The 57,671-nt window shown below is 46.1% G+C and carries 55 protein-coding genes and 1 pseudogene (2 of these 56 running past the window's edge); 27 read left to right on the top strand and 29 right to left on the bottom strand.

Features of this window, described 5'->3' with window-relative positions:
• A protein-coding gene (locus ACSHX2_RS00795; protein ID WP_435689629.1) for a pyridoxal-phosphate dependent enzyme crosses the window boundary here: on the bottom strand, positions 1–16 show its 5' portion. 1,514 nt of this gene lie to the left of the window's left edge; the window shows 16 of its 1,530 coding nt (coding positions 1–16); its start codon is at positions 14–16; the stop codon falls past the left edge of the window.
• Positions 17–163: 147 nt separating this feature from the next.
• Between ACSHX2_RS00795 and ACSHX2_RS00790 the strand changes: the two genes are divergently transcribed.
• The gene (locus ACSHX2_RS00790) at positions 164–655 is read left to right on the top strand and encodes a redoxin domain-containing protein (RefSeq protein ID WP_435689627.1); all 492 of its coding nucleotides are present in this window, start codon (positions 164–166) and stop codon (positions 653–655) included.
• Between the two features lie 106 nt (positions 656–761).
• Positions 762–2,063: an alpha/beta hydrolase gene (locus ACSHX2_RS00785; RefSeq protein ID WP_435689626.1), complete on the top strand. Its 1,302-nt coding sequence runs from the start codon at positions 762–764 to the stop codon at positions 2,061–2,063.
• Between the two features lie 34 nt (positions 2,064–2,097).
• Here the strand turns inward: ACSHX2_RS00785 and ACSHX2_RS00780 are convergent, their stop codons facing one another.
• Positions 2,098–3,801, bottom strand: a complete 1,704-nt coding sequence (locus tag ACSHX2_RS00780) for a 4-alpha-glucanotransferase (protein WP_435689624.1) — start codon at positions 3,799–3,801, stop codon at positions 2,098–2,100.
• 189 nt (positions 3,802–3,990) lie between these two features.
• On the opposite strand from ACSHX2_RS00780, the gene ACSHX2_RS00775 reads away from it, so the two are divergent.
• The 3 genes from ACSHX2_RS00775 to ACSHX2_RS00765 all read left to right on the top strand — a co-directional run bounded on the left by ACSHX2_RS00775 (position 3,991) and on the right by ACSHX2_RS00765 (position 7,827).
• Positions 3,991–4,581, top strand: coding sequence for a hypothetical protein (locus ACSHX2_RS00775; protein WP_435689622.1), 591 nt, complete (start codon positions 3,991–3,993; stop codon positions 4,579–4,581).
• A 107-nt stretch (positions 4,582–4,688) separates the two neighbouring features.
• A complete protein-coding gene (locus ACSHX2_RS00770) occupies positions 4,689–7,262 on the top strand; it encodes a DNA topoisomerase III (protein WP_435689620.1) in 2,574 nt (857 codons plus the stop codon).
• Positions 7,263–7,383: 121 nt separating this feature from the next.
• A complete protein-coding gene (locus ACSHX2_RS00765; RefSeq protein ID WP_435689618.1) occupies positions 7,384–7,827 on the top strand; it encodes a septal ring lytic transglycosylase RlpA family protein in 444 nt (147 codons plus the stop codon).
• Here ACSHX2_RS00765 and ACSHX2_RS00760 read toward each other — a convergent pair.
• Both ACSHX2_RS00760 and ACSHX2_RS00755 read right to left on the bottom strand, forming a co-directional pair.
• Positions 7,824–9,170: a hypothetical protein gene (locus ACSHX2_RS00760; protein ID WP_435689616.1), complete on the bottom strand. Its 1,347-nt coding sequence runs from the start codon at positions 9,168–9,170 to the stop codon at positions 7,824–7,826. The genes ACSHX2_RS00765 and ACSHX2_RS00760 overlap by 4 nt on opposite strands.
• 40 nt (positions 9,171–9,210) lie before the next feature.
• The gene (locus ACSHX2_RS00755) at positions 9,211–9,897 is read right to left on the bottom strand and encodes a TrkA C-terminal domain-containing protein (protein ID WP_435689614.1); all 687 of its coding nucleotides are present in this window, start codon (positions 9,895–9,897) and stop codon (positions 9,211–9,213) included.
• Positions 9,898–10,000: 103 nt separating this feature from the next.
• Between ACSHX2_RS00755 and ACSHX2_RS00750 the strand changes: the two genes are divergently transcribed.
• From ACSHX2_RS00750 to ACSHX2_RS00730, 5 genes are all read left to right on the top strand, one after another.
• The gene (locus ACSHX2_RS00750; RefSeq protein ID WP_435689612.1) at positions 10,001–10,882 is read left to right on the top strand and encodes a lysophospholipid acyltransferase family protein; all 882 of its coding nucleotides are present in this window, start codon (positions 10,001–10,003) and stop codon (positions 10,880–10,882) included.
• 87 nt (positions 10,883–10,969) lie between these two features.
• Positions 10,970–12,052 carry a glycosyltransferase gene (locus ACSHX2_RS00745; RefSeq protein WP_435689610.1) on the top strand — a complete coding sequence of 361 codons (1,083 nt, stop codon included), beginning with the start codon at positions 10,970–10,972 and terminating at the stop codon, positions 12,050–12,052.
• 17 nt (positions 12,053–12,069) lie between these two features.
• Positions 12,070–12,894 (top strand): glycosyltransferase family 2 protein, encoded by an 825-nt coding sequence (locus ACSHX2_RS00740; RefSeq protein WP_435689608.1) that lies wholly within the window; start codon positions 12,070–12,072, stop codon positions 12,892–12,894.
• A gap of 4 nt (positions 12,895–12,898) precedes the next feature.
• Positions 12,899–14,032 carry a glycosyltransferase gene (locus tag ACSHX2_RS00735; RefSeq protein ID WP_435689606.1) on the top strand — a complete coding sequence of 378 codons (1,134 nt, stop codon included), beginning with the start codon at positions 12,899–12,901 and terminating at the stop codon, positions 14,030–14,032.
• A 32-nt stretch (positions 14,033–14,064) separates the two neighbouring features.
• The gene (locus ACSHX2_RS00730; RefSeq protein ID WP_435689604.1) at positions 14,065–15,024 is read left to right on the top strand and encodes a glycosyltransferase family 2 protein; all 960 of its coding nucleotides are present in this window, start codon (positions 14,065–14,067) and stop codon (positions 15,022–15,024) included.
• A gap of 538 nt (positions 15,025–15,562) precedes the next feature.
• Here ACSHX2_RS00730 and ACSHX2_RS00725 read toward each other — a convergent pair.
• Positions 15,563–15,934: pseudogene (locus tag ACSHX2_RS00725) on the bottom strand (glycosyltransferase family 2 protein).
• 632 nt (positions 15,935–16,566) lie between these two features.
• On the opposite strand from ACSHX2_RS00725, the gene ACSHX2_RS00720 reads away from it, so the two are divergent.
• From ACSHX2_RS00720 to ACSHX2_RS00700, 5 genes are all read left to right on the top strand, one after another.
• Positions 16,567–17,199, top strand: coding sequence for a sulfotransferase family 2 domain-containing protein (locus tag ACSHX2_RS00720; protein ID WP_435689602.1), 633 nt, complete (start codon positions 16,567–16,569; stop codon positions 17,197–17,199).
• Positions 17,196–18,383 carry a glycosyltransferase gene (locus ACSHX2_RS00715; protein WP_435689600.1) on the top strand — a complete coding sequence of 396 codons (1,188 nt, stop codon included), beginning with the start codon at positions 17,196–17,198 and terminating at the stop codon, positions 18,381–18,383. The genes ACSHX2_RS00720 and ACSHX2_RS00715 overlap by 4 nt, the downstream gene beginning before the upstream one ends.
• A 33-nt stretch (positions 18,384–18,416) precedes the next feature.
• Positions 18,417–19,241: a hypothetical protein gene (locus tag ACSHX2_RS00710; RefSeq protein WP_435689598.1), complete on the top strand. Its 825-nt coding sequence runs from the start codon at positions 18,417–18,419 to the stop codon at positions 19,239–19,241.
• A gap of 24 nt (positions 19,242–19,265) precedes the next feature.
• The gene (locus tag ACSHX2_RS00705) at positions 19,266–19,958 is read left to right on the top strand and encodes a hypothetical protein (protein WP_435689596.1); all 693 of its coding nucleotides are present in this window, start codon (positions 19,266–19,268) and stop codon (positions 19,956–19,958) included.
• A 246-nt stretch (positions 19,959–20,204) separates the two neighbouring features.
• Positions 20,205–21,053 (top strand): glycosyltransferase 61 family protein, encoded by an 849-nt coding sequence (locus ACSHX2_RS00700; protein ID WP_435689594.1) that lies wholly within the window; start codon positions 20,205–20,207, stop codon positions 21,051–21,053.
• A gap of 164 nt (positions 21,054–21,217) precedes the next feature.
• On the opposite strand, the gene ACSHX2_RS00695 is transcribed toward ACSHX2_RS00700, so the two are convergent.
• Positions 21,218–21,958, bottom strand: coding sequence for a sulfotransferase family 2 domain-containing protein (locus ACSHX2_RS00695; RefSeq protein ID WP_435689592.1), 741 nt, complete (start codon positions 21,956–21,958; stop codon positions 21,218–21,220).
• 443 nt (positions 21,959–22,401) lie between these two features.
• Here ACSHX2_RS00695 and ACSHX2_RS00690 point away from each other — a divergent pair, with 443 nt between their 5' ends.
• Both ACSHX2_RS00690 and ACSHX2_RS00685 read left to right on the top strand, forming a co-directional pair.
• Entirely contained in the window at positions 22,402–22,758 is a 357-nt protein-coding gene (locus ACSHX2_RS00690; RefSeq protein WP_435690215.1) for a DCC1-like thiol-disulfide oxidoreductase family protein, read from the top strand.
• Positions 22,673–22,951: a hypothetical protein gene (locus tag ACSHX2_RS00685; RefSeq protein WP_435690213.1), complete on the top strand. Its 279-nt coding sequence runs from the start codon at positions 22,673–22,675 to the stop codon at positions 22,949–22,951. Before ACSHX2_RS00690 ends, ACSHX2_RS00685 begins: the two co-directional genes overlap by 86 nt.
• A 332-nt stretch (positions 22,952–23,283) precedes the next feature.
• Here ACSHX2_RS00685 and rfbB read toward each other — a convergent pair whose 3' ends face one another.
• Positions 23,284–24,300 (bottom strand): dTDP-glucose 4,6-dehydratase, encoded by a 1,017-nt coding sequence (gene rfbB / locus ACSHX2_RS00680; protein ID WP_435689590.1) that lies wholly within the window; start codon positions 24,298–24,300, stop codon positions 23,284–23,286.
• Between the two features lie 239 nt (positions 24,301–24,539).
• Here rfbB and ACSHX2_RS00675 point away from each other — a divergent pair, with 239 nt between their 5' ends.
• From ACSHX2_RS00675 to ACSHX2_RS00665, 3 genes are read left to right on the top strand one after another with little or no spacing between them, the layout of a single operon-like run.
• Complete coding sequence (locus tag ACSHX2_RS00675) at positions 24,540–24,944, top strand: thiol-disulfide oxidoreductase DCC family protein (RefSeq protein ID WP_435689588.1); 405 nt, start codon at positions 24,540–24,542, stop codon at positions 24,942–24,944.
• Positions 24,941–25,441, top strand: coding sequence for a hypothetical protein (locus tag ACSHX2_RS00670; protein ID WP_435689586.1), 501 nt, complete (start codon positions 24,941–24,943; stop codon positions 25,439–25,441). The genes ACSHX2_RS00675 and ACSHX2_RS00670 overlap by 4 nt, the downstream gene beginning before the upstream one ends.
• Entirely contained in the window at positions 25,416–26,525 is a 1,110-nt protein-coding gene (locus tag ACSHX2_RS00665; RefSeq protein ID WP_435689584.1) for a hypothetical protein, read from the top strand. Before ACSHX2_RS00670 ends, ACSHX2_RS00665 begins: the two co-directional genes overlap by 26 nt.
• A 263-nt stretch (positions 26,526–26,788) precedes the next feature.
• Here ACSHX2_RS00665 and ACSHX2_RS00660 read toward each other — a convergent pair whose 3' ends face one another.
• Positions 26,789–28,597: an ABC transporter ATP-binding protein gene (locus ACSHX2_RS00660; protein WP_435689582.1), complete on the bottom strand. Its 1,809-nt coding sequence runs from the start codon at positions 28,595–28,597 to the stop codon at positions 26,789–26,791.
• A gap of 353 nt (positions 28,598–28,950) precedes the next feature.
• Between ACSHX2_RS00660 and ACSHX2_RS00655 the strand changes: the two genes are divergently transcribed.
• A complete protein-coding gene (locus ACSHX2_RS00655) occupies positions 28,951–29,523 on the top strand; it encodes a YrbL family protein (protein ID WP_435689580.1) in 573 nt (190 codons plus the stop codon).
• 14 nt (positions 29,524–29,537) lie between these two features.
• Entirely contained in the window at positions 29,538–30,605 is a 1,068-nt protein-coding gene (locus ACSHX2_RS00650; protein ID WP_435689578.1) for a glycosyltransferase family 4 protein, read from the top strand.
• Here ACSHX2_RS00650 and ACSHX2_RS00645 read toward each other — a convergent pair.
• From ACSHX2_RS00645 to grpE, 3 genes are all read right to left on the bottom strand, one after another.
• Entirely contained in the window at positions 30,598–31,329 is a 732-nt protein-coding gene (locus ACSHX2_RS00645; RefSeq protein ID WP_435689576.1) for an RsmE family RNA methyltransferase, read from the bottom strand. The genes ACSHX2_RS00650 and ACSHX2_RS00645 overlap by 8 nt on opposite strands.
• 103 nt (positions 31,330–31,432) lie before the next feature.
• A complete protein-coding gene (gene dnaJ, locus ACSHX2_RS00640; protein ID WP_435689574.1) occupies positions 31,433–32,596 on the bottom strand; it encodes a molecular chaperone DnaJ in 1,164 nt (387 codons plus the stop codon).
• A gap of 23 nt (positions 32,597–32,619) precedes the next feature.
• Positions 32,620–33,261: a nucleotide exchange factor GrpE gene (gene grpE, locus ACSHX2_RS00635; protein ID WP_435689572.1), complete on the bottom strand. Its 642-nt coding sequence runs from the start codon at positions 33,259–33,261 to the stop codon at positions 32,620–32,622.
• Positions 33,262–33,391: 130 nt separating this feature from the next.
• Between grpE and ACSHX2_RS00630 the strand changes: the two genes are divergently transcribed.
• Together ACSHX2_RS00630 and ACSHX2_RS00625 are read left to right on the top strand one after the other, a co-directional pair.
• The gene (locus ACSHX2_RS00630; protein WP_435689570.1) at positions 33,392–33,790 is read left to right on the top strand and encodes a hypothetical protein; all 399 of its coding nucleotides are present in this window, start codon (positions 33,392–33,394) and stop codon (positions 33,788–33,790) included.
• Between the two features lie 147 nt (positions 33,791–33,937).
• On the top strand, positions 33,938–34,978 hold the full coding sequence (locus ACSHX2_RS00625; RefSeq protein ID WP_435689568.1) for a transporter: 1,041 nt from the start codon (positions 33,938–33,940) through the stop codon (positions 34,976–34,978).
• Between the two features lie 43 nt (positions 34,979–35,021).
• Here ACSHX2_RS00625 and ACSHX2_RS00620 read toward each other — a convergent pair whose 3' ends face one another.
• The 9 genes from ACSHX2_RS00620 to ACSHX2_RS00580 all read right to left on the bottom strand — a co-directional run bounded on the left by ACSHX2_RS00620 (position 35,022) and on the right by ACSHX2_RS00580 (position 42,528).
• Positions 35,022–35,681, bottom strand: a complete 660-nt coding sequence (locus ACSHX2_RS00620) for a DUF502 domain-containing protein (RefSeq protein WP_435689566.1) — start codon at positions 35,679–35,681, stop codon at positions 35,022–35,024.
• Between the two features lie 144 nt (positions 35,682–35,825).
• On the bottom strand, positions 35,826–36,413 hold the full coding sequence (locus tag ACSHX2_RS00615) for a SanA/YdcF family protein (RefSeq protein WP_435689564.1): 588 nt from the start codon (positions 36,411–36,413) through the stop codon (positions 35,826–35,828).
• Between the two features lie 70 nt (positions 36,414–36,483).
• A complete protein-coding gene (locus tag ACSHX2_RS00610) occupies positions 36,484–37,482 on the bottom strand; it encodes a diacylglycerol/lipid kinase family protein (RefSeq protein WP_435689562.1) in 999 nt (332 codons plus the stop codon).
• A 4-nt stretch (positions 37,483–37,486) separates the two neighbouring features.
• Positions 37,487–38,074 (bottom strand): Maf family protein, encoded by a 588-nt coding sequence (locus tag ACSHX2_RS00605; protein ID WP_435689560.1) that lies wholly within the window; start codon positions 38,072–38,074, stop codon positions 37,487–37,489.
• On the bottom strand, positions 38,074–38,436 hold the full coding sequence (locus ACSHX2_RS00600; protein WP_435689558.1) for a hypothetical protein: 363 nt from the start codon (positions 38,434–38,436) through the stop codon (positions 38,074–38,076). The genes ACSHX2_RS00605 and ACSHX2_RS00600 overlap by 1 nt, the downstream gene beginning before the upstream one ends.
• 41 nt (positions 38,437–38,477) lie before the next feature.
• Positions 38,478–39,092 carry a transcriptional repressor LexA gene (gene lexA, locus ACSHX2_RS00595; RefSeq protein ID WP_435689556.1) on the bottom strand — a complete coding sequence of 205 codons (615 nt, stop codon included), beginning with the start codon at positions 39,090–39,092 and terminating at the stop codon, positions 38,478–38,480.
• Between the two features lie 62 nt (positions 39,093–39,154).
• Complete coding sequence (locus ACSHX2_RS00590; protein ID WP_435689554.1) at positions 39,155–39,790, bottom strand: potassium channel family protein; 636 nt, start codon at positions 39,788–39,790, stop codon at positions 39,155–39,157.
• Between the two features lie 20 nt (positions 39,791–39,810).
• Positions 39,811–40,656, bottom strand: coding sequence for a DUF4339 domain-containing protein (locus tag ACSHX2_RS00585; protein WP_435689552.1), 846 nt, complete (start codon positions 40,654–40,656; stop codon positions 39,811–39,813).
• Between the two features lie 78 nt (positions 40,657–40,734).
• Positions 40,735–42,528: an Hsp70 family protein gene (locus ACSHX2_RS00580; RefSeq protein ID WP_435689550.1), complete on the bottom strand. Its 1,794-nt coding sequence runs from the start codon at positions 42,526–42,528 to the stop codon at positions 40,735–40,737.
• Between the two features lie 146 nt (positions 42,529–42,674).
• Between ACSHX2_RS00580 and ACSHX2_RS00575 the strand changes: the two genes are divergently transcribed.
• Both ACSHX2_RS00575 and ACSHX2_RS00570 read left to right on the top strand, forming a co-directional pair.
• On the top strand, positions 42,675–42,869 hold the full coding sequence (locus ACSHX2_RS00575; protein WP_435689548.1) for a hypothetical protein: 195 nt from the start codon (positions 42,675–42,677) through the stop codon (positions 42,867–42,869).
• Between the two features lie 115 nt (positions 42,870–42,984).
• Positions 42,985–43,359: a hypothetical protein gene (locus ACSHX2_RS00570; RefSeq protein WP_435689546.1), complete on the top strand. Its 375-nt coding sequence runs from the start codon at positions 42,985–42,987 to the stop codon at positions 43,357–43,359.
• A 127-nt stretch (positions 43,360–43,486) separates the two neighbouring features.
• On the opposite strand, the gene ACSHX2_RS00565 is transcribed toward ACSHX2_RS00570, so the two are convergent.
• The 6 genes from ACSHX2_RS00565 to ACSHX2_RS00540 all read right to left on the bottom strand — a co-directional run bounded on the left by ACSHX2_RS00565 (position 43,487) and on the right by ACSHX2_RS00540 (position 50,439).
• Positions 43,487–44,542, bottom strand: a complete 1,056-nt coding sequence (locus ACSHX2_RS00565; protein ID WP_435689544.1) for a hypothetical protein — start codon at positions 44,540–44,542, stop codon at positions 43,487–43,489.
• 1 nt (position 44,543) lies between these two features.
• The gene (locus ACSHX2_RS00560; protein WP_435689542.1) at positions 44,544–45,650 is read right to left on the bottom strand and encodes an HlyD family secretion protein; all 1,107 of its coding nucleotides are present in this window, start codon (positions 45,648–45,650) and stop codon (positions 44,544–44,546) included.
• Positions 45,651–45,654: 4 nt separating this feature from the next.
• Positions 45,655–46,314, bottom strand: coding sequence for an ion channel (locus ACSHX2_RS00555; RefSeq protein WP_435689540.1), 660 nt, complete (start codon positions 46,312–46,314; stop codon positions 45,655–45,657).
• 8 nt (positions 46,315–46,322) lie between these two features.
• The gene (locus tag ACSHX2_RS00550; RefSeq protein ID WP_435689538.1) at positions 46,323–47,858 is read right to left on the bottom strand and encodes an efflux transporter outer membrane subunit; all 1,536 of its coding nucleotides are present in this window, start codon (positions 47,856–47,858) and stop codon (positions 46,323–46,325) included.
• 3 nt (positions 47,859–47,861) lie between these two features.
• Positions 47,862–48,971: an AI-2E family transporter gene (locus ACSHX2_RS00545; RefSeq protein ID WP_435689537.1), complete on the bottom strand. Its 1,110-nt coding sequence runs from the start codon at positions 48,969–48,971 to the stop codon at positions 47,862–47,864.
• A gap of 175 nt (positions 48,972–49,146) precedes the next feature.
• The gene (locus ACSHX2_RS00540) at positions 49,147–50,439 is read right to left on the bottom strand and encodes an NAD(P)/FAD-dependent oxidoreductase (protein WP_435689535.1); all 1,293 of its coding nucleotides are present in this window, start codon (positions 50,437–50,439) and stop codon (positions 49,147–49,149) included.
• A gap of 548 nt (positions 50,440–50,987) precedes the next feature.
• On the opposite strand from ACSHX2_RS00540, the gene ACSHX2_RS00535 reads away from it, so the two are divergent.
• Positions 50,988–52,277, top strand: a complete 1,290-nt coding sequence (locus ACSHX2_RS00535) for an aminopeptidase P N-terminal domain-containing protein (RefSeq protein ID WP_435689533.1) — start codon at positions 50,988–50,990, stop codon at positions 52,275–52,277.
• Here ACSHX2_RS00535 and recG read toward each other — a convergent pair whose 3' ends face one another.
• The 3 genes from recG to ileS form a co-directional block, all read right to left on the bottom strand.
• On the bottom strand, positions 52,278–54,302 hold the full coding sequence (recG, locus tag ACSHX2_RS00530) for an ATP-dependent DNA helicase RecG (protein WP_435689531.1): 2,025 nt from the start codon (positions 54,300–54,302) through the stop codon (positions 52,278–52,280).
• Positions 54,302–56,002, bottom strand: coding sequence for a single-stranded-DNA-specific exonuclease RecJ (gene recJ / locus ACSHX2_RS00525; protein ID WP_435689529.1), 1,701 nt, complete (start codon positions 56,000–56,002; stop codon positions 54,302–54,304). Before recJ ends, recG begins: the two co-directional genes overlap by 1 nt.
• Before the next feature lie 133 nt (positions 56,003–56,135).
• On the bottom strand, positions 56,136–57,671 hold the 3' portion of the coding sequence (gene ileS / locus ACSHX2_RS00520; RefSeq protein WP_435689527.1) for an isoleucine--tRNA ligase. It continues 1,254 nt past the right edge of the window; 1,536 of the gene's 2,790 nt are visible here — the last part of the coding sequence; the start codon falls outside the window, past its right edge; it ends in the stop codon at positions 56,136–56,138.

The following is a 57,671-nucleotide window of genomic DNA, read 5'->3' as shown; positions in this document are numbered from 1 at the left end:
GTTGTTCTTGGTCCATAATCGTTGGGCGGAATACTCCCACGCTAACCACATGGGTCAAGTTTTTTGCGTATGCATAAAAATGCCAACACTAGCAGACCTAGCTAAGCCCAGTTTCCACACTCTAACTCTTGCCTTGTGAGCTGAGAATGTGAAGACTCCCAACATGACTATTAAAGTAGGCGACAAAGCACCAGACTTCACTCTCGTCACACTCGGCGAAAACGGCCCTGAGACTATCACTCTCTCCGAAGTAATCGGTGAATCTAACATTCTTCTTCTCTTCGTCCCAATGGCTTTCACCGGCGGTTGCACCAGAGAATTCTGTGACATTTCTAAGAACATAAGCGTGTACGAAGGCCTCAATGCGAAAGTCCTCGGAATCTCCGGAGATAACCCATTTGCCAACGCTGAGTGGGCAACGAAAGAGGGTATCACCATCACTCTACTTTCCGATTACGAACATAAAGCCACAGCTGACTACGGCATCGCTTACGAATCATTTCTCCCTGAGAAAAATCTCATCATGGGTGGTGTGCCTAAACGCTCTGCTTTCGTCATCGATAAAGCAGGCATCGTTCAGTACGCAGAAGTTCTCGAAGTCCCTAGTGACATGCCGAGCTTCGACGCTATCCAAGAGTGCCTCAAAGATATCTAAGAGCCCTTTCCACCCATTCCCTTTTCTAAGCCCGCATGCGACTTTGCCTGCGGGCTTTTTCTTTCGCTTCTGGACAGGAATCAACAGTACAGCTAAACCCATCTCTATGAGATACGTCCTCTCCCTACTTTCCACCCTTTTACTCGTTTCCTGTGGTGGCGACGGCAGACTCGTCTTTGACCTAATGCCAGCCCCAGCCGCATTCACAGATACTGGCATCAAACTTCCAGATCAGAATAAGCGCGTAAAGGACACTCTGATGGACCAAATCTTCTACGCTACTGACAGGGCTCCAGCTACCCCAGGGGATAAGAACTTTCTCTATTCTAGTAAACGAGGAAATGCACTCCGCCTAGGGCGTGCCCAAGTAGAAAGCGGCCGCGACGACCTCACATGGCAAGACGCTCGCAAAATTTCTCTACTAAAAACTCGTAGCGAAAAGTTCCCTATCAAAGTCAAAGGCGCTGACGAATACGGAGTCTTAGATAGTTCCGTCCATAAGTATTCTAGAGTGAGCCAAGAAGATCGCGACAATGCAAACTCAGCTACTCAGCGCTACATTAATGAAATCAACGCTCAGCTTGCTAAATCTAAGAAGCGCACCATTAACATCTTCGTTCACGGCTATAAAGTCACCTTCGAAAACCCTGTACTCACCACAGCCGAGATGTGGCATTTTCTAGCATATGATGGAGTCTTTATCGCCTATTCATGGCCATCCACGCCAAAGACTCTCGCCTATGTCTCAGATACTGAGACCGCGCTCGTCTCCGCCCGCCACCTTAGAGACCTCATCCTATTTCTCTCCGAACGCACAAAAGCCGATAAGATCAATGTCATTGGCTACAGTGCCGGCAGCCGTGTAGTCACACGGGCTATGGGAGATCTTGCCATCCTTCAAAACGGCAAATCACATGCTCAAAATAAAAAAGAGCTAAAGCTAGGAACCGTCGCCATCATAGCGGGAGATGTTGACCGTAAACTAGTAAGTGGATATCTAGTAGATGGGGCTGACAAATTAATGGATCAATTCCTTATCTATCAAAGTGACTCAGATAAGGCACTCTTCATGTCGCGCTTTCTTACCAACCGCAATCGACTAGGCGAGACGTTCAGCCTTGATAGCTTTGACGCACATTCCATCCAGTATCTTGAGGACAATCCCCACGTCGTACTCGTTGACGTGAGCAATGCGGAGTCAGCCAGAGCTGGAAATGGTCACGGATATCTACGAAACAGCCCGTGGGTCACAAGTGACCTTCTCATGGCGCTAGCCTACTCCCCCACACCTAAAAAACGAGGCCTTGTAAGAAAAGACCCTAAGATTCCACTCTGGGCCTTCCCTGAAGACTACACCCAACGCTTAGGTTCAGCTCTCAAGCACTATAATCCGACTCTATTTGATTAAGCTCGTCCTGATGCCTGAAGTATAAGTCACGGCACTAGCAGCCCCGTTGATATTTCACGATCATCTTCTCAAAGCTGACCAATTCCTTTTGCATCCATTTGGGAACATTCCCAAACTCCCAGCTCACGCGATATGTCCAGTTTTGGTCCCCAACGGTACCAGGGAAATTAATCTGCACAGGACTATCTCCCACGGCATTGATCATCACCCCCACGTAGCGAGAGTTAGAACGCATCAGTGCATCTAACAAGGCGTGCTTCGTTTTATGGCTAAAGGGTGGATAGCTCTTCCCCTTCCGCACAGCGGGAAGTCCTGCAAAATCAGAGATTGCCTTTAACTTCGCCGCTGCTCCTTTTTTATCAGATCCTCCATCAGCCTCTATTCGACACTCCTCCCACTGAATACGCATCGGCGCCATATCGTGTGTGGTGTAACAGGCAAACGAACATTCTGGGTAATCCGAGCCATCCGTCACCTTTCCTTTTCTATCCTTTTCCCAGTGGCAAACCTTGAACCCAGCAATCCCTAATTCTAACAAATGGGGTCTAACATAATCTGGCACAGTGCCCAAATCCTCACCGATCACCTCTGCTCCCTTAGCTGCCTCGACCACTGCGCGAATGTACTTATCACCGTCCAATAAGTTCTTCGCCTTATTTACCATCGTGTCGTCTTCGCGAGGATAGAACCCAGGGAGCCGTCCCTCAGTCTTCTTAGCGGCTTGCTCTAGACTGAGCGGAAGAAACTCCTCATTGCGCCTCGGGTGCCAGGGAAAACTGTAAATCCGGTAGAAACCCAAAATGTGGTCAATCCGGAACTGGTGGAAAATTGACGTCAAAGCCCCAATGCGCTGCTTCCACCAGCGGTAACCGCTTTCTTCGATCACATCCCAGCGGTACACAGGAACTCCCCAGTTCTGCCCCCACTTGGTAGTAAACGCATCTGCCTTAAATTCTGTCTCAGGCGGAGCCCCTCCGAAAAGGTCCAAGTGAAACCACTCCGGTTCAAAAAACACATCGGCACTCGCGTAGCTCACTCCAATCGGCACATCCCCCATGAGTCTAACACCTACCTTATCCGCATGCTTCCTCACATCCTCCCACTGAGCAAATGCATGCCATTGCTCCCACGCGTAGTAGTCCTGCGCAGTATCCACTGCTTCACGCTCTTTGCGCTTTCGTTTACCTTCGTAAACTTTTGCCTTTTCTCGGGTATTAAAACCCTCTGGCCAAAGTGACCAATCTTCCTCGCCACCTGCCTCATCGATTAACCAACGATAACTACAATAATTCTTCAGCCACTTATTCTGCTGCTTCTTGAATGCATCAAATCTAGCATCTCCACCAGATTTACAAAACCGAGCAAAAGCTTGTCTCAACACTCCCCCCTTCACCTTCCACACCGTGGCATAATCAACGCTCGCTGCAATGTGTGCAATCCCACTCGCCTTTCTTGCCTTTTGCATAGTCGCAGCTCCTACTCCCTTGATCTGCTCCAAATCTATGTAGAGCGGATCCAGGGCCACAGAACTAATCGCGCTATAAGGACTGCGATCGCTGCCCGTGACATTTATAGGTAATAGCTGCAGAAAACCTACTTTGTATCGGGCAAACCAATCCAAGCATTGTTTCACTGCAGTTGTATCGCCAATTCCCAAGTCGCCTTTTCTCCTCATAGAAAAAACAGGGAACAAAACACCAGCCATGCGATTGTTAGAGATTACATTCAGATCTGCCATCAACATAAGTGATATGAATACTCTCTAAATCTCGCAACTTCATTGTGATTTATTTCGAATAAATTTCACCAAGATGGCCTTATTCTTGCTCTTTTAATCGTACACCGCGCAGCACCTTCATTAAAAATGCATTGATCTAACCCAATCTAATTGAATATGATGAACCTCAACCCCCGCCCCCCCCGCGAAATGCAATATTTTTATGACCTTGCTCTGCTTGATGCCAGAGGCGAACTAAGTACAGCCCTCACAGTTCTTCATTACGGTAGTGAAATCGGCGCCTTTTCTGGTTCAGAAAAGAAAAAGCACGACTTAGAAAAAATCCACAGCCTAGAGATCGACCTCACTGATTACGCAGCTAACCACGACGGCCTACACAGCTACTCACTCATGTTTTTCGAACGTGGGTGGAACAAGCAAGTCTGGGAGATGAAACTCTTTCAGCACAAAAGAAACCTCAAGGCCATCACGACTAGGGTGAAACTCAGCGCTAAGATCTTAGACAATCCACCCCACGACCACCACCTCTTTACCTCATCGAACCGCTATATTGATTTCTCAGAGTACCCGGAGCTAGCGGCTGCGCCAAACGTACCTCAAAGCTATATCCAACAATTCAATACTCGCTTTGTCGGTTACCTCATGCGCAGCGAACGAAACTTCGATGACGTTCGAGAAATGTTCACTAGTTGTGAGTTAAAAAATATTTTAGACGCCAAATTCGACACTTCCGAGAACTACCATCACATCCACATGGCAGCCTACGGTAAGGCTGGCTAATAGATTTTTTGCTATTCAATTGAGAATTCTTCGGAGCCACTCTATGAAGGGAATTTGAAAATTTGCCTTTCCAAACAGGCAATCCCTCCCTAATTCCCATTTCTAGGATGTCCAAGACTCTAATCATTGCTGAAAAACCTTCCGTTGCTACCGACCTTTCACGTGCACTGGCCAAAGCACCAGACATGTCAAAATTCGACAAAAAAGGCAAAGGGCGCGAATACTATTTCGAAAACGACACACACGTCATCACCTCAGCAGTGGGTCACCTTGTGCAGCTTAAAATGCCAACCGGCCCGAATGGTAAGAATCTCCCATGGAAATTCGACGTTCTACCTGCTGTACCAAAGACATTTGCTCTTGAGCCGATTGAAACCTCTGAGGCACGCCTCAAGCAAGTACTCCGCCTAGCACGCCGCAAGGACATTGACTCCATCGTTAATGCTTGCGATGCCGGCCGTGAAGGTGAACTCATCTTCAAGTATATCCTCGAGCTTGGTAATATTGATAAGCCTGTGAAGCGCCTCTGGATGCGCTCAATGACTAATCAAGCCATTCTCGATGCCTGGGCCACCCTGCGTGATGACTCTGAAATGGAGAATCTCACCGCAGCAGCGAAATGCCGCTCCGAGTCTGACTGGCTCGTTGGACTCAACTCCACTCGTGCACTCACCTGCTTCCGTTCACGTCACGGTGGTTTCAACATCACCTCCGCTGGACGTGTGCAGACTCCAACTCTCGCCATCCTCGCTAAACGCGAAACTGAAATCCGCTCATTCATCTCGACTCCATACGCTGAAGTCCATGCCAACTTCTCAGTTGAGGCGGGCCTCTACGACGGACGTTGGATCGACACTGAGTGGAAAAAAGAAGCTGGCAACGTCCACTCACGCGCCGAGCGGCTCTGGGACATCACCTCAGCTCACGCGATCAAAGACCGCTGTGAAGGCAAAGCCGGCACCGTCTCTGAGACCAAGAAACCAACCAAGCAAGCCTCACCACAACTTTACGACCTCACCACACTTCAGCGTGAGGCATCCTCCCGCTTTGGCTTCTCCGCGACTAGCACGCTCAAGCTTGCCCAGTCACTCTATGAGCGCCACAAGATGCTCACCTACCCACGTACTGACTCCCGCTACCTCCCTGAAGACTATGTAGGCATCGTCAGCAACACCATCGACTCGATCGGTAAAGACCACGCTGAGCTCGCACCATTCGCTAAGGATATTCAGACCAACAACCGTCTCATCCCAACCAAACGCATCTTCAACAATGCTAAGATCTCCGATCACTTTGCTATCATCCCTACTGGCCGGGTCGTCAAACTTTCCGAGCCTGAGCAAAAGCTCTTTGACCTCGTCACCAAGCGCTTCCTCGCAGTATTCTTCCCATCAGCAATCTTCGAAAACACTCGCCGCGAAACTACAATTTCTCACGCAGATGGTATCGCTGACACCTTCCTCACCACTGGTAAAATCCTTGTCGAGCCAGGCTGGCTCGCAGTCTACGGCCGCCAAGTAGGCGTAGCAGCTGGTAAGGACGAACTCTGTTTAGTTTCCGAAGGTGAAGATGCCCAAGTAGAAGAAATCTCAGTCAAAGAAGACGAGACTAAACCACCTGCCCGATACAACGAAGCCACCCTCCTTTCCGCGATGGAAGGCGCAGGTAAGCTTATCGATGACGAAGAGCTACGTGAAGCTATGTCCGACCGTGGTCTAGGGACACCTGCCACACGCGCAGCAACTATCGAGGCTCTGATCCGCCAGAAATATATTGCCCGCGACGGCCGTGAAATTCACGTCTCTGCAAGTGGACTCAAACTCATCGAAACTCTGCACGAAATCGGAGTCACCGGTCTCACCTCGCCAGAAATGACTGGTGACTGGGAAAGCAAGCTACGCCAAATGGAGCAAGGTGAGCTAGGACGACCTGAATTCATGCGCGACATCATCTCCTACACGGAAGATATCGTTCAACGCGCTAAAGGCTATGCCACCGAGCTCAAAAACAAGGTCTTCCCTGACATCAAAGCACCTTGTCCAAAATGTGGTGCAACAACTCTCAAGCAGACTGACGCTACCTATGAATGCACCGAACCTGATTGCGGTTTCAAGGTAACCAAATTTATTGCCAACCGCCTCCTCAGTGAAGATGAAGCGCGCGAACTCTTCTCTAAAAAGTTTGTTGGGCCACTCAGCGGCTTTAAGTCCCGCTTTAACCGACCGTTCGATGCTGGTCTAGAGATCGACAAAAAGTTTAAAGTAGCCTTCGTCTTCGACCGTGATGAAGAAGACATGGAAGACCTCACTGATGACATGATCATCGGGGAAATGACATTCGACGACAAGACTCTCAAAATCTACGAAACGGAAAAATCCTACTTCGTGCCAGAAGCTAAAAACAAGAAAGCTCCAAATGGCATGAAAGTCTCCAAGATGCTTCTGCAGCAGCAGATCACTAAAGAAGACGCGGTCAAGATATTCCAAGGTGAAAAGTCTTCTCTCATGGAAGACTTCATTTCCAACCGTACGAAGCGCAAGTTCAAGGCTTTCCTCGTGTACGATTTCAATAATGCACGTCCAACCTTCGAGTTCCCACCACGTGAAGCGAAGAAGAAAACGGCGAAGAAAGCTGCTAAAAAGACAGCAAAAAAAGCAGCAAAAAAAGCGAAAGAAGAATAAGAGCATCGAGCTTACGTCGCGATTACAATGACGTTTAAAGTTGCCCTATTTTTTATGATTCAGACAAAACTATCTTAGTTTGTCGCTTTCAGAGAAATTACAGAACTGCAAAAACGCGTTTATGAAGTCTATACTCTATCTTACAGCCATCGCCCTCCCCTTACTCAGCAGCTGCACCACGCAGAGCGACATTGGAGGGAAAGGGGCGACAGTGAAGGTTGAACATAAGCAGAAACAGTACCGCGTGGCTGATGTAGAACACGGAAAAATGTCATGGTACTCCGTGAAAACGAATTTTGGCACAGCCACCGCTAGTGGCGAAAAATTCACCAATCACGGACGCACTGCCGCGCATAAAACTCTACCGATGGGAACTCTAGTTCGAGTTACCAATACCGAAAACGGCAAAAGTAAGATCGTTCGTATCAACGACCGCGGCCCATATAAGCCCGGTCGTATTATAGACGTTGCAGTGGGGCTTGCGCACGGGCACGACCTCGATTTCCATAGAGATGGCGTAGTGGAATGTAAGGTAGAAATATTAGAGGAAGTCACATCCTCTTAATGACCCAGCCACGCATCGAGCCAGCTCACCAAACTGTCTGCTAGCTCCTCTTTCACAAAACCGACTATAGCGGCTCGTTTACTCCTCCCTTTCAGACTCACGCTGTAACGTGAGTCATTATTCACCTCACCTAAATTACGTTTTAGAGAGGAATGAAACGTGTCCTTGGTGTAGCTCACCTTTTTTCCTAGCTGCCCCTTTTTGCCTTTTTTTACGAGCAACTCATCTGGCGAGAACTCAAACTTCTCAACCAGCCCAATAAAGTGACCTGCAGCCCAAAGAGAGCCTAAGCCCAGTGCTCCAAATGCCAGTCCAATGATCAAGGGAACTGCACTGAACACAATATCAATGAGCTCCATAAAACCAAAATCATCTCCTAAATCGAAACTATCTATCGCCTGACTAAACAGGAAAACACTGACACAAATACCGATCAGACCACCGATCAAGAACCACTTCCCGCTTTGATGTTCACGCTCTATGCGAAACCCTTTATCTCCTACTCGCTTGAGCTTGAGACCCTTTTCCTGGATTTCGTCTAGTTCATCATAACTCACAAGCTTCATGGCTCCACCATAAGCAGCTTCCGAGCCCACACTCTTTTTATTAATCTCGAGCTTAGGCTCTAACACATCACTGAGCTCAGACACTAACCAGCGCTTCTCCTCATCCTTCAGACGTGAGCCAAAATCGATCTTCTCCTTACCAGAAGTCTTTATTCTCACCCCGTATACAGGACGGTCATTTTGCTTATACGCAGTATAACGCTCCACCTGCTTCACTTCAGATCTAAGCACCTTCTTCAGCTTCACCTTGCCGAATAGTTTCTGCATCAGCTGCACCTCCTCTGCATTCACCAACAAGATTGATTCCATCAGCATCATCCGCAAACCCCAGTAAGCCACACCACCCCCTACAGCCCAAAACGGAACAAGGAAAAGCCCTACAGCCCAACCCGCTTCTTCACTTTCAGCTGAGCCAAATACGACCATGAATGTGAAAAAACTGATAAACCCCAACCAAATCAGCGCGAAAAAAAACAGGAAGTTAGGACGCTTAGACGCGGGCATAAGCCATCGCAAACCTTCAGCCGTTTCACTTTTAATAATCTTTGAACCGACCGGCTGACTCTGGATATTCCCCCAGTCATCAGCAGAAGTTACCAGATCGAACACTCCTCCACTCCAGTTACAGCCGGAACAATGTAACATATCGTCACCCTCAGGTATTTGTTCAGGTAGATCGAGCGCCTCGCCACACTCGGGGCAGCTGGCTCCTTTCTTACGAAGAAGCGTATACCCCTTGCGCATAGCAAAGTCCTTAATATTAGAAATGAACGGCATGATAATTAGGCCCTCAGTTATGCATCTAATCTATGGCCCCTTATACCTCTAGATTGCGAGCAATTCGCATAACGTCTTCATCAGCTCCATAAATCATAAGCTCATCACCTTCATGGATTTTAAAGTCTTTATCGGGTGCCCCAGTAAAACCTCCATCATAGTGACGGACATTCAGGATCACCACCCCAGAATCTGAAGGCCTTGACTCCTTCAAGCTCTTCTCACACCAAGGATGCTCTGAGTGAATCACCACTTCTGACACGGAATAACCATCCTGTACTTTCAAAAGAAGTTCATAGTCCATTGCCCGCACAACTCCTGAGGCCTTTAAAGTCTTTAAAATGAGTTTGTCCGATGGGCCTTTTATCACCTTCCAATTCGATAAGAATGCAACAGCTACAACTCCAAAAAGTACGATGAAAAACTGCACACCATTACTCAGATTATTACTATCATTCTGCACAAAAGTGACAATCAATGTAGCCAGAGCTGAAGTCAGTCCCACATTCCCTGCTATAATCAAGTGTAGCACCACTTTCCGCCTCACAGTATGGCGCATCACCATCTCGGCTTCTGCAGTAGTAAATCCAACTCCAAAGAATGCTGATGCAGCCTGAAATTTAGCCGCTTGCTCTGACATTCCAGTCAAGATCAATGCGTTTGATCCAAAACGTACTACCACTAAAGAAAGCATAACGATGAGGATGAGCACTAACATAGATGACATGCCCTCTAACTAAGCTCAGCAAACCATATCTGACAAGCCCTCAACTACATCGAGGCATTGACAAATCTAATATCCTACGGAGACTGCCAGAATCCGATCCAGCATGCTCTCCAAACTTACAGCCCTACCTATTCTTTTTGCCATTTGGTTGGTGAATACTATTTTCCGATTCATCAAAGTAGAAAGCGCTTGGAACCTAGGTGAATGCCTTGGAACTCTCTGCTACCGCATGATGCCTAAGCGCCGGGAAGTTGTAGATTACAACATGCAAGTTGTCTCAGCGTCCGTTCCGTCGATCACACCATCGCCCGAGCTTACTGAATCTATTTTCCAACGTAACATAGCAAACCTCACCTGCTCGTTAAAAACCTACGGAATGCCACCTAAGCAACTCTCTAAGTGTGTCGACATTCAGGTTTCAGAAGAATTCCGCGAGCTAGTTATCAATAAAAAAGGAGCAATTCTATGCTTGGCTCACATGGGAAACTGGGAAATCCTTAGTAAAATAGCCCTACTCATCACTCCATTCCCTGAAAACTTCGGAGCAGTCTACAGACCTCTGGATAATAAAGTGGCTGACGATTACGTAGCAAAGCAACGCTCAGAGTATAAGTGTCAAATGTTCTCGAAATCCACTTCAATAGGCACATTAAGTTCCTTTATACGCGAAGGTGGAGTTCTAGGTATCCTTGCTGACCAGCGCTCTGGAAGACCACGCAAAACAAACCGCCCATTCTTTGGTAAACAATCAGCACGGAGCCAGCTCCCGGCTGTCCTCCAGCTTCGTACTAATGCGCCCCTCTTTTCGGTTAACGTCACCTCCACAAGTCCAGCCCACTGGAAAATAACTATTAGCCCAATCCCTCTCCCCGAAACAGATAAACTCACAAAAGATCAGGTCGTGGAAGCCATCACTAAGAGCTACGAGAAATCCTTCTCCTCCGACCTCCTCGATGTATTCTGGCTTCACCGTTACTGGGTCTAACCCCCCCACGGATCACTACAGTTTTCATCATCTATGTCTACTTTCGGTAAAAAAATTGAAGCTCTAGTCCGGCATTATCGTAGCTACATGCTGCCATCCCACCGTGCATCAGTTCGTAAAACCATTTCCAAGTCGACCCGTCTGCCTACAGATAAAAAACTCTGCATCTTCGACTTTGAATCTATCCATATCGATAACGTCGGCGGTCGCTACTTGCACCACATCATCACCGAATTCGAAGCTCTCGGCTATCACATTTGCTATGCTAAGCATTTCCGATTCCTAGCTACATTTACGGAGAAAACATATAAGACACTTTTATTAGAGCACGAGTTCAGCATCATTGACTCAGCCATAAGCTATCCGAATGCAAGCATCGTCGTCACTGACCGGACTATCCAGCCAGCCAATCCAACTCAAAAGATAATTACCGTCATCTACGACGAACGTATCCCCTCTCCTTCAGAAGCTGAAGCCTTTTCCCTGCCCTTCTTTGTTCACCCTAGAGTACATGACAAGCGGCTTATTTCCAAACTTGCTAGGGTTAACTTATTTGAAAATGAAAGACCTATTCAGATACTCTTCGCCGGCAACATTAAGCACCCCACCTATGACCATCCATTGCTTAATGAAAAATACCAGATTTTGAGCCGCCACCAGTGTATCGACACCATACGCACCTCACTGCCAACAGAACAATTCTACCAACCTGACTCATTCGAGCAGCTCTACAAAGCCCCCTTCAGCCCCTCCTTTACTCTATCCTCCTACCCAACCTGTAAAATTCCACAGTACCTCTGGCTTAAGGTAATGTCTTCCGCTCAGTTCTTCTTAGCTGCACCAGGAGTCCACATGCCCTTCTGCCACAATCTTATCGAAGCTCTCGCCTGCGGAACAATCCCGATACTCCAGTACTCTCAGTACCTTACCCCACACCTCGAACACAAAAAGAATTGTCTTATCTTCGAGGATGCTTCCAGTCTGGAAGATATGGTCAACTACGCACTCCAAGCGAGCCCAGAAGAAATTCTAACTCTCAGACAAGGAGCCCTTGAATACTACGAGGAATTCCTCTCCCCTGGCCGTTTCAGCAGCAAGATGCTAAAAGATTCGAATCCAACGGTGAAGCTCTATGTTAACGCCTATAGAGTGCCGCACCCAAAAGCTTAATACCCTATTCAGACCGTATGCATATTTCTATAATTCTAAGTACCTACAATAACCCGGAGTGGTTAAAAAAAGTCCTCTGGGGTTACGAGAATCAGACATACAGCGACTTCGACATCGTCATCGCAGATGACGGATCAGACAATGAGACCAAGTCATTTATCGAGAATTATTCAACCAGTTCCAAACTCGAAATTCAGCATTATTGGCACCCTGACAATGGCTTCCAAAAATGTAAAATCCTCAATATTGCGACGATGGAAGCTCGAGGCGAGTACCTTATCTTTACTGACGGCGACTGCATCCCACTCCCGGATTTCGTCGAGACCCACGCCCAGCATGCTGAACCTAAATACTTCATCTCTGGCGGCTATTGTAAACTCCCCATGGAGCTGAGCAAACGCATTAACCGAGAGGACATCGACACAGGGAGAGCATTCAATGCCAAATGGCTAAAACAACAGGGGCTCAAAAGCTTCTCTAGTAGACTCAAGCTCGCTTGCTCACCACCATGGGACAAACTTGCTGACACCTTAACAACAACGAAACCAAGTTGGAACGGCTGCAATGCATCTACATGGAAGGCTGCAATCCTCGAGGTCAATGGTCATAACGAAACCATGCAATATGGTGGTGAAGACCGCGAAATGGGTGAAAGACTTCTCAATCTTGGATTCACATCCAAGCAACTAAGGCACCGCGCTCTCCTCATTCATCTGGATCACGCTAGAGGCTACATCGACCAAGAACAGTTAAATAAGAATATGGCGATCCGACAACAAACGGTACAAGATAAAATAACTTGGTCGCCAGACGGAATCCTAAAACAAGACCAGCGCCCCTAACAACATGTCATTACGAAAAAAGATCGAGCACTCTATCCGCCACTTTCGTAGCTACATCCTACCGTCTCATAGACGCTCAGCTAGCCAGACCAAACTGCTTGCTCAACCCATTCCTACTGACAAGCCTCTTTGCCTCATCGACTTTGCCTCCATCAAAATTGATAATGTAACAGGCCGCTATCTCTATCACCTCGTCACGGAGTTCGAAGCTCTAGGGTTCTCCATTGCCTACACAAACCGGTTCCGGTTTCTAGCGACTATGCAGGTAAAAGCCTGCAAGAAACTCCTACTAAACCATCCTTTTAGTATTTTAGAGCTGGGTGAACCCCCTCAGAACTGTTCAATCATCCTCACTGATGTCACTCAACTCTACAGCTCTGCATCCGCTAAAGTAATCAGCGTGGTCTACGATCAGGTCCGCGCCTCCCAACAATGCGCCCATTCTTTTGAACTCCCCTTCTTCGTTCACCCAGAAATCAATGAGAGCCAACAAGTAGCAGAGTTTATCAAACAACAGAGTCCCAACTTAAAGCAGCGTCCCATGAGTATTATCTTCGCCGGAAATGCTAAATCGCCAAAATACGATGCTCCTGTCCTAGCCGAAAAATACCAAGTCCTCAGCCGAGTCAAGGCACTCCAAATCGCCGAGGAATTTCTTGGCTCTAGACGTGTCCGTCGTCCGCTCGATCTTCAAGAACTCGCCCCCCATCCTGAACAGCGCAGAACCCTCACTATAGCCACTACCCAAGACCTTAAAATCCCCAGTGAACAGTGGATAGAGACCCTAGCCCTAGCCGATTTCTATTTTGCTTGTCCTGGCGTAGAAATGCCACTCTGCCACAACCTGATCGAAGCTCTTGCTGCCGGCGCCATCCCTATCCTCCAATACCCGCAGTACCTCTCCCCACCACTCATCAATGGCATACATTGTCTCACATACCACGATGAGACTAGCCTCACACAAGCTATTGATACCGCTCTCGCTATGCCAACGGAAGAAGTAGCATCGATGAGAGCCGCAGCTCAACAATACTATTTAGAGCACCTTCAGCCGGGAAATTTCGCACAGCTACTCATTGACGAACCCAGCACAAAAGCCATTATCCACCTCAACGCTTACAGAGTTCCTCGCAACTAACAGCTGTCCGGTTCACCCTACTTTTTCTATTTATGTCGTCCACGAAAATTCTCGTCGGTGTCTGTACCTACCAACGTCCACAGATGCTAAAAAGCTGTCTCGATTTTATTGCTCTGCTCGAGCTAGAGCCTGAGCAAGAAGCCGTCTGCATCGTAGTGAATAACGACACCTCACCTCTCCCTAAAGACTTAATCGAGTTCTATCAAAACTCCAAGTCTAGCATAGACTACCAATTTGCAGATTGTACTGAACGCGGTATACCCCAAGCTCGAAACGTCATCCTCGAACTAGCCGACAACGAGGGGTTCGACTACTGTGCCTTCCTCGACGACGACGAATACCCCACCACCGACTGGCTCACGAAGCTCGTCGCGTACCAAGTGGCAAGCGGATCAGACGCTGTCCAAGGTGAAGTTATTAATGTCTTCGAAGATAAACCCTGGTTGTTAGAACCTCTCCTCCATGACGTGAAGTTCGGTAAAGAAGAAGGCCATGTCCCACACGTCGTCTCCACTTGCAACGTCCTCATGACCCGAGACCTTTTCTCAACCAGCGGCAAACACATGCGCTTCGACCCCAACCTTGCCCTCACCGGAGGCTCCGACAAAGACCTCTTCAACCGAGCGAGAGAAGCCCACGGAACCGTCATCAAATTCACCCCTGACGCCTGCGTCTACGAAACCATCCCCGCAAGCCGAACCACCCTCAAATGGTTCTTCCAGCGTTTTGCCCGTATCGAAAGCAACAAGTTCATCTTCAAAGCTAAAAAGTCTAACCACCTAACAGTCGTCCTACTCGGTTTACCGAAGGCTCTCAAATACCTACTGGACGTCATTTTCTATACCATCACCATCGCTCTCACCTTCTACATCCCTGAGATTCGTCGACGTAAAACGATCAAACTAACGCGCAATGCTGCACGCTTATGGGGCTTCCTCTCTAGCGCCACTGGTAATCACATCAACCCGTATAAAAACACCACAGGCTGTTAGTTTATTGGCTACGGCTTAAATTTCGCCATCTGCTCTCCCACCCATCTCCCTTTCTGCGAGTCATTTAGATAGATGGACCTTAAACAGTCAGTGTATAGCTCGAGCCGCTTAGGATGTATCACCGTTGAATTTTTGTATTCCGCCAAGATATTCTTGAGCAACCAGCTATGAATCCCAAGGCTCTGACCCGCTAAAGCGAAGAAACGAGCATTGACAACAATATGCTCCATACGCCGTCTCAATGTCACCTCCTTACCCGTGAATCCATTCCCCCCATGCACCCGGTAACCAACACTCATCTTATCGCTGTTAAATTTTGTTAGACCCAATAGGGAAACTAACCAGATGAGGCAATTGTCTGCCCTAAGGCTCCAATTTCCACTCTATCCATATACCTTAAAATCTTGTCGGTGGCACAGCGGCTAGAGCTCAAAGAGGAAGTGACATTCCCTATGAACTTCCTACTCACATACTGCACGACACAGGTACCCCCCAAATCACCATAGTAATTGACATTCTGGCACCTCTTTCGTTGTCCCTAATTATTGAACGTTTCTACGTCGTTAAACCTCATGCCCAGTCTAGGAAAATCTTCAAAGGTGCTGACCTCCTCCTGAAGATGGTTGGGCATGTAGACATCATCAGCATCCAGTAAACAGACAACGTCGCCAGTAGAACAACCCACTCCATTGAGTACCGCCTTTAATTGCCCCTGATTTTCCTGCTGCACGAGTCTGATTCAAGGATCTAAATCCACGAACCCTCGCACAACTTTGACTGAATGATCACTCGAACCGTCATCAATATCGATAATTTCATGCGCCGTCAGCAACTGCCTCAACACCGACTCTAGAGCCTCACCAATATACTCTGCATAGTTAAAATTGTTTATTACAACGAATACATTCATGTCTTCAAAAGGGATCATATCTCAGGTCGTCGGTACTCACTGTGGGCAGTTGCATAAACTCATATCTGTCGGAGTACGCACGCAACGGCATTCTATAAAGAGCATAAGTGAATACGCAGCTCATCACACTGTATCTCCCCCTCTTCAGCATTTGACTACAATCCAGCCAGCCCCATCCAGGAATAGTCAAATCCCCCAGTATTCCATCAATTCCTAAACTAGGACTCGACATAATAAGGTCAGGACCTAATGGCTCTGCTGTGAACTTATTCACCACTAGAGTTTTGATCAGCAACTCATTGACGAAGTTCAATCAAAAGCCATTATCAATTCCAGCGCCAACAATGCTCAGCCTTTACAACCGCTCCTAGCTCCACTTTTCATCTCAATATCCATGTCGAACACTCAAGATCTTACACGTTTTGTGCCTACCCCCACCCTCAAATTTAGCGGTCTTCTCTCGGCACCTGTTCAGAGTAGCTTCTCGCCTCACTACGGGGGCCAGCTATCTCACCATGAAACACGACCCAACACAACAAATCTCGGAGCCGCCACTGCAGGACACCGCCCACTCGGACCAGTCTAATCACCCGTAATGCATGCACTGAAAGAATCATTCTACACCTGATAAAATGCCCATTTATATACCCAACGATAAGAGTCCAGCGAAGAACATTCTCTTTGTGCACGTCCCTAAATGTGCTGGATCTTTTATTGAAAAATTACTCGCTAATAAATTTGGAGCCCCGCTTTTATTTAATAAATACCAACCTCCTTTCATGAAGGTCGTACCACAGCATTTGACTTATCAGGAAGTGCTCGATTTGAACTATGAAACCTCAGATTTTGACTATGCTTTCACCATCGTCAGAAACCCCTATGAGAGAGTTGAAAGCGAATTTTTCTACCAGAAAAGAATCTACAAAATCCCTCACACGCCAAAAGACTTCAGTAAATGGCTCTTAAAATCCCTTAAAGAGACAAAAAAAGACGTTTATTACATGAAAAGCCACTTCAGGCCTCAAATCGACTTTATTGCTCCTGGTCTTAAAATCCTCAAACTAGAGAATGGCATGCCTAAACTCATCGCTATTCTCGAAAAAGAACTAGGGAGCCTAAACCCACAGGAAGGAAAAATCAACGCGGGGGACAAAACACAAGTAGTCTGGACACAAAAAGCTCTAACGAAATTTAACGATTTTTATTCCGAAGACTTTCGCGAATTTGGCTACGTTTTTAATAAATCGCCACAGGTAAAACTATGAAATTAGGTATTTTCACTAACCAACACGGCTTACAACACAATAGTTTTATCCGAAGATATTGCGAAGACCTTCATGCTGGCGCTACAGTCTTCAGCCGGCACATCATCGAATCAAATTGGAATTCGGAAAACCTCATTTCCATCGAAGCTGAGAAGTTACAAGAGTTTCTAATAAGAAAAAGGCGGAAGAATGCGCTCAAGAAAATTCTATTGCCATTCCGAAGGACTAAGCCCGCACTTCCTCCAGCTGACCCTATTCCTTCAGGGAAACGACTATGGTCGGACAACGTCTTATTCAGGGAATACTTCACCCTTCAATTAAAAAATTCTGGAATCACTCACGCTTTCACACAATACATCAATCACGCTATCCACCTTGACCCTATATTTAAGGAACTTGGCATAAAACATCTGGCGAGAGGCCACGGATACGACATCACACAGGTCCCCAAGAGCGAATGGGGTGAAGCGCATTACAATAAAGCGAATCTTCTAGATTTAATCATCGTACCTACTGACTATCAAAAAAACATCCTCGAATCTTTAGATGTAACTACCCCAAAGGTCATCAGCCAGGTCTGCGGCAGTGATATTCCGGAAAACTTTCCCCAGAAGACCTCTAACTCTGAAATTACTCAGTGTATTTCGGTAGGCAGGTTCGTTGAAAAAAAGGCCCCATTACTAACTATCAAATCATTTCTGAAAGCTGCTGAAACGCACCCTTCCATGCACTTAACCATGATTGGTGACGGAGGGCTCCTCCAGCAATGTCAGGAATATGTAGCCGAACAAGGAGCCGAACAACTGGTACGCTTCATGGGCTCAGTTGACCAATCTACTGTCATCGAGCAAATGAGGAGGTCTGACATTTTCCTCCAACACAGCGTCACGGCTGAGAACGGAGATCAGGAAGGCGCACCTGTCGCCATATCAGAAGCCATGGCTAATGGTCTGCCTGTAATTTCAACGAACCACTCCGGCATTCCCAGTATGGTCAAACATGAATTCAGCGGCCTACTCGTGGACGAACATGATATTCATGGAATGACCCATGCAATTATTAGACTCACTCAAAACATCAAGCAAAGAAATGCAATGGCGCAGGAGTCATACCATTATGCCAAACAGCACCTTTCATGGGAGAGAGAAAAAAAAGTCATACTCAACGAGCTAGAAAACCTCTAACTAACACTCACCCTCAATAATTGTCCAATTATTATGAAACCGACTAGTTATGAGATAGAGTACTCTGATTCACCGAAGACTCTTTATCGCCAGAACAGACCATTCAAAATCAAGAAGACTGTAGAAAACATCAAGTTCGTTCACGTTGGGAAATGCAGTGGAACTTCAGTTCTCTATCACCTCAACGCCAATGGTATCGATATCGAAGAGTACCATAGAAAGCAGCCTCCAAATCTAGCCCCGTTCTTATATTTCATTTGGATCCGAAACCCTATAAAACGTTTTACATCAGCCTTCAACCATTCCAAAGCAATCATAGATTTCGAGATCCAAAGCCTGCAAGAAAACGAAATCCTGACGCTCGACAACTGCCCAGCCCCCTCCAAAATTCAGAGGAAGATCGACACTGGCTATGCTTTTAATCCAGCCTACGACAAACTCGTCTCAGAGTTCCATTCTGCAAATACCTTAGCGGAATCCTTGAGCAGTAAGAACCATTCGCTCAAGTCTCGCGCAATAGAATTAATGCAGCGCCCCGAAGAACACCTATACAAAGGAATTGGTTGGCACCTTGATGACGGAAAATTTTTGAAATACAATAAAGAGAAAATCATACAAGTTGGCACGACAGAAAACTTTAATGATGACCTCAAAAGTCTTTGTGAAAAACTATCTATTGAGTTTAAACCAGACTCCATCACATGGACCAGAAAGGCTCCTCAAAAATACACTACCGATCTCTCGGAGTTAGCTGTAAAAAATCTTAGAAATTTCTACAAATGTGATTTCAAATGTATCAACAAAATGAAATCACTCAAACTTATCGGCCAAGAATCATATCACAAATTACTAGGGTGAATCTAACATAAACACGTCTATCCATTGTTCTCTAAAAAACACAAAAATCAAATCGATGAAATAGTTCGAATTATTTCATCAGATGAGGAGGCTAACCTAGACTCTATCATCACCGCACGCGTTCACTCTAAACCTTTCATCTTCCAGGGGAAGTCAGAGGACCTCCATGAACATATCAGCAAGATATCCTCAGAATTTTCTAAATGTAGTGCTCTAACACTATACAACGCATCTCTCATTGTTGCCATCAGAAGGCAACTCCATATCGAGACAAACCTAGAGCGCTTCGACACCCTCTGGCAATCTCATCACAAAGTCTTGTTAAATGAACTCAACCTGCGTTGGATCGTTTCTACATGCGACACCATAAGTGATTATGGTTCTAAATCAGAGCGCGCCCTCTCCACAGCCACCTCTTTTTTAGTCAATACCGTGAAGCTCTACGAAACGGAAAGAGATTGCTCTTCTAAAAAAGATGCCCCCCTTAGAGAAAATGACTTCTATGAATTATTCGACGGTCTGACGTCATTCAAAATAGGGGGAGGTGACATGATTAAAAACCTCACTAAAAGAGTTGGAAATCTAGATGATGACAGCATTTCATCAAAGCTATTTATGGCTGCAACCCAAAAAATACTGCTACATAACACCGTCTACGGTCGACTAGAAAAAGTACAAACTAAAAACAAATGGTCTACTGATGTGTCACCCAAATAACCCACCTCTCATCAAAAGAACTGGACGCTGCTGGGGCACTCTAGCCTCATTGCTCGGCGTCAAAATCCAAGCCTATAAAAACACCACTGGTTGGTGATCACCATATACCGCTATAGATCAGCGTTGTGAAGTATTCAGCAAGCCTCCAAGACACTCGCCACAACCGGCTGAAGTGGTCTCCTAAAGTTCATTAATTTTAGTGAGATTACGCTAACAATCTTAGCACAAGAAAATATACCTACTACAATGAGAAAAAAAATTCATCTTACTTTTAAAAATCGTGCAGGCTCAGTTGAGCATTACTATCACTTCTTATTAGGCGTCCTCATTCCTCTTGCCCTTTTCAAGAAAGAATGCGGAAACAAAAATATATATATTCGAAGTTGTGGCATAATGGATGAACATTTATTACATTTCAAACAAGGCATAATAAATATTTCAGAAAAAACTTTGCACGAAAAAATACGCTATACAAATGAACTTACGAATGAATATTCGTGCATTGATCGTCCAGGATTCGATTCTCCTGCATATTATAACTACGAAGATTTTTCTGAATCCGTCTCATATATCACAAGTACACTTTCAGAAGAAATCCTAAAATTCAAAGAGGAGCTTAATTTTGATAACAAAACAGATCATCCATGTATAGTTATGATTGATAGGGAGCCACCTCACCCTTTTTACTTATCGAATTCATGTGAAAGAAAAGACGCTGGTACAGGGCGTCGTTCAATCTCCAATTACGACGAATTATATAATTCTGCTTATGCTAAATTCCCGAACATCAAGAGTGTTACGCTTGAAGGCAAGTCGCTTGCTTTCCAAATAGCTTTATTCAGTAATGCTGATATTATTATTGCCCAGCACGGTGCTGCTCTAGCTAACCTAATATGGTGTAGACCCAATACTTCGTTGATTGAAATTGATCCTTATTTCCGAAAACCTAGACAGCATTTTATCCGTTTAGCCAACTGCATGAAGCTTGATTATCAAAGTGTTAAGCAAAACGGGGAACATGGCAAAGTCAATCCTAAATCATTAATACGTAGATTAAAAAAGACTCACTCGATTGCTATAAATCGAAGAAATTAACTAACAAATCTATCTATTATTTGTAAGCGTCGAATGGCACTTCGTTTAGCGCCTCGGTGTGGGATGGTCTTAAATATGAATCGCAATTTTGTCAGTAGATCGTAGTTTTAGGGCGTTTCTTTTGTGCTCTAGGCAAAATTCTGACAGCTCTATCGATGGCTTGGTTATTCTGATAGATCCATAAAACGTCTCTCATGAAGAATATTTGCATAGTCGTAAAGAACCGTATCCATAGCATTCAGTTCACCCAATTCGATGAGCAACGATGGAGTGATGTCACTAAGTAGATCTTCTGGGTCAGAATTGGGACGATTTGTGTGTATGGCCGGGATGTCAGCCCCCAATAAAACGGAAAGATTCTTCAAGTCATCCTTATAAGACTCTTTCAATCCAACGTAGTAGAATGAGTTGAGTCTACTCAAACCTCGATCTAGGAGCTTATGATCTCGGCGTTTGCATAAATTGGCATTATGATTGTCATCAACGTTATTTCTACCCAAGAATACTGCCATATGATTTACAATAAAAGGCGACACTCTCTTGCGTACATATTCATCTAACGTAATATTTCCCGATACGAGCTTATCATGGAAACCATTCTTAGGTGTTCTTAGTATCTTGTAGTAGTCAGAAATCACTCTAGAAATTGGAGATCTCATAAAGGTAATATATTCAGGATTAGGGTCATTGAAAAGCTCGTGTATTCCGTACCAAACTTGATGGCCAGCAACCAATTGTATATTTTTTATTTCCGAATCCTCCATTGAATTTATTCTCTCTCGAATATGGTTAGAGGTCAGATGCTTTCCGTAGAGAGTAAGAACGCTACCGGAAGGTAGTGATTTTTTACATGCCTGGACGAATGATGTCCCGGCTGTTTTAGGTATATGGATGAAATACTTCATGCCTCTATTGTAGTTCACTTTGGGTACTAAAATCGAGCACTTAAATATTAAAACCACTCGGACATGGGATTAAAGTCAATACGCTAGTGGTCACGTAAAATGGAGCCATTAGCGTAATAAAGAGATCCCGTAAAACGGGGCCAATAGCGTATTGAAATATCTGACTTTTCATCGGTGGCTTATTCACCCTAAAACAGACAAATGAAACGTAAGAAAAGACACCTCAGTGAGAGCATCAAAGCTCTTGCGTATATCGACAGGTGGAAGGATGACTCTGATTTTAAGTGCGGGTGATGATAGGTTAATCTTAGCCGCCGAGCATACCTGAAGATTCAGATCCAACTACGAGCCCAATTTGAAGACGCTTACTGTTCATCATCCTATGTGCTATTGACAATCTAGGGCTTCGACAACAGCTTATTCCCATTTCTCTATGTAAGTAGATTTGTTCAAAGGAAACACGCAACATATTTTTTAACGACGGCGAGTGCGGGTTCTGCAATCGCTCGGTCAATTTTATCATGGGCCACACCGAGGTGGGTGACCTCTATTTCTGCGCCCTTCAATCTGAGTTCGCAAAATCCATCTTCTCCCAGCACCAACAAGAACCAGACCTACAAAGTTCCTACTTCCTACCTATTGAAAAAGGGCACACTCTACGGCGACAGCTCTGCCGTACTCCACGCGTTCTCGCTCTGCCGTTTTCCCGTAAAGATCCTAGGGTGCTTCCGCTTTATCCCGCCCTTCCTGAGAGATGCCGTTTACAAACTCATCGCAAAGAATCGGCATGCCGTTTCTAAAAAACTCAACAACGCCTGCCGCCTGCCCGCCCCAGCCCTAGCGTACGCTTCCTCGATTCATGAAAGCACCTTCTTTCAGTTACTCTATTGGCTTACCTCTTTTCTTTTTAATCCCTTTTTTACTGAAGGATTCAATAAGAGAAATCTATCCTGCCGTTCTTGTGCCAGGTGGTGCGAACACCACATCAGTTGATGACTAGTCAGTTAGCGCTACCCTCTATCGTTGTATTGCGACACATACTGAGGGAGTTTCGAATGAGGTAGAGCTAAGACAGCTATCTGCTCCATCACGCATTGCCAAATACATTATCGATAATGATTTAGGCTTAACGATTGATCGGATCGAATTCGTCAAAAAGCGTAGTAAATGGCTCTATAAAGCTGCTGCCGCTACGGAGAGTAACGTCGTTGAATGCAAACAGTGGTATAGAAAAAAACTAGGAGACGATTGCGTCACACTAGAGGTTTCTAAAATCAAAGTCAAAATCAGCAAATCAACTGGAAAAATAATTTCAGAGGAAATAGTCAATGAAGATATCGACCAGTGTTGATCATGTACCACACCACCGTTTTCTTAAGACCAGTCTCGAAGTTTTCTCTTGGACTCCATGCCAGCTGTTGCTGAACTTTTGTGGAATCAATCGCATACCGCTGATCATGACCTGGACGGTCTTTCACAAATTCAATAAGTTCAGCGAAGGATTCCCCATTCTCAAGATTTTCGGGTGCTAGTTCATCCAATATTTTGCATATAGCTAGAACGACATCTAAATTTTTACGCTCTGAATTCCCTCCAATGTTATAGGTACTCCCAACCTCCCCGTGAAGAAGTACTCTGAACAAAGCCTCTGCGTGATCGTCGACATAGAGCCAATCTCTCACTTGCGAACCATCTCCGTATATGGGGATTTTCTCACCACTCAAGGCTTTCAAAATAGTCAAGGGTATCAGCTTCTCCGAGTGCTGATACTGTCCATAGTTATTTGAACAGTTAGTAACTAAGATTGGCAGATTGTATGTACGCCCCCACGCTCTAACAAAATGATCTGCCGATGCTTTACTAGCGGAATAAGGCGAACTCGGCCCATAAGGAGTTTCTTCAGTAAAAAATCCTCCATCGGCTAAATCCCCGTAGACTTCATCAGAGGACACGTGATGAAAACGGAACCCTCCCTGTTGCTTCGCATCAAGAGATTGGTAATATTCCAACGCTGCCTGAAGCAGCACATAGGTGCCGATGACATTGGTTTTGATAAATTCTCTAGGGGAATCGATCGATCTATCGACATGGGATTCGGCGGCTAGATGCATAACCTTATCAGGCTGATATTTAGCAAAGAGATCCTCAATTTTCTCAGCGTCACAGATATCAACTCGTTCGAAGAAGTAACGTGTGGATTCACAGACATCAGCAAGTGATTCCAGATTCCCCGCATACGTTAACTTATCGATATTAACGACTTCATTGTTTGTCTGATTGATCAGATACCTAATTAGCGCCGAACCAACAAAACCGGCACCACCGGTTACAAAAATTTTCATAATCTATAGATGCCGTTCCTCCGTAACCTTATTGCTCTATCAGAGCCTCGCCAGTTATACTCTATCATAGCCATTGGACGCCTAAATTCTTAGCATAACGGGCAGAGGAACCAACCCTTCATTGCAGCAACTTCTCCATGAACTCTAAACTCCTCTTGTCCACAGTTGACAGCACTAAATATCCCGCACAAATTAACCCAATAAAATGTAAAAAGAACCCGATTACTAGAGTTAATTCAATGGAAACACGTAGCATATTTTTTTACGACGGCGGGTGCGGATTCTGCAACCGGTCAGTCAACCTCCTCATGGACTACTCTGATGACAGCGCCCTGTACTTCTGCCCTCTCCAATCCGAGCTAGCTAAAGAAATATTTTCTCAACACAAGCAGGAACCAGACCTTCAAAGCTCCTACTTACTAAAAAACGGCACGATATACGGCGACAGTTCAGCGGTGCTTTATGCATTCACAATTTGTCGCGCCCCCGTGAACATTCTCGGCACCTTCCGCTTCATCCCTCCCTTCCTCAGGGATACTGTCTACAAACTCATTGCTAAAAACAGGCACATGATTTCTAAAAACTTCAACAGTGCCTGCCGCATCCCGAGCAACAACGAGCGTGCCCGCTTCCTCGATTCATGAGAACTCCTTCCTACCGCTACACAATCGGATTACTTCTATTCTTCTTCATCCCCTTTTGGTTGAAGGATTCTTTAAGAGAAATCTATCCTGCCGTTCTTATGCCAGGTGGTGCGAACACCACATCAGTTGATGACGAGTCAGTTAGCGCTACCCTCTATCGTTGTATTGCGACAGATACTGTGGGAGTTTCGAAAGAGGTAGAACTAAGACAGCTATCTGCTCCAGCTCCATCACGCATTGCCAAATACATTATCGACAATGATTTAGGCTTAACGATTGATCGGATCGAATTCGTCAAAAAGCATAGTAAATGGCCCTATAAAGCTGCTGCCGCTACGGAGAGTAACGTCGCTGAATGCAAACAGTGGTATAGAAAAAAACTAGGAGAAGATTGCGTCACACTAGAGGTTTCTAAAATCAAAGTCAAAATCAGCAAATCAACTGGAAAAATAATTTCAGAGGAAATAGTCAATGAAGATATCTATCAGCTCCGATAAGAAGGAAAAGCTATCAAAGTGGCATGAGACCTTTTGGAGTAATATCCAGAAAGCCACAGCCCTGAGCAATGCCGAATTAAAAGTGGGATGCCTCGCAGTGGCGCTCTTTTATTTTTTATTTCTCAACTCAAATTATAGCTGGATCAGCGACCTGCCTGACGCTCTTTTTGATCCACCGCCACTTTCAATGGCCATCCTATGGAGCGGCTTCCCTAGTTCCATGCTGATCACTATACTGCAAAGTCTTTTAGTTATCTCCATTGGCAGTCTTGGGATTTCTCGCTTCCCACGCAGCTCTCTCGTCCTCTTTTGCCTCAGTTACTTCATACTGAATAGCGCTAGGTACAGCTTAGGTAAAATCGATCATACTATTATGGCGCCACTGGCCATCATCTGCCTTGGCATGGCTACTGTGCGGGCCAAAAATATCCGATCTCGCCTGATCGACACCCTCTCGCCCATCCGTCCCGAAGCTCTGCTCGCGCTAGCCCTTTCATTCGGAATGTTCTCAGCGGGATATCCCAAGCTGCTCAATTGGATTGACCTCGACCTCAGTGAGAGTGGCTTCCTAAGATGGTTTTATAGTGGCTACCTCAACAATGGGCGCACAGAATATCTAGCCGATATGGTCCCCCACTTTCACCCATGGTTTATCGAAGCTCTCGACTACATGGCTGTGGTCTTTGAACTCTCGCCATTGCTATTTCTATTGAGTGGCAAACCTCTAATTTGGCGACTCTGGCTCACTATGGCGTGTCTCTTTCACCTAGGTAATTTACTACTTCTTAATATTAATTTCACAGGGAACACATTATGCTACTTACCTTTCCTCATACCCGCTTCTCTAGTCACATTTTTCTACAAAAAGCAGGTTTACTTGATCTTTTCACTAGTCACGATAGGGATCACCATCTGGTCTCTACTTTATATGTGGAACCTCACTCCTGCTCCTAATCTTTTGATTTATAGAGTCGTTGATAGTTATTATGTGAAGCCTCTTATGTGGTGTACTCTCTCAGCACTAGGATGTTGGAAGTGTCTAGAACTCTGGCTTCAACAGAAACGAGTCCCAGCTCCACTTTAATACCCCCCCTAAATAAATGGCTACGCCTGACAGAGGTTAACTCTTGTCGCTAACCAAAATACTCACTAAAGGAGGGAATCCACCTGCCACTCTGGTCCAGTTGAGGTAAAGCTTCGACACAGGCTACCTTTTACCAATCCGTCCTAGCCGGTAGATAATGTGCACTCAAAGCCCCTCAATTATATAATATGGGAAAACATCGTAGGCTTTGAGTCTCGTTGTTGCTTCAATGCCTTAGCTTAGGACTATATGGGCGCTAAGTTCTATCCACTTTGCTTGTCGTACAAATCTTTATACAGAGGACAGTTCTCATAGAGCTCCTCGTGTGAGCCATCCCCCACGATTCGTCCGCCGTCTTGATACTTATTGAATACTAGGATTCGTTGGGCATCACGAATAGAGCTAAATCTGTGGGCAATCACAAACGTGGTGCGTCCTTTGGTTAACTCCTTGAGAGCCTGTTGAATTTGAGATTCACTCTCGGTATCCAACGCAGACGTTGCCTCATCCAAGATCAAGATCGGAGCATCTTTAAGAAAAGCTCGCGCAATTGCCACTCGCTGCTTCTGCCCACCAGAAAGTCCATCACCACGCTCTCCCACAGCATTGTTGTAACCTTCAGGGAATTCCATGATGAAGTCATGAGCATGAGCATGCTTAGCCGCGGCTATGACCTCGTCGTCACTAGCCCCAGGTTTCCCAATGCGGATATTGTCGGCGATCGTACCTCGGAAAAGCAATGGGTTTTGTGATACAATAGCTATATTATCTCTCAAGTTCCGCTTTGACACATCGCGCACATCACATCCGTCAATCGTTAATGAGCCTTCACTCACATCATAAAACCTCGGCAACAACGACACAAATGTAGACTTCCCTGCACCACTCGGACCAACCAATGCCACGGTTTCACCAGCTTGCACATTTAAATCAATATCGGCCAAAATCGGGTCGCTGTCATAAGAGAAATTAACCTTACTAAAGCATACTTCGCCTTGCACATTTTCCATTAGCTCGGGATTTTCAGGCTCAGGCATCGAATCCTCTGAATGAAGAATATACTCTACACGTTCGAGAGATGCTTCAGCCTTACGGATACTAGTAGAAATAGCTCCCAACTTCTTCACAGGCTCATATGCAAAGTACAGTGCCAGTAAAATGGGTGTGAACACTTCTAAGGTAAAACCCTGCTGTGCGCCAATGTAGATAGCAAACACTATGCCTAACGTAGACATCACCTCCACAGAAGGTGAAATCAAACTCTGGTACTTCACCATCTTAAGCTGGAGTCCGCGCATGATTACCGAATCAGCTCTAAACTTTTCAACCTGCCCATCTTCCATCCCGTAAGCGCGCACCTCTTGCTGAGATGCTAAATTTTCACTTACGATTGCGGTGATATCCCCTCCCTTAGCCCGAGTGTCTCGAGCCTTTCTGTAAAGAGCCTTACCAAGGAATCGAATCGGAAAAACGCACACAGGAATACTCGCAATAGCATAGAGAATATAAACCATCCCATCGGTCGTCACCGACATATAAATCACTGCTCCTACCGCAGAGATCAACTGTACTGGTTGAATCAGCATGTCACTAGCAACTTTGAAAAGCGCTTGCCTAATTTGACTCGTATCGCCCATCACACGCGTCAACACATCCCCTTCTTTATGACGTTTATGAAACGCCAACGGTAAACGCTGCAAGCGATCAAATGTCATAATCCGCAATTCTTCTAGTACATACATCCCAGCGTAACTCATAAGTAATGAGTTCGCGTAGCGAGTAAGGTTACGGATAATAAAAATGGCTGGCAGCAAGCTACATGCCACCAAAAGCACTTGATCAGGAGTCGGCACATCAATCCCTATAAAGCTAGTAATTTTGAGCATCCAGTCAGGTGTCTCAGCCACCTGGCCCGTCTCCTTACTTTTAAAAATCAGAGGAAAGGCATACCTCGATATCAATGGTAACCCCGCACCACTTGATATACCTGCAAGCAAACCACAGATAATGCCTAGAATAAATTGCAGCCGAACAGGCTTGAATAGTTTATAATATGGAAGAAATTTCTTCATAGTGAAGTGAGTGAACGATGCTTTCTCGCCTGCGGATTAGCAAGCCTCTAATACGACAACAAAGCGCAGCTTATTAGACTCAAATAATAGATATTTATAACCTAAATGTCTGCCCTATTCCCCCATACTTAACTAGCTGGTAAGCAGCGCCAATTTCTTTTAGTACTCACTGGTTCAAAAGCCACAGCAGCTTCACCATAAGGATAAGCTGAGCTAAGATCGAATAATACACGGCCATTCTCACACAGATTTTGCCTCGCATTCCCTAAAAAAAGAGGATACTCACTCACAACTTACTCCTACCCATCAAAGTAACTGTACTCAGTCTACCCCCCTGAACTATCGTCCAAGCAATGAAACTCACCAAGCAAGATTTTCTATCAGAAGGCAAATTTAGAAAAGTATATACCCACCCTGACAATCCGAATTTATGCATCAAGTTGGGTAAACCTTTATTCCACAAACGAGCCTTGAATAGAGAGCTCTACTATTTAAAAAAACACCAAGACGCCCTCCCCTTCCTTTCTGCTTACCATGGAACTGTTCAAACCAATTTGGGTTTAGGCTATATTTTTAAAATTGTCCGCAATTCCGATAATTCAATCTCTAGAATATTGGAAAAAGAAGTCCTCACTCTCGATTCAAATATTTTAACGGAAAAACTATTCCAAATGTATCACTCATTACTAAAACGAGGTGCTGCAATTGGCGATTTTCATGCCAGAAATATTCTGGTTCGCTGGATATCAAAAACAGACTATGAACTCTGGATTATTGATGGCTTTGGAAATTCGGATTTTGTGCGAATCTGTGATTATTCTCGATTTCTTCTTAATAAAAAACTGATTCGAAAATTTAATTCCCTCTGTAACTCCATAGACATCCCTGAGATGTTTCCCCAGAACTCTCCTAGAAAAACTCATTAAGCGTATCCTAATGTATGACTGAGACACAGAAACTCGAACTCATCCTAGGGAACTCAAATAAACGATTTTCGGGAGTCACTTCTACCATGCTACAAGTTTTGCCTCACCAGCAAAAACTTATGTCCTTAGCTGTTATGGGGAAACATCACTTACCCCGAAGCGCTCCATACATGAGCTTTTCGGAGGTCGCAAAACTCTGTAAAAAAACTCTTCCCAACGAAAAAAGGCGAATTTTTCATGCGCGTCGTAACGATGAAATGATCCAAGCCCTTTTGCTCCAAAGAGTTTTTGGAGCAAAGATCATCCCCACATTCACCTCCACAGCACAGCGACAGCATTCAAATTTCACGAAATGGCTGATGCGCCAAATGGATGGCATTATCACCACCTGCAGCGCGGCCGGTTCATACTTAGATAAGCCTGCTGATGTCACGATCCCTCACGGAATTGACCTTCAGACCTATTATCCAGCAGAGGACAAAAAAGCTGCTTGGGCGGCACTCAATCTACCCGGTGAATATGGGATCGGCATTTTTGGCAGAATCCGTAAACAAAAAGGACTCGATATCCTCATTGACGCTATCATTCCAATCCTCATGGAAAACCCAGCTCCAACAGTGGTCATTGTTGGCGAAACCACACCGAGCCACCAGACCTTCCTCGAAGAGCAACTTGAGAAAGTCAAACAAGCAGGACTCAGTGAACGAGTCATAGTACTCGGCAAACAACCATTTTCAGAAACCCCTAAACTCTTCCGAGCCATGTCACTAGTAGCCGCCCTCAGCCGCAACGAAGGTTACGGACTTACAGCACCCGAGGCCATGGCCAGCGGAACCGCCGTTCTCGCAAGCGAGGCTGGCGCCTGGAAAGACGTCGTGAGAGACGGAGTAGACGGCAGCGTAGTCCCTTGTGGTAACGTCGCCGCGACACGTGCAGCGCTAACGAAACTTCTCACGAATCCAACCAAGCTAGCCGAAATGGGAGCCTGCGGGCATCAGCTCATCAAAGAAAAGTACACGATCGAACAAGAAGCTGCCGCACTCTGTCAGTACTTCCGCGAACTGCAAAATAAGTTCAGTTAGATCTCAAAGCATAGCGCATCACGCTTAGGCAATAGAGAGTTGCCGTTTCGACTCGGAGAACAATATTCCCTAGACTCACGGGCTTAAATCCAGACGTGATCACAGCATCGTATTCGTTTTGGGAAAAGTCTCCCTCGGGGCCGACCAGTAAACTCGCAGAGCTAATAGTTCCACTACCAGAGAGAGCTGTAGCCATATCCTCACTACGTGGATCAAGAGCAGCGACTATTTCCAACTCGTGTCTTTCACGTTGCTCTAACCAAGCTTTAACGGAAACGGCATCGCTCACTTCCGGTAGCCAATTTTGACCACACTGCTTGCATGCTTCGAGCGCAATACGTTGCAACTTCTGAACTTTTTTTGCATCTGCCTTCGCCACGGTATTCTCCGTAGAAAGAGGCTGAATACTCGCGACGCCTAGCTCTACCGCCTTTTGAACAATCAGCTCCATATTCCCAGCCTTGGGAATAGCCTGACACAGATGGAGCTCGAGACCTCGCGCCTGCATTTCCACTTTTCCATCTGGCTCTAACACCACGCGAGATTTATCTGCAGATACTATTTGGCATTTCACAGAGCTCCCCTCGCCATCAAACACGACTATCCAATCCCCCACTTTTTGACGAAGCACTCGGACACAATGATGAGCCTCATCACCCTTAAGTACGAGTTCACATGAGCTCCATTGCTCAGCCGGAAGATAGTAGCGGTTGATCGAATTCATATCGAAACTTTGAAGAGATAGGTGAGAAGTGTGAAGAAACAAAAAGTGCGAAGCTGAGCTAAAACTCGAGCTTCGCACTATTAAATAAGATAATTAAAAAAGTTTACTCAAAAAACTTCTTCGCTTTCGCAAAAAACGATTCCTGCATCGGTGAGTTCTTTTCACCAATCGACTCGCTAAACTCTCTAAGTTTTTCCTTCTGCTCAGAGTTAAGCTTAGTTGGCACTTCAACGTGAACAGTAACGTGCAAGTCACCTTTCGTACCATAGGATAGATCCTTAATACCACGTCCACGCATACGGAAAGTAGTTCCCCCCTGTGTGCCGGATGGAATTTTGATAGAGGCTCTGCCCTCAAGTGTTGGCACCTCTAACTCACCTCCAAGTGTTGCTACGCTAAATGGCACTGGAATCTCACAGTGAAGATCAGCACCGTCACGCTCAAACATTTCGTGGTGTTTGATATTGATAAATACATAGAGATCACCAGCGGGGCCACCACGTAAACCTGCATCTCCATTTCCAGAGGAACGAAGGCGCGTGCCAGTATCAACACCCGCAGGAATACGAATCTTAATACGGGCAGTATCAGTACGTCGGCCATGGCCACCACAGTCATTACATGGATCAGAGATCACTTGACCAGCACCGTGACATTCAGGACAGGTGGTTTGTTGAACAAAAATACCAGCTTGGCGAGTCACCGCACCTGCACCGCCACATGTAGAACAGGTCTTAGACCCACTACCGCTCTTCGAGCCACTGCCGCTACAAGTTTTACAAGAAGCTTCTTTTTCAATCTCGAGCTCCTTCTCACAACCGACAGCAGCCTCTTCGAGACTAATATCGAGATCATAACGAAGGTCACTCCCCGGCTGAGCTGCACTGCGACGGCGCGAACGGCCACCGCCACCACCGAAAAATTCCTCAAAGCCGCCACCGCCACCGCCACCAAAAGCACCACCAAAGACCTGAGAGAATATGTCTGACGCATCGTGGAAACCGCCGCCGCCACCATAGCCGCCACCACCACCGCCGCCGTCGAAGGCTGCATGACCGTAGCGATCATATGCCGCACGCTTGTCTTCATTACTCAGCACTTCATATGCTTCACCAATCTCCTTAAACTTCGCTTCAGCCTCGGCATCATCTGGGTTCTTATCGGGATGGAACTTGATCGCTAGTTTGCGATACGCTTTCTTGATCACTGAAGCTTCCGCATCACGCGCCACTCCTAGTAAATCATAATAATCTTTTTTGTCAGACATTCGGTCTAAAATTTTTGTATTGTTTACGCCTCTACACTGTCTGTGGAGTCATCTCCATCAGCTACTGCAGCAGATTCTGCCACCACCACATTTGCCGGGCGGATCAGACGGTCACCCATCTTATACCCCTTGCGCATGATACGGATAATCTGACCTTCTGCGAATTTATCTGAAACTTCCTGAGCCATTGCATCGTGCTCCTTAGGGTCAAAAGCATCACCTGGCTTGAGATCAACGGTAGAGACTCCTTGATTCTCGAGGAAGCCATCGAGTTGCTTCTGCACCATTTGCATTCCCATGTAGATCATGGAGCCGGAATCAGCTTCAGAAGCTTGCATTCCCATTCCGAAATTATCGATCACAGGAAGTAGATCTTCCAATAATCGCTGATTACCGTAGCGGATAGCATCGGCTTTATCGCGAGCACTACGCTTACGGTAGTTTTCTAAGTCAGCCACACTGCGAAGAAGCTTATTCTTGAGTTCGGCTACTTCTTCTTCGAGTTGCTCTTCACGGCTCTTTTCTTCTACCACCAGCGCATCTTCAAGTTCCTGCTCGATTTCCGCATTAATTTCATCCACGGATTTTGCCGCGTCTTCAGGAGACTGGTCGACAGGCTGCTCTACTTGAACGTCTTGCTCTTCAGTTTTGACATCGTCTTGCATGGCGAAACTCATAGCCAGCTGACGCCATAGGTCAACCCCACAACAGCAATCTTGCGCACATTTTGCACACTTCTAATGTTCTATTTTACTTGTCTAAAACCCAACACAATTCTATGTCGCTCACATCCTCATGCGTGCATTACTTGCCAAACTACTATGCCTTGTTGCAGCCATCTCATTGATTGATGGCCACATCATAGCATTGCAGTCCTACGCTTGGATTACTATGCTCAATGACCGAATCCCTGCTCAAGGGGTCACCGAAGCACTTAGTACCACATTCGATGGCGAGCACCCATGCGAACATTGTTTAGCAGCAAGCGAGCTGCAAAATAAATCTCAGGAAGAGAAATCCAAAGCTCCAGAAATGCAGCTACGTGGTCTCAAACTCGTTTCTCCCAAAAGCGAACAGATTAACGCCCCTTTGGCTCCTAATTCGTTTAGGCTTCCCTACCTAGTTTCGCACATCCCCCCGCGTAAAGACGTTCATTCAAGCGTTCCAAGCCCTCCTCCACGGGCTGTTGTGTAACCCAAATCAGCCAAAATCCACTTGGCGACACTATAGCTGCAGCACTCGTTAGCGTAGCTTCTTATTCACCGGCTTGATCAAGCTCCGGTTTCCTGTTTCTGCGGCACACCTGTGCCCACAACTTTACACAAATTAGAATAAATCATTATGAACACTTTTAAAACATTCTCACTTTCAGCACTTACACTCACCTCAGTAGCTCTAGCCCACAGCGGCAAGGACTCAATTGGGCAAAACGATAAATGGTACGGTGGTCGTGCAGACGGTCACGCCCCAATCGGAATCATGGCAGACCACACTCATAATGCAGGCGAATGGATGTTCTCCTACCGCTACATGAAGATGCACATGGATGGTCTCTACGACGGTGACTCAAAAATCAGCCCAGGCAATACTGGCTACATGGTAGTTCCTACAGAAATGGAAATGGACATGAACATGTTTGGCATGATGTATGCACCCAGTGACAACCTCACACTCACGGCGATGACCAACTATGTAAAAAACTCCATGGAGATGGAAATTACCATGGGAATGATGGCAGGAAGTCAGACCAAAATGAAATCTGAAGGGTGGGGTGACACCTCACTTGGCGGACTCTACAAATTCTACGATAACGACAATAAACGAGCCCATCTTGGACTCAGCCTCTCTCTGCCGACCGGCTCAACTGATGAGACATTCCGTACCCCAATGGGAATAATCGCGAACCAGCCATTCGCTATGCAACTGGGTACAGGCACTTATGACCTTCTACCTTCTCTCACCTATCTCGACCAACCTAATGATTTCTGGTCATGGGGCGCACAGCTCAATGGTCGCATTCACCTTGGTAGAAATGACGAAGGGTACAGCTATGGAGACAAGATTTCAGCGAGCTCTTGGGCAGCCGCCAATGTCGCGGACTGGGCTTCACTCTCCTTCCGTCTTGCTGCGTCGAGCTGGGGCCGCATCGATGGAAACACAGTGAATAGTGTTAATGCAATGAACCCTAATATGTCCTCCGCCGCTGATCCCGATAACCAAGGCGGTACTCGCATTGATGCAGGTGTAGGCCTCAACTTATGGCACCCAACATCAGGCTTCCGCGTAGCCACTGAGTTCGCCATCCCTCTCTACCAGAAGCTCAATGGCCCACAACTTGGCCAAGACTGGAGCCTTACATTAGGAACTCAATACGCTTGGTAAACTTCTCCTTGTAAAATAATTCACTATCAACGCGCTACTGAGGCTACTCAGTGGCGCGTTTTTTCATCGACCTAGGTGTCACAAGGCCAGCTGATAACACCATCTTAGTAGCCTCCTCCACGCTCATGTCACAAGGGATGACCTTTTCGTCTTCTATCAGCACCATAAACCCCGTGAGCGGGTTTGGACTCGTTGGTATAAAAACAGATGTGACATCCTTACCCTGCTGCTTGTCAAAAAAGTTTCCGGTCACAAAAGCTAACAGCTTACACCCAGGGCTTGGATACTCGACATAAACCACACTTTTAAACTGGCGCTCAGCTCCGAGCTCCTGAATCGCAGTTACAAACTGGCGCAAGGCGTTATAAACAAAGCCGATCAACGGTATACGGCTGACCACAGCTTCTATCACCTTGACTAGGTGTCGGCCTATCGGACTCACTACAAACAAGCCCACTCCAAAGAATAAGGCCAAGGGTAAAATAAAATAGAGCAACTTAATCCCTAGAAAACCAAAGCTCTCAATTTCCCAGCCCGTAATCCGCGCGAAATTCCTCAGCACGAAATCAAACATGGACTGACCACCACGGATCAACATCCGAATGATTATGAAGATCAACCATATTGTCCCAGCTAGAGGAACAACTGTCGCCACTCCTGTTAGGGTCAACTTACTTACTCGGAGCCATGGATGAGAATGCATTTTCAACTTAAATTTTAATGATATCATGCATTACTTCAATAAAACACGAAAAATAGTTCAGCATTCCCCCTCAAAATAAATAACCACACAGCCTTCTAGCTACCTTGAAGCACTCTCGGGCACATGACTCCTATAGAAATGACTTTATCTAAAGGCGAAAGGCACCGGCTCCTTGTCACCGAGAAATCTAGGTTTACCCCCTAAAATATGTAGATCCAATAGCATCTTAGGTCGCGCCAAAAACTCTCGTAATTTCGTCTTAAGCCCTGCATTCACCGCCACATCTCGTGCACTGAGAGATATCGCGTCTATACCATGATACTCAGCTATATAGAGCGCTCTTTCGTTCTGAAACCGCTGACTAATAAAAAGTAATTTATCCAAGCCAAAAACCTCTTTCGCTCTCACCACTGAGTCGAGTGTCCGTAAACCAGCATAATCACAAACAATAATCTCCTCAGGTACCCCCCCCTTCACTAAAGCATCAAGCATAGCTTGCGGCTCGTCATAATCCTTGCGGCTATTATCCCCACTAACAACAAACCCTTTAACTTTACCAGTTTTCCAAGCATCCAAGGCTTTCTCAATTCGGTAATCAAAGTAGAGGTTTGGCCGCTCCTCAACAAATGGATTGCAGCCAAACACCAAAGCCACCCTAGAACTAGGGAGTCGTGCGGAGTCAGTAAAAACCTTCCCCTCGCTCGCCGCTATGGCTAGTAAGTTCGCTATCACTATCGCGCCCCCTGTGATCAAGACAAAAAAACATGATAAGATCAAAACGCGCCTTTTCGTGAACCAGATTCTAACGACCTTCATTCTCTCCATCCGTATTGGATCGTCCATCACCAGCTAATTTGCGTGGAATATTCTGCCAATGCTTCCAGAGGTTCGCAAAACCACCTGATTGATACTCTGGTGCTAGCACCTTAAGCTTCCGTTTTGCCGGCTTAAATGTGACCTCCTTACATCGTCCGGTGTACTCACCATCCACTTCTACAGGTACTTCTCTGTCAGAAATAACCACAAACTCTGCAGCTTGAATGTACTCGACTGAAGAATCTACTAGGTCAATCACGCCAGCAATCCCTTTAATGGTATCGAGTACGAATTTATAGCCAGACTCCTTAAAGATCAGAATATCTAGCATATCGTCTTCATTGCAGGCTTTCGAAAAAAGTTTTACCTGACCACCATAGAGTTCCCCGTTGCCCACTAACACAGCCACGCCATCAAACTCTCGACCATCCGCACAAATGACTTTCATTTTCGGAGGTTTATCACCTAGCAACTTGACGGCAGACATTAGGTAAGCCAATGGACCTAACAAGTTCTTAGACTCGACTGTCGTCTCTTCGATCACTTGAGCATCAAATCCGATTCCCGCCATTTGCACAAATAGCTGACCATTAGCCACAAATAAATCGACGTCACGTATATGCCCATCCTCAATAATAGCCAATGCCTTAGAAAGGTTCGAACTCTGCATATTAGGAACTGGAATCCCCATTTCTCGAGCAAAAACATTCATAGTCCCCGCCGGCAGCACACCCAATGCTGTCTCGGAACCAGCTAGCTCCTGAATAACCGCATTTAATGTACCGTCTCCACCAGCTGCAAGAACTACCGGCTCTCCCTTTGCTACGAAATCTGCAGTTAGAGCTTGAGCGTCCTCAACGTCTCGAGTCGCATAAAGAATAAAATCTTGCGCATTCTCAATGAGAAACTGCAAAGCTCTCTTCCCCTTTTGGCTTCGCGCATTAGGGTTAAATAGCAGTGGATATCTAGACCGAACTGAAGCCATGCCTTTATATGAACACATCTTTGCTAGGCTGCAATCCGAAAGCCGCTAATTGCTCAACTACCTTTTGCTGAGGTAAGCCTACGACATTTGAAAAATCCCCTTCCACACGTTCAACAATCATCTCACCACATTCCTGTACTGCGTAGCTGCCCGCTTTATCCATGACATCCACGCGCTTCATGTAGGCGTCGATCGTAGCCCTACCAATCTCCTTGAAGACAACATTCGTGACTTCATGAAATAACTGAACTCGCTCACCAGAGATCAGACACATCCCTGAGCAAACTTGATGCGTCCGCCCAGATAAACGCTCTAACATAGTAACAGCCTCCTCAACGCTCTTAGGCTTACCTAGAGGTTCATCATCTATATACACTAAGGTGTCGCCTCCCAGCACCACTGCATCCGGAAACTTCACCGCTACTGCGGAGGTTTTAATCTCTGCATTTCGCTCGCACAAATCTGTTAGCGTAATATCACACCTATGCTCTTCCTCTGCATCAGAAGTAACTACTTCAAACTCAAAACCTAGCTCAGCAAGCAACTCTCTACGGCGCGGTGAACCCGAGGCCAATATCAATTGTTTCTTCATTACTTATAATCTCGGATATCAATCACAGGCCCATGTTTATCATCAATCTTAGAAGCATCCAATCCACAGCTAGGGCAGCGAAGACCACCTTCAATTCCCCCCATAGTCTCGATCTCACACATCTCTAAAAATAAATCAGCTTCGCAATGTGGACAAACTGCGCGATGAGAAAAATAGACCTCCATCATCGGTCTTACTACTGCAATAATTAACACCACTAGAAACACAGCCCAAGCGGCAACAAGGTGCCCTGCGCCAAGCACAGCACCTCCTACAAGAGCGACAAGCAGTGTGGTTTTCCAACTAGCATGCACGCGTCGCCTCAACTGGGCGCAATGGGTCAATGATGACGGTTTTTCCACACTCGTTCTCTAACACAGCAATCACCTGGTGTCGTCGAAAATTATGCGGCATTGCGTAGGAGCGCTACCATCACTCCCTGAATGATCAACTCTCTTGCTGGAATTAGATCAGGAAACATCTCATTCTCTGCGCGTAAAAATGGTTTTCCATTTTCTATCACATAGCTCTTCAACGTCGTCTCTCCATCTATCAAGGCCGCCACCACGTCTCCTCGCCGTGGCTCACGAAACTCGAGCACCACGGTATCGCCATTGCAGATATGAGCATCGATCATAGAGTCACCGCGTACTTTGAGCGCAAAGGTACGTGCATTACGTGGAATACCTAAACTACGGATATCAATGGAAAGGCATCCCTCTTGCTCCTCTTGAGTATCCTGCGCCATCCCTGCCGCGATCGAACCATATACCGGAATATCAACTATTTCCTCGCGATCGAGTTCCTCCACTAAAGCCACTGCTCTCGCCTTACCTGGGATACGCTGAATAACACCCTTCTTTTCAAGCGCTCGCAAATGATTCATCGCAGCCGTCTGACTTGCAAATCCAAAAAACTCCTGAATATCTCGACTCGAAGGCATTACTCCCGTCACACGCATTTCGCGCTTTAGATATTCATACACCTCAATCTGTCGCTTTGTTAATTCCTTACTCATAATTTGAACACTGTTCTTAAGAACATAGTGCGAATTATAAAAAGAAGCAGCAAGGAAAATTTCTATTCCTTAGACTTTAGGCTGCTAATCAAAGCTGAGATAAATATCGCAGTATAGAGTACTCCGCTCAATCCAGCAAAGGTCGCCACGACCTTCGCTATTGGACTCACCGGCACAATATCCCCATACCCCAGAGAAGTAATCGTTACGTAAGAATAATAAAGTTCCTCGGCTCGTGTCGTAGCCTCACCACTCACTTGATTGAAAATGGATCCTGGATCGCTCGTCCCCATCAACATAAAAAAGCTCGCCCAGAATAAGCCTAACAAAAGATACCCAGCAACACCTGCTAGAATTCGATCAGCCTTCGCAACATGCTCTTGGAAAAAGCTATATCGCAAAATCACCCTAAACAACAAAAGGTAAGCTGCAGAATTAAAAACAAGCCTCAGTACCAGCGAGGTATAACCAAGGTCGAACATGCCAAAGAACATCGAGCCTAGGACGAGAAATATATAAGCTTTAAGCCACCGTATGCTCTGCGACATGACATAACCACCAAGACAGAGAAAAGTGGTATAGAGCAGAATAACCACCTTATTTCCTTCCGGTGACCCGTCCCAGAATGCAGAAGTGAATATCAGCAGAACTTCTGCTGCAATGAGTACAATCGAACGATTACGTAGCTGAAAAGACATAGATCTTATTCACTCAAGTCTTACTGACTTTGCTCAAGTTCAACCTGACTAGCGGCCTCGTCAGCAGCTTTCTTATATGCACTAGCTGCACTAAATATTAACATTATCATGTAGAGTACGATTAAAAGAATGAACAATATTTTAATCACCTTACCTGGAGTGTCTAACTGCTTATGTTGCTGATATCCAGCGGGACAGGCAACAAGGCGATAAGACAGCCAAATATTAGCAAAGGGAATAAATGACCATAAGTAATTCCAACGAGACATCGACAGGTTCTTAAGACGAGAACAGGCTATCAGAATAGAAACAAGGATTCCGCCTAGATAGATTAAAATGAGTCCAATCATTATTCCTCCAACAAGAGCCTCTCCTAACCCCTCCATACCATTTTCGGGAGAAAAGGATGCTAGCCCAAAAATAAGGAATAACAACGCTCCAGTTGTTCCTATTCCAAGGAGGATATTCCACAAGATGAAAGCTACACGCCCCATCCCTGGGTAACTCCCACCATTACGTGCATTCATCGCGTCTTGAAGTGCATTTTCAGATTCTGGTGAAGCATAGGGATTCCCCGTGGCTCGAGCCTTCGCGACTGCGGAAGGCGGTACAATGTTCGACATTGAAGAGTCTGCTGCAGCGGCACCGCTCGGTGGAGGCGGCGGCACACTGTTAGCCCCCCCAGTTAGAGGAGACTGTAATTCTGGCACCTGATCGACCTTCACCCAATCTGACAAGCCAGGCCCCCACACAAGATCGCTCGCTAAATCGATCTTTCCATGTGCTATAGCCCCCTGAATAACTTCTAAAGTCACGGGTCCCTTGCGCTCTCCGTGCTGGCTATAGTACCAAACTTGTTCACTCATAATTTGTCGCGAACCCTACACCACAGCATCTGTCTTTGTGAAGGAAACAATCAAACTAAGTTTCATTGTTCAGAAGACTCACTCACCAAGCTTTTTCATCAACGCAGCCTCCATCGCTTTTTCTACCAAAATGGCCGCCATATGCTCAGTTGCCTTATCTAACCGCTGCACAGCTGCCTTAAGCTCATTAGCCTCAGCCGACTGAAGTGCTACACGCACCTCTTTCTCAGCAGTTTGAATAGCGTGGAGATCATCTAAATCCATCTCAGCGCCCACCTGTGCGAGCCCAGCAGAGACAGCCGGGAGCAATTCCTCAGCTTTCAACTTCGCCTCAGTGAAAACGCGTTCAGACATGTCATCAAAGGCATAGTCCACACTCTCGCTTACCATTTTTTCGACAGCTACATCATCAACATCAACTGCCGCACTATCAATCTCTAGTACAGTGTCTGTATTCGTCACTGTGTCACGTGTCAGCACCTCCAGAATACCGTTTTCATCGATCGAAAATTGAACACCCACACGAGCCTGACCCTTCGGAGAAGCAGTAAAATCCACATCTACATTCCCAAGTTCCCAATTATCTCTGGCCATTTCGCGTTCCCCCTGAAGCACTCTCACACGCATGCTCTGCTGGTTCGCCACAGCATTGGTGAACATTTCTCCAGCTTTGCATGGAATCGTAGTATTACGCGGAATCAAGACATTCATCAACCCACCAAAAGTCTCAATCCCTAAACTCAGAGGAGTCACATCCAAGAGAACCATTTCACGTAAAGCTCCCGACAGAACTCCACCTTGAATCACAGCGCCTAGCGTCACGGCCTCATCAGGATGCTGAGACAAGTCTGCTGTCTTGCCAAAAATACGTTCAACCAATGCGCGAACAGCTGGAATACGAGTAGAACCTCCGACCAAAACCACCGCATCTAACTCCTCAGCAGCGTTTTTAATCCCAGCATCATTCAGAACTCTGCGACAATGCGCCTCGGTCCGTCCGATCTCCGCAGTAACCACCTTTTCAAAGCTAGCCCGAGTAACCGTAAACTCGATATGTAAATCTTCCCTGAAAAATGGAATCCTCAAGTCAGTCTCCTCAGCATCTGACAAAATCTCCTTCACTCCTTTAGCTGCATCGATCAAGCGCTGACGCTCATCTGAGCTAAGCTCGGATCGATCTCCCACCTGTTCCCAAACCCATGAAGCCAGAGCTTCATCGAGATCATCTCCACCCAAATGTGTGTCGCCAGCTGTCGCCAACACTTGAAAAACACCCGAGCGCATTTCCAAAATCGATATGTCAAAAGTTCCACCACCCAGATCGTACACAGCCACACGCGCTTCTTCACCGAGCTTATCCAGTCCGTAGGAAAGTGCTGCAGCCGTTGGCTCACTCAAAATGCGCACCACTTCCAGTCCAGCAAGCTCACCAGCCTCTTTCGTTGCATTGCGCTGTGCATCATTAAAATAGGCAGGAACAGTGATCACAGCCTTTTCCACCACACGGTCCAATTGCATTTCGGCAATTTGCTTAAGTTCTTTTAAAATTTCAGCACTCACCTGTTGCGGAGTTTTTCCTGCTGCTAGAACCCCTCCGTCCGCTGCTTCACTCAGTGGAACACAGAAATTCTCATCAGCCACCTCACGATAGCGACGCCCCATGTAGCGCTTAATACTCGTTATCACCTCAGATCCAACTCCTCGGCGACGCAGCGCTGACTTACCCACTGACACCTCACCAGCGGCTCCATAGCTCACTGCGCTCGGCATGATGCGCTCACCTGATGAATTCGCTAAAAGTATTGGAAATCCACTTTCCACGATTCCTACAGCTGAATTGGTAGTACCAAGATCAATGCCTATAATATCCATGCCCCTTGCTATCCGCTATCTGTACTCTTTCAAGTATTAATACTCAGTCTCAATAAGATGCTTGAAATTGAGTCTCAAAAACAACTAAACCCTTATAAATAAAGAGTTTGACGACCTATCAACTATTGAGATAAGCTAACAGCATCATGAATGAAACCGCTACAAAAACAAGAACATGCGCAGCTTGCGCGTACTGGGACTCTGCAGACAATTCCAACGGTAACTGCCGCCGCAGCTCTCCACAATCCGTTGTCTTCGAAGTTAGTTCTGAAAAAACAATCAAGACTGTCTTCCCTGTAACTTCTGCATCAGACTGGTGCGGCGAGTTCAAAAGTAAATAACTTCTATCTCCGACAGTTCTCACACAACAAAGACCTTACAGTTCACTCTGTAAGGTTTTTCTCTGTTAGTGAAAACTCTTGCTATTGAGACCCATTCTCACCTATATTCAGCTGCGTGAAACAGCACCAAGAAGCAATCTCCCACATCGACGGCATGATTCAGAGCATTCCAGACCAAATGGATACTCTCCTTGACATGCGTCTGGCGCTCATGAATCAAGGCGAACCCGGACACTGCATCAGTGCTTACTTTCACCTCAAAACGCATCTTTCCGGTTGGTACCTTGAGCAGCTACACACTCTACGTGATCTACTCGAGACACGTATTCAAATCGATATCGTCATTCACGATGCCCAAGAGCGCTTAAAAGCCTGTCTCACTCTCGGCGACAATCACACACTGGAAGACTACTGCCAGGAACAAATGCGCCACATTGCCCTACAGAACAAAAAAGCTGAGCATATTCACATGCGTTTCAGCTGGGCATAAATTTTCAGAAAAAACGGAATTTTGGACATCCCCCTCAGAGAGTAGTTAGCTTATGGGCTAAGTTGTTATTCATATTAAAGCCACTATCCCGCTCTCGTGTCACCATGAGCAGCGGGGTTTTCTTTGGTTAATAGGATGTCTTTAGCGAAGGTCGCCACCAAAGTCGCTTCCTTGATTTCCTCTTCTCCATCCAATGCTCGATCACCACAATAGCTAAGATACAGAACAAGCCAGCGAATATCACCTGAGCTATACGTAGATAGAAATTCGAACTCGCACTGGAATCTCCCCCTGTAGAACTACCCAACAACACAAGAAATGTTGTGAACCCTGAGCCCCAGATCGCAGCACCAGGCTTTCCTGAATTGATCTTCTGAGCAAAAAAGAAAGAAAAGGCTAAGACTAGAGGGATGAGAAACCAAAATGTTGGCACAGCTACTAATAGATTATAAGCAACGATAATTGCCATGCCCCCGACAAAACAGGACTTAGAGTTATTCGTCATCACCTTAATACTCGCATTCGTACTCGGAGCCCCCGCCATCATGCAGATATACATCATGGCTAGCGAATACTGAACTAGGTTGAGGCTGAAGAACAAGAGTACGGCAGTAGTAGATACCAGCGTGGAAATGAAAGCTAGTCTTGCACGCTCTTCACGTGGAGGAATTGGCTTAGGAGCCGGCCGCTGAGGCTTTGGTGCATTAGGATCTACTTCCGCTATTCTATTAGGAATTAGTAAATGAAAGAGCCATGTAAAAAAGAAACCAGCTAATAAGTCGAACAAAATAAAAGACGCCACATAGTGCGAAGCCACTTTGGCTTGAAGACCTATAATTGGAACCATAGTGGCTCCAATGGTCATAAAAATGGTTGAGAGCGGTGGAGCTTTAGCGTCGTTATAAAAAACCAAGAAAAAGAATAAGCCATAGAGAGGCACACACACTAGTGGCAGCTGGAGGAAAAACTCGCTAATCACCAGACCAATAAGCAGCCCCACGCAGAGCCGCTTAACGATCTTCAGCGCAGTTGGCCACCCAATCCATGGTAAAGGCATGCTCAAGAACATAGCCACGAACAATGGCACCATATATGACAAGGGCCAGGCGACTCCATACGATACAGCTACGGCTGTGGTCACAGCCAAACTCAAACGTAGAGTACGAACCTGAGCTAAAGTCATATTAGTAAATATGTGAAAGGAAACTGACAAGCGATATCCAGATCTTCCCTGCTGTATTAAATACGAAATTTCCACCAGTGTAGACAATCACGTTTGCCTGGCCTCCGGCACGCTTAAAACCCTTGCCTTGGCCTTCATCAAAATCAATGACGACCGGGAAATGCTGAGCCTCACGTAACCACCCTTGCGTAGTCTTCACTGTTGCTAAACCTCCCACTTGGTTGTTTGCGTTATCGGAAACCCCCCAGCCCACACTACGAACCTTGCCCGTGAAAACCTTACCTGGAGCGGCATCTAATACAATATCGACTGGATCACCCTTATCAACATTAGCCAAACTATTCTCACGCATATTCGCTTGAATCCAAACCTCCTTAATGGAAATGAAGGTCATTACAGGGGCGCCGGGATTAGCATAATGTCCCACATCTATTAAGAAATTCGTAATAACTCCATCAGATGGAGCTACTATCGTTGCCCGAGTGAGATCGAGACGCGCATTCTCAAGCTTAGAAAGAGCTGCTTGAACCTTTGTATTATCCTGACCGGTCTTCCCTAAATTACTCTTAGCCTTCTCTAGTTCAGATTTGGCACTCGCAAGCTTTGCTTCGCTAGAAGCAATATTAGAACGAGCATCGTCGGCTCGGGACACAGAAGCTGCTCCTTGCTGAGAGAGCTTAATAATCCGCTCACCTTTTACTTTTGCATTAGTCAAATTCGCTTCAGCTTCTGCCACTTTCGCGTGAGCTGTAGAAACGCTAGCTGTGTCAGCATCCGATGACTGGCTTGCTTGCTGGAGATCCAGCTCAGCCTGTTTCACCGCGATTTCATATTTTTGTGAATCAATGTCTAAAAGCTTTTCCCCTTCTTTGACTATCTGGTTGTTGGTCACATAGACTTTAGAGACTCGACCTGACACCTCTGCAGCGATTGGGACTATGTAAGCCTCTACCCGAGCACTAGCTGTATAAGGCACATACTTATCACTAAAGATGTGCGCAAAAAAGAGCCCTACGATCGTAATCACAGTTATCCGAGTCCAAAACTTGATTGGGTCTCTTTTTGTCACTTCTTTAGGTTCCTCAACCTTTTTTTGATCCTCTGACATAATTTTAATTTTCTGATTTCCTCTGACGTAAGGGTTTGCCGTACATCCCCACAAGCCATGCAACGAGCACCGCTGTATAAAAATTACCAATAATCGCCTCAACCTGACAAAGCGATGATGCCCCTAAAGTCTGGGGTGTTATATCTCCGTAACCCAACGAGGTTAGCGTCACCATACTGAAGTAATTGAAAACATGAACTTTAGCTCCAACATCATTATCTAATAAATTTCCACTGAATGAATCGGGATCGATCGCATAGGTAAGGTTGTAAGCAGCCCCCCAAAGTAAACCTATGATAAGGTAAGTACATAAACTCCCAGCTATCACTTCACCATCCACCTGTTTTACTACACAAAGCTGCTTAATAAATGAAATCAAGATCAGCACGTAAAACATTACGAAAAAGCCCAGAGCTAACTCGCGGCTAAACTCTATAACCTCATAGACCCCTAGCCAATAAAGCACCAAGGCGAAAGCTAATATAAGCAAAATAAATGGCTTTTTCGTCCCTTGTTGAGCTGTGCGTGCTGCGAAAAAAAGAACTCCTGTAAGCCAAATATGAACGCCAGTCGACGCGATAGTACCGGATGGAATGAAAGGACTTACAATAATGTAAATCAATAGCACCACGAGTAAACGTAGAAATCCTTTCGTAAACGTCATAGAAATTGTTATCCCTTAGAGATTTCAGACACTTGAATAGGTGCGGGCACTTCTAAGAACTTACCCCAGTCCGTACGCTGCATCATTTTCTCACGCACCTCCTGTGGAATAGCTTCTGCTCGATCGCGCATTTCCCAACCACCTCCGAGTGCTTTGTACATCGCAATAAAGTCAGTGGCTATCGTTCCTTTCACAGCAGCATACTGGTCCTGGCGCTGCGTAAGAGAACGGATTGAATCTAGTACACGTTGGTAACCCGTAAGACCGTCCTTATACTGGATCATTGAAATTTCAGTCGAGCGCTCGGAAGACGCGACACCTTGTCGGAGAAACTCAGCCTCCTGCTTACTGTGAACAAAACCTGTCATCCCGTCTTCAACCTCACGCGCCGCATTAAGAACGATATTTTGATAAGCTGTGATAGCTTGTTCAAAACGCGCATCATCAACCCTCACCTTATTCTTAATTCTACCATAATTAAGAATATTCCATCGGAATGTCGGACCAAAACTAAACCCTCCATTGTCTCCACTAAAAACGTCATCGAGTGAACTCCCCGATAGATCGTTGGCGCTTACACCTAAAAAGCCCACCAAAGTAAAGCTAGGGTACAAGTCCGTTTTAGAAATCCCAATTTGCTCACACAGGGCAATAGATAACATTTCAGCCTGGCGAATGTCTGGACGGCGGCGTAACAGCTCAGCAGGAACCCCAACAGCCACTTTCACAGGCGCGACAGGTATCCCCTTCCCGCCCTTTAGCTGAGAGCGGATCAAGTCAGCATCCTTGGCTAACAAAACAGCCAAAGCATTGTGTAATTTATAGAGAGTGGCTTTAAAACGTGGTATTTGCGCCTGCGTGCTAGTCAAGAGCGTCTTCGCCTGCAGCACATCGAGCTCGGTAACTGTGCCGGCCTCAAACTGAAGCTCCACAATATTGAGTGACTTTTCCTGTAGATCGACGTTCTTTTTCGCGATCGCTATCCGCTCTTCAACAGTGCGTACATTGACATAAGCCGTCGCGACCTCTGCAGTTAGGCTTGTTACAATGTCATCAAAATTTGCCACATCTGCCAGTAAACTAGCATCAGCAGAAGCTATCGACTTTCTAAACTTACCCCAGAAGTCTAATTCCCAAGCTGCGTCAAAACCAAATGATGTCGAATTGAGGTATGGGTTTCCACCACCAGGCGCACGAGTACGGAAAAGATCACCACTTGCAGCTTGGCTCTGAGGAAACATATTCCCTTCTGCTATTCCTAGAATAGCACGTGACTCGAGAATCCGTAGTGCTGCTGACCGGATTGAAAGGTTTTGATCGTAAGCTTCCTCTACCAATAAATTCAGCTGAGGGTCATTGAACTGCTTCCACCAAGAAAGATCCACCTTGGACTTACTTCCTTTTTGCAAGCTAGAATTATCCATTCCCCACGCCGGCTCTATCGGTGCAACAGGAGCCACATACTCAGGCCCAACCATACAGCTCACACTCACAAGCGGAAGCGCTCCTAAGGTAACGGCTCTAAGACTAATTGAAGAAAACATAATTTATTCAGCTGTATTTTCTTCAAGCTCGGAAGTTCCTGCCGCTACACCATCTTTCTCGTTCACCCATGCCATGAAAACAGCATAGGTAATAGAGAGGACGACAGCACCTACAAAGAGACCAACAATCCCTGAAAGCATCATTCCACCGATAGCTCCTAACAAGATCACAAGCATTGGTGTGTCCACTCCACGTGCCATAAGAATAGGCTTAAGAATACCATCACTCGCACTGACGAGGAATGAATACACTAAAAAGATAACCGCTGGCACCGTATCGTACTGAGAAAATGCATAAGCCGCGATCGGCCCAAGAACGAGAATAGGTGGTAACTGAACAATTGCACAGATAAGAACCATCACCCCCCACACACCAGCACCCGGGATCCCCATTACCAACAAACCAACCGTAGCCAGTACGGATTGAATCACCGCCACACCGATAACACCAGTCATCACCCCTCGGATCGTTGCTATTGTAAGCTTCGTAAACTCCTCACCGCGCTTACCCGCAAAACTACGCGCAATTTTACGAGTTACAGCAAAACCTTTAGCTGGATTGATCAACAACACCCCGGCAATGATGAAAGAAATAACGAACTGCAAAAGTCCCTTCAGACCACCTCCTATGGCACCAACAAGTTTTGCAGCAGTATCTTGAGCTAGTGGCGCCGTAGCTTTAATCGCAGCCTTTAAGTCAGTCGCTGCTAAATTCCAAATTTCACTAGCTTTCTTTCCTACAACCGGAATCTCAGCGACCTTAGGCGGCGCCTCTTTGATGAAATGAGCCTCATTATTTTTGAGATCACCTGCGACCTCTTGCACTACATCGATAGAGGTATTCGCAAGCACTACCACTGGCACGACGAGAACAGCCACCGTCAATAAACTAAAGCCTATGCAGACTAGCTTACGCTTCCCTCCAAAAACCTTAGTGAGCTTATCGATCATTGGCGAAAAGGCCACGGCGATGATAATCGCCCATACTACGGGCATGACGAAAGGGTGTATGATTTTGTAAGACAGGCTTAGCATCAAGCCTATAAGGAAAATCTTAACTGCGGCATCGATAGCATTGCGAACGAATGCATTGTCATTTTCTGAAGAGTTCATTAAAAATGTTGGTATTAAATTTAGCCTAACAAGCACTAACAGCGCCACTAATTCACATGATGTATAGAAAACACTCTATGTTTTTACAATGCCAATATACATCGCTGAACGTGACAAAAAAATGCCGAGTCACCTATGTGAACTCGGCATTTAAAATCTTATAGATCAAGTTGTGCTACTTATCCTCTTCTGGGTAATCCGAGGGCTTATACTCGAAAACACGAACTCCTGGAGCGTTCGTCACATAATTCCATAACCAGTGGATAAACACACTCAGCTTAGAGCGGAAATCAACAAGGAACAAAATGTGGATGAACAACCATGCAAGCCATGCGATAACTCCCTTGAGCTGAATCTTACCAAACTCGACAACCGCGTGGAAGCGGCCAACAATCGCCATAGCTCCTTTATCCCAGTAAACAAATCCTGGACGTTCAGCATTCTCATTGCCTGGAACAGCTTCGTTTACTAGTAGTTTACCGATGAAGCGTCCCATTTGTGAAGCTGCTGGAGCCACACCAGGAACAGGCACACCCTTAATGTCCTTCATGAAGGTAACATCACCTGCCACAAAAATTTCTGGATGATTAGGCAGTGCGAGACACGGCTCAGGCGTAACCTTTCCAGCCCTATTCACCTCTACTGGCAGCTTGGACACAATGCCTTCAGCCTCCACACCTGCTGCCCAAAGAATAGTCCCAGCTTCTAAAACCCCATCCTTCGTGATGACCTGACCTTTTTTAATGTCAGTCACCATAGTATTCACAAGAACCTCGACACCAAGACTCTCCAGTCGTTTCTGCGTATACGCTGAACTATCTTCCTGATAAGGAGGTAGCAAACGAGGCCCAGCCTCAATAAGGATAACCTTTAGATCACTTGTATCAATACGGCGGAAGTTGCGCTTCATGGAACGCTGAATGAGCTCTACAAAAGCACCCGAAAGCTCAACCCCTGTAGGTCCTCCACCAACGATAGCAATAGTCATCAAGCGCTCACGCTCAGCAACATCATCTATTAACTCAGCTTGTTCTAAATTTTTAAGAACTCTCTGGCGAATCTCACAGGCTTCGGCGAGCGTTTTCATGCCAATCGTATGCTCTGCCCAGTGATCGTTACCAAAGTAGCCGGTCTTAGCACCTGCAGCGACTACGAGAGTATCATAATCATAAATATTACCACTCTTACCATGCACTGACTTCCCCTTAGAATCGACTTCAGTTACTTCATCCATCAATACAGTCACGTTTTCAGCATCAGCTAAAATACTACGTAAAGAACGTGCAATATCGTGAGAAGGAAGTGTCGCTGTTGCTACTTGATATAGCAAGGGCTGGAACAAATGGTGATTTGTCCGATCAATCAGGGTGACTTCAAAAGTCGGCTTATTTGCGAGTTGCTTAGCACATTCTAAGCCTGCAAATCCTCCGCCAATAATCACTACTTTTTGCACTACAGGAACTGACATGCGCAGGCTCTAATCCCTCTCTCAGTGATACACAAGCACGACTTTGTGAATATTTTCACAAAGTCACGTCTTGTGTCATAAAAAAGCAGCCAAAATTTAGTTCCAACAATGAAATTAATCCTAAATTAATCTTAAATAAAAACACGAACACACTATAATAAAGAACATTAAGACAACCAAAACAGCTGGGTGAATATTCCCTAGTAAAAAAGCAAGAACGTTCAATACATTTTAAAGCTGACCAGATAGTCTCAAATTGTCTTAGGAAAACTCACCATCCCCCAAGGTACTCAACTCTTAAGACTTAGGCAAAACAAAAATACATAAGGTACTAACACTTCTCATGGTAGTACCTGCACCCCTTCTCCCCGATTAGCGCCGTTCGGCTGGTGATCACCCTCTCACCAGCCGAACGTCTCCCCCTCCCCCAACTTTCCCCTAAACCCCATAATATCCCCTTGGGCATTCTTTTATAGAATGCCCTTTTTTATGCCCTCATTGCTCGATTACTCCTTGATCCGCTGTGAAATTAGCGTTCCTATTTCAGTATGAGATACGAGCCTGTTCCCAATTCCCTTTTCGTACGCAATCGTGAGCGACTCCGCGAACTGCTCAAGCCGAACTGCATCATCATTCTCCACTCGAATGATGTCATGCCTACGAATGCCGACGGCGTCTTACCCTTCAAACAAAACTCTGATCTCATCCACCTCACCGGCATCGACCAAGAAGAAAGCATTCTTTTGCTATTTCCTGATGCTCAAAAAAAAGAACACCGTGAGATTCTCTTTGTGCGTGAAACCAACGAACACGTCGTCGTATGGGAAGGCCACAAACTCACGAAAGAACAAGCCACAGAAGTTTCAGGAATTACCAACATCCAGTGGACAAACTCTTTTGACTCTCTCTTCCACTCCCTTGTCCAACAAGCTGAGACTATATATCTCAATACCAATGAGCACCTTCGAGCCGAGGTGAGCATCGAAACCCGCAATGATCGCTTCATAAAAAAATGTAAGTCAGCCTACCCGCTCCACAGCTATAGTAGGCTCGCCCCGCTGATGCATCAACTCAGAGTGACCAAACAAGCGGAAGAAATCGACATCATCCAAAAAGCATGCGACATCACTGAATTAGGATTCCGCCGAGTTCTAAAAATGATCCAGCCAGGAGCCGGAGAGTGGGAAGTGGAAGCCGAATTCATCCACGAATTTGTAAAAAATAAATCCCGTGGCTTTGCCTATACTCCCATCATTGGCGGCGGCGCGAGCAATTGCATACTGCACTACTTAGAAAATAATCAGCCCCTACAAGATGGAGAACTCGTTCTCATGGATGTCGCCGCTGAGTATGCAAACTGGAATGCTGACATGACTCGTACCGTACCGGTCAATGGCAAGTTTAGCCCGCGCCAGCGAGAAGTTTACGATGCAGTCCTACGCGTAATGCGCCAAGCCATTGAACTACTTCGTCCAGGCCTCACTCCTAGCGACTATCAATCTCAAGTACTCCAAATCATGGAAACCGAGCTTATCCAGCTGGGACTTATCGATGCCGCAGAAGCCAAAAAACAAGACTCTAGCAAACCTCTCGTCAAAAAGTACTTCATGCACGGAACATCTCACCACCTCGGACTCGACGTGCACGATGTATCTCCGACCAATGCACCATTCGCCGTAGGCAATGTCCTCACCGTAGAACCTGGCATTTACATCCCAGAAGAAAACATCGGCATTCGCTTAGAGAATGATATCTACATCGGAGCTACAGAGAACACCGATTTGATGGCAAACATCCCGATTGAAGCGGATGACATCGAAAAACTCATGGCTGAATAACTAAACCGTGCGCACACCATCATCGACCATTTGCACTAATAGCTCTGGATGATTTGCGAGTGCTGGATCCTCGTGTAATAACTTATCTGCTTGGGCTCGAGCTTCTCGTACTAGTTCAGCATCTGCTAAAAATTCAATAAATCTGAGATCAGATAGACCACTCTGCTGGGTTCCTAAAACATCTCCTGGTCCGCGCAGCCGGAGATCGGCTTCCGCTATTTTGAAACCGTCATCAGTCCCCGCTAGAACCTCTAGCTTATCCATTGCCTCCGAACTCTTTCCATCTGTCACTAGCACACAGTAGCTCTTGTGCTCCCCACGTCCGATTCTACCACGAAGCTGGTGAAGCTGAGAAAGTCCAAACCGTTCAGCATTGTATATCACCATTAGATTCGCATTGGGAACATCTACCCCAACCTCGATTACCGTGGTCGAGACCAGCACATCTGTATCGCCGTCTCGAAACTCTCTCATCACTAGCTCCTTCTCCTCAGCACTAAGCCTCCCATGTAGCAAGCCAACTCTATATTTAGACAAACGCTTTTGCCACTTATCAAACTCAACAGTCGCTGACTCAGCTTTGAGCGATTCACTCTCTTCCACCAATGGGTATACTAGGTACGCCTGTCGCCCCTGTTCTAGCTGCTGCTTCACGAACTTCGTAACATCTGAAACTTTCGCCTTAGGACGGAGTGCTGTAATCACTTTACCCCTCCCCGCTGGTCGCTCATCTAAAACAGAAACATCTAAATCTCCGTAGATAGTCAGTGTGAGAGTTCGGGGAATAGGCGTAGCCGTCATCACTAACACATCAGGAACCAAACCTTTCTGTACCAATTTACTGCGCTGCTCCACTCCAAACTTATGCTGCTCATCAATAATCACTAAACCTAGATCATCGAAAGCTTCATCATCATATAATAAGGCATGTGTACCGATTAATAACTGAGTACCTCCTCCAGAAATAGCATCCTCCCTGCGAGAAGAAGTCCGTATACCCACTTGAATACCCAGCGGCTCTAACCATTTACAAAATGTCAAATAGTGCTGTTCTGCTAGAATCTGAGTAGGCGCCATCAAAGCCACCTGCACTCCACTCTCAATCGCCAATAAAGCAGCGCACATCGCTACAAATGTTTTGCCTGCGCCCACATCACCTTGCAGCATCCGGTTCATTGGACGAGCTTGGCGCATATCAGATACGATCTCTTTCACCGAACGCTTCTGCGCCCCAGTCAGATCAAACGGCAAGCTCTCATAAAACGCTTTGAGCAAGGTCGTTTTCTTCCCCAGAACACGTCCTCGTTGAGCCTCATAGCGCGACTTCCTCCATGCCACATTGAGCTGCAACATGAAAAACTCCTCTAAAGCAAAAAATCGTCTCGCAGCTTCTGACTGCTCAAGCGTCTCAGGAAAATGTACCTCTCTGTACGCGTCAATCCTAGGATAGGTCGAATCTACAGAATAAGCCAATGCCACACTCTCTGGCTCTACTTGCCTACTCAGCTGATAAATAAGTTCTCTTAAGCGACGCTGATGGACTCCAGCCACATTTCGATAAACCGGAACAAGACGATCGAGATGAACACTTTCATCTACCATATCGTTAATGATTTCAAAATCAGGATGATCTATAACCAACTTCCCTGAACTCTCTTTTGGCTTTCCAAAAAAAACTAATTCATGCCCCACTGCTAGCATCTTAGAAATGTAAGGCATATTGAACCATCTAAGCGTTATAGTAGAACCTGAGAACCCACCATCAGCCTGAACGACTACTTCATGGAAACCACGCCCCCCGCCAAAACCTTTTCTCTGACAATCCGTTACAAACCCACGAAGGCACATCGATTTCCCTGTAACTTGAGCAGGAAAGGCGTCAAATTGCCTACGGTCTTCATAGCGCTTCGGCAAATGATCGAGTAGATCTTGAACCAACAATATTTTCGCAGTTGAAAATGCTATTACCTCCTTGGCTGGTACAAATCCAAGGGAAACAAGCTCATCTGTTACTAGCACCGCCATCAGCCATCAGTGCGCGCTGCACGGACATCTTGGATGACCATTTGTAATGTCGTGCGCCCGCGGAATGTATTTCGATCTATCGTAAAAGCCACGTCCCATGGTGGATCAGGTAAGTTACGCTCTCCACCGCTGAAGAAAATAGCATCTTGCTCTGAAATCCCCTGACGGAGAAAAAGTTTAAGGTGCTTATTTTTTAAATGACGCGGAGCTTCAGTAAGCCATACGCCTCGGCTCATAAAGACCGGTTGCGGATTCTGGCTTCCAAAGGGCTGCAACAAGTCGTAACTATCCAAAAAGTCGAGAGAGAGCTCCTCAAAGTCAATCTCCGCATCCACATTCATACGCGGAGCTCGCTGCTCTTTAGACGTCGTCTCTAAGACATACTTAGCAAAATTCTTACGGAAGGCTGGGATATTTTCTTCTCTAATACTCAGACCTGCAGCCATGTCATGGCCACCGCCTGAAATCAAATCCTCAGGGCATGCCTGGATCGCTCCCACCAGAGATACTCCCTCGACACTACGACCACTTCCCTTACCGACTCCATCATCATCAATCGCCACGATAAATGTCGGCTTATAAAACTGGCGCATCAAGCGGGAGGCTACAATCCCCACCACACCCGGATGCCAATCACGTGAACCTAAAACAATCACAGGATCATTCTTTGGGTCGCACTGCTCCTCCACCATCTTCATGGCTTCTTCACGAATCCGCTTTTCGTAGGTCTGTCGCTGACGATTGTAACCGTCTAACATCTCTGCAAGCTTCTTAGCAGCTCCTGCATTAGATTCACATAAAAGCGCCAGAGCATCTTCAGGTTTATCCATGCGACCTGCAGCATTGATACGAGGACCAAGTCGGAAACCGACATCCATGCTCGAAACATTACCATTTAGCTCAGCCACTTGCTGAAGAGCTTTTAACCCAACATTACTAGTATTAGGTAAGCGCATTAAGCCGTGGCGTACAAGCAGGCGATTCTCCTCTAATAAAGGAACGATATCCGCCACAGTTGCCACAGCCACCATATCAATATAGTTCTTTAGATCAAAACCATCGATATTCCTCTGCTTGAGCAATGCGTGAGCGAGTTTAAATACTACGCCAGCAGCACAAAGGTAATGGAAATCGTCACCAAGCTTTGGATTAACCACTGCCACACATTCTGGACAGCCCCTCACTGACATTTCGTGATGGTCTACCACGATCACATCAACTCCTAGATCATTCAGTTTAGCAATTTCATCGATCGACGCTGTGCCACAATCAACAGTGATTATAAGATCAGGCTTCCCGTGCTCCTCTATCAGGTTCTTGATTGCCGCATCACTCAGGCCGTAACCTTCCTCTCCACGCGTAGGAATGAAAATCCCTCCACTTACACCGTAGGCATTTAACACTGTGCGCATAAGCGCGACAGATGTCACACCGTCTACATCATAATCACCGTAGACCAGTACATGCTCGCCTCCATCAACCGCTTGAAAAATTCGGTCTACAGCCTTCTGCATATTTGGCAAAAGATAAGGATCACTCAGGTCCTTTAGCTTAGGTTTCAAAAATTTTCGGATCGCCTCTTCTCCAGAAACACCACGTTGGCCTAACAGCTTAAGCAAAATGCTAGGAATCCCTCCCACATTTCGCTCAGTTATCTCAGGATCTTTTTTTAAAATCCACTGTCTTGGCTCCTCTTCCATCTAGTCAAGACACGCTATCCCTGCACTACCCTCAGCTCAAGCAATCTTTCAGAAAGCTGAAGGAAAAAGAAATGCCGAGCAATTGCTCGGCATTTCAATAATTAGAAAACTGTGTTTCTCACTAATCCCACGATTAGTCACTCACCACTTCTTCACAGCGTGCGCAAAGGCCGCTTTCAAGTAATGGCTCATAGCGACGACAACGTGGACACATTGTGAACTCCGTCGCACTAGCTTGTGCGGCAAGCTCAGATCCTTGTTGAACCTTTAGATCAGCTAAGATGAAAAACTCAGTGGCAAATTCACGATCATTCAGTTCATCGAGTGCAGCAAAGTCAGAAGGAACATCCACTACAACAGCAGCTTCATTGTTCTTATTAAATGCTTTCGACTGCACCTTCTCCTCAATCGCTGTTTGAATCACGCTTCGAGCCTCAAGCAGAGCCGCCACTTTAGTGGACACTTCTGAACTTTCCCATTCAGCTTTCACCTCTGGGAAATCTTGCTCGTGAACCGAACCTGCGAACCCTGCATGCTCCCACGCTTCATCAGCCGTGTACGCAATGATAGGTGCGAGCAACTTCGAGAGTGCAGTAAACACTTCATGCATCACTGTCTGAGTAGAACGACGTCGGAGACTCTCTTTAGAATCGCAGTACATACGGTCTTTTGTCACATCAATATAGATGGCAGAAAGGTCGGCTGCACAGAATTGGTTGATTTGGTTGAACACCTTGCGGAACTCAAAGGCCTCATACGCTGAGCGACATTCTTTAATCACTACATTCAAACGCTCTAAAACCCATTGATCTAACAATGGCATGTCAGCCTTAGCTACGGCATCAGTTTCAGCATTAAACCCGTCCATATTGCCGAGAAGAATTCGAAGCGTGTTCCGAAGTCGACGGTAGGGTTCAGCTATTTGCTTAAACAGATCTTCACCGAAGGGGACTTCGGTTTGCCAGTCGACACTAGAAACCCAGAGTCGCACGATATCTGCACCATACTTATTGTAATAATAAGCAGCATCGATTGGCTTACCACTTTTCTCTGCCTCAGACTTGGAAAGTTTAGTAGACTCGCCATTAGTTTTACCAGCTTTCTTCGCTTTTAGCTTATCTTGATCCACCACGAAACCGTGTGTCATAACTGATTTATAAGGAGCTGCATTGCGTACTCCGACAGAAAGCATCAAGGAAGACTGGAACCAACCGCGGTGTTGATCCGTAGCTTCGAGATAAAGATCAGCCGGGCCTTCAAGCTCAGGGCGACGGTCGACCACTGCGACAGAAGAGGAACCGGAATCAATCCAGACATCAAGCGTGTCACGACATTTTTTGTATCCAGCCGGAAGCCCAAGGCGCTCACAGATTTCTTCATCCGAGAGCTCGAACCAGATATTTGAGCCTTCTTCTTCGATTAACTCTGCAATCTTATCTGCAGTTTCGGCATCAATCACAGCCTTTCCTTCGGCGTCAAAGAACACTGGAACTGGTACTCCCCATGTTCGCTGGCGAGAAACACACCAATCTGGGCGAGCCTCCACAGTGCCATGAATACGGTTACGTCCCCATTTCGGGAGCCAGTTCACCTTGTCAATCTCTTCGAGTGCCTGCTCACGAAGCCCTTCGAGCGAAATAAAGAATTGCTCTACAGCGCGGAAAATAAT

Origin of the sequence: Rubritalea sp. (assembly GCF_051252225.1) — a bacterium.
In the GTDB taxonomy this organism is placed as follows: domain Bacteria; phylum Verrucomicrobiota; class Verrucomicrobiia; order Verrucomicrobiales; family Akkermansiaceae; genus Rubritalea.
Note: the sequence above shows the minus strand (reverse complement) of the source record. Positions and strands in the feature narration are given on the sequence as shown.

Excerpts from the sequence above, each read along its gene's own strand:
- ACSHX2_RS00790 (WP_435689627.1), top strand. The coding sequence starts at position 164 with ATGACTATTAAAGTAGGCGACAAAGCACCAGACTTCACTCTCGTCACA.
- ACSHX2_RS00785 (WP_435689626.1), top strand. The coding sequence starts at position 762 with ATGAGATACGTCCTCTCCCTACTTTCCACCCTTTTACTCGTTTCCTGT.
- ACSHX2_RS00780 (WP_435689624.1), bottom strand. The coding sequence starts at position 3,801 with ATGGCAGATCTGAATGTAATCTCTAACAATCGCATGGCTGGTGTTTTG.
- ACSHX2_RS00775 (WP_435689622.1), top strand. The coding sequence starts at position 3,991 with ATGCAATATTTTTATGACCTTGCTCTGCTTGATGCCAGAGGCGAACTA.
- ACSHX2_RS00770 (WP_435689620.1), top strand. The coding sequence starts at position 4,689 with ATGTCCAAGACTCTAATCATTGCTGAAAAACCTTCCGTTGCTACCGAC.
- ACSHX2_RS00765 (WP_435689618.1), top strand. The coding sequence starts at position 7,384 with ATGAAGTCTATACTCTATCTTACAGCCATCGCCCTCCCCTTACTCAGC.
- ACSHX2_RS00760 (WP_435689616.1), bottom strand. The coding sequence starts at position 9,170 with ATGCCGTTCATTTCTAATATTAAGGACTTTGCTATGCGCAAGGGGTAT.
- ACSHX2_RS00755 (WP_435689614.1), bottom strand. The coding sequence starts at position 9,897 with ATGTCATCTATGTTAGTGCTCATCCTCATCGTTATGCTTTCTTTAGTG.
- ACSHX2_RS00750 (WP_435689612.1), top strand. The coding sequence starts at position 10,001 with ATGCTCTCCAAACTTACAGCCCTACCTATTCTTTTTGCCATTTGGTTG.
- ACSHX2_RS00745 (WP_435689610.1), top strand. The coding sequence starts at position 10,970 with ATGCTGCCATCCCACCGTGCATCAGTTCGTAAAACCATTTCCAAGTCG.
- ACSHX2_RS00740 (WP_435689608.1), top strand. The coding sequence starts at position 12,070 with ATGCATATTTCTATAATTCTAAGTACCTACAATAACCCGGAGTGGTTA.
- ACSHX2_RS00735 (WP_435689606.1), top strand. The coding sequence starts at position 12,899 with ATGTCATTACGAAAAAAGATCGAGCACTCTATCCGCCACTTTCGTAGC.
- ACSHX2_RS00730 (WP_435689604.1), top strand. The coding sequence starts at position 14,065 with ATGTCGTCCACGAAAATTCTCGTCGGTGTCTGTACCTACCAACGTCCA.
- ACSHX2_RS00720 (WP_435689602.1), top strand. The coding sequence starts at position 16,567 with ATGCCCATTTATATACCCAACGATAAGAGTCCAGCGAAGAACATTCTC.
- ACSHX2_RS00715 (WP_435689600.1), top strand. The coding sequence starts at position 17,196 with ATGAAATTAGGTATTTTCACTAACCAACACGGCTTACAACACAATAGT.
- ACSHX2_RS00710 (WP_435689598.1), top strand. The coding sequence starts at position 18,417 with ATGAAACCGACTAGTTATGAGATAGAGTACTCTGATTCACCGAAGACT.
- ACSHX2_RS00700 (WP_435689594.1), top strand. The coding sequence starts at position 20,205 with ATGAGAAAAAAAATTCATCTTACTTTTAAAAATCGTGCAGGCTCAGTT.
- ACSHX2_RS00695 (WP_435689592.1), bottom strand. The coding sequence starts at position 21,958 with ATGAAGTATTTCATCCATATACCTAAAACAGCCGGGACATCATTCGTC.
- rfbB (WP_435689590.1), bottom strand. The coding sequence starts at position 24,300 with ATGAAAATTTTTGTAACCGGTGGTGCCGGTTTTGTTGGTTCGGCGCTA.
- ACSHX2_RS00675 (WP_435689588.1), top strand. The coding sequence starts at position 24,540 with ATGGAAACACGTAGCATATTTTTTTACGACGGCGGGTGCGGATTCTGC.
- ACSHX2_RS00670 (WP_435689586.1), top strand. The coding sequence starts at position 24,941 with ATGAGAACTCCTTCCTACCGCTACACAATCGGATTACTTCTATTCTTC.
- ACSHX2_RS00665 (WP_435689584.1), top strand. The coding sequence starts at position 25,416 with ATGAAGATATCTATCAGCTCCGATAAGAAGGAAAAGCTATCAAAGTGG.
- ACSHX2_RS00660 (WP_435689582.1), bottom strand. The coding sequence starts at position 28,597 with ATGAAGAAATTTCTTCCATATTATAAACTATTCAAGCCTGTTCGGCTG.
- ACSHX2_RS00655 (WP_435689580.1), top strand. The coding sequence starts at position 28,951 with ATGAAACTCACCAAGCAAGATTTTCTATCAGAAGGCAAATTTAGAAAA.
- ACSHX2_RS00650 (WP_435689578.1), top strand. The coding sequence starts at position 29,538 with ATGACTGAGACACAGAAACTCGAACTCATCCTAGGGAACTCAAATAAA.
- ACSHX2_RS00645 (WP_435689576.1), bottom strand. The coding sequence starts at position 31,329 with ATGAATTCGATCAACCGCTACTATCTTCCGGCTGAGCAATGGAGCTCA.
- dnaJ (WP_435689574.1), bottom strand. The coding sequence starts at position 32,596 with ATGTCTGACAAAAAAGATTATTATGATTTACTAGGAGTGGCGCGTGAT.
- grpE (WP_435689572.1), bottom strand. The coding sequence starts at position 33,261 with ATGCAAGACGATGTCAAAACTGAAGAGCAAGACGTTCAAGTAGAGCAG.
- ACSHX2_RS00630 (WP_435689570.1), top strand. The coding sequence starts at position 33,392 with ATGCGTGCATTACTTGCCAAACTACTATGCCTTGTTGCAGCCATCTCA.
- ACSHX2_RS00625 (WP_435689568.1), top strand. The coding sequence starts at position 33,938 with ATGAACACTTTTAAAACATTCTCACTTTCAGCACTTACACTCACCTCA.
- ACSHX2_RS00620 (WP_435689566.1), bottom strand. The coding sequence starts at position 35,681 with ATGCATTCTCATCCATGGCTCCGAGTAAGTAAGTTGACCCTAACAGGA.
- ACSHX2_RS00610 (WP_435689562.1), bottom strand. The coding sequence starts at position 37,482 with ATGGCTTCAGTTCGGTCTAGATATCCACTGCTATTTAACCCTAATGCG.
- ACSHX2_RS00605 (WP_435689560.1), bottom strand. The coding sequence starts at position 38,074 with ATGAAGAAACAATTGATATTGGCCTCGGGTTCACCGCGCCGTAGAGAG.
- lexA (WP_435689556.1), bottom strand. The coding sequence starts at position 39,092 with ATGAGTAAGGAATTAACAAAGCGACAGATTGAGGTGTATGAATATCTA.
- ACSHX2_RS00590 (WP_435689554.1), bottom strand. The coding sequence starts at position 39,790 with ATGTCTTTTCAGCTACGTAATCGTTCGATTGTACTCATTGCAGCAGAA.
- ACSHX2_RS00585 (WP_435689552.1), bottom strand. The coding sequence starts at position 40,656 with ATGAGTGAACAAGTTTGGTACTATAGCCAGCACGGAGAGCGCAAGGGA.
- ACSHX2_RS00580 (WP_435689550.1), bottom strand. The coding sequence starts at position 42,528 with ATGGATATTATAGGCATTGATCTTGGTACTACCAATTCAGCTGTAGGA.
- ACSHX2_RS00575 (WP_435689548.1), top strand. The coding sequence starts at position 42,675 with ATGAATGAAACCGCTACAAAAACAAGAACATGCGCAGCTTGCGCGTAC.
- ACSHX2_RS00565 (WP_435689544.1), bottom strand. The coding sequence starts at position 44,542 with ATGACTTTAGCTCAGGTTCGTACTCTACGTTTGAGTTTGGCTGTGACC.
- ACSHX2_RS00560 (WP_435689542.1), bottom strand. The coding sequence starts at position 45,650 with ATGTCAGAGGATCAAAAAAAGGTTGAGGAACCTAAAGAAGTGACAAAA.
- ACSHX2_RS00555 (WP_435689540.1), bottom strand. The coding sequence starts at position 46,314 with ATGACGTTTACGAAAGGATTTCTACGTTTACTCGTGGTGCTATTGATT.
- ACSHX2_RS00550 (WP_435689538.1), bottom strand. The coding sequence starts at position 47,858 with ATGTTTTCTTCAATTAGTCTTAGAGCCGTTACCTTAGGAGCGCTTCCG.
- ACSHX2_RS00545 (WP_435689537.1), bottom strand. The coding sequence starts at position 48,971 with ATGAACTCTTCAGAAAATGACAATGCATTCGTTCGCAATGCTATCGAT.
- ACSHX2_RS00540 (WP_435689535.1), bottom strand. The coding sequence starts at position 50,439 with ATGTCAGTTCCTGTAGTGCAAAAAGTAGTGATTATTGGCGGAGGATTT.
- ACSHX2_RS00535 (WP_435689533.1), top strand. The coding sequence starts at position 50,988 with ATGAGATACGAGCCTGTTCCCAATTCCCTTTTCGTACGCAATCGTGAG.
- recG (WP_435689531.1), bottom strand. The coding sequence starts at position 54,302 with ATGGCGGTGCTAGTAACAGATGAGCTTGTTTCCCTTGGATTTGTACCA.
- recJ (WP_435689529.1), bottom strand. The coding sequence starts at position 56,002 with ATGGAAGAGGAGCCAAGACAGTGGATTTTAAAAAAAGATCCTGAGATA.